Source organism: Sinomonas sp. R1AF57, assembly GCF_002224485.1.
In the GTDB taxonomy this organism is placed as follows: Bacteria; Actinomycetota; Actinomycetes; order Actinomycetales; family Micrococcaceae; genus Sinomonas; species Sinomonas flava.
The window spans coordinates 512,422-568,645 of sequence record NZ_CP022463.1 but is presented as its reverse complement, the minus strand read 5'-3'; the positions used below and the strand labels follow the sequence as shown (position 1 = coordinate 568,645).

The following is a 56,224-nucleotide window of genomic DNA, read 5'->3' as shown; positions in this document are numbered from 1 at the left end:
CCATGCCGGGGGCATAGTTGAGCGCGTAGTAGAGGACGGCGGGGATGATCCCGGCCGCGCCGTTGGTCGGCGCAGTGACGACGCGGCCGCCGGAGGCGTTCTCCTCGTTCACCGCGAGGGCGATGAGGTTCACCCACTCCTGCCAGTACTTGGGATCGCGGTCCTTGTCCTCCTTCAGCAGCCGCTCGTGCCAGTCAGGCGCACGACGGCGCACCTTCAGTCCGCCGGGAAGGAGCCCCTCGCGCTTGAGGCTCGACTCGACGCAGCCCTCCATGACAGCCCAGATGTGGAGGAGCCCGTCGCGGATCTCGTCCTCGGACCGGGAGGCCTTCTCGTTGACGAGCATGATGTCGCTGATCGAGAGGCCCTTCGAGGAGCAGCGCCCCAGCAGCTCGGCAGCGGTGCGGAACGGGAAGGGGAGCTCCTTCTTGGACGCGTCGAGCTCCTCCTGCGCGGAGTCCTCCTCGCCCTCGCGCACGATGAAGCCGCCGCCCACGGAGAAGAACGTGGCCTCGTGGAGCAGCTCAGGCGACCCCTCGGCGTCGTCCGCGCCGAACACCTGGAACTTCATGCCGTTGGTGTGCCGGGGCAGGACGGTGAGCGGGTGCAGGACCATGTCCTTCACCCCGTACTCGAGGAGCGCCCCGCCCGCGAGGTTGAGCTTGCCCGTCTCGTCGATCGCGGCGAGCCGCTCCTCGACCTCGTGCGGGAGGATCTCCTCCGGCTCGAAGCCCTCGAGGCCCAGGAGCACGGCCGTGAAGGTCCCGTGGCCGTGGCCGGTCGCGGCGAGCGAGCCGTAGAGGTCGACGCGCAGCGAGGCGACGCGTTCGAGGATGCCCTTCTCGTGCAGCTCGCGTGCGAAGACGGCGCCCGCGCGCATGGGACCCACGGTGTGGGAGCTGGAGGGGCCGATGCCCACGGAGAACAGTTCGAAGACGCCGACGGCCATGTCGGGGATCCTTCCTGAAGGAGTTGGGGGTGCGTGGGCCCGGGATGGCCGGGCCCACGCAGGGGGTCACGCCAGGTCGGAGACCCCCGGGTAGAGCGGGTGCGCCGCGGCGAGGGCCTCGACGCGGGCCTTGAGGCCGGACAGGTCGCCCTCGGGCCCGGCGATGAGGGCCTCGGCGATGATGTCGGCAACCTCGCGGAACGCCGCCTCGCCGAAGCCGCGGGTGGCGAGCGCCGGCGTGCCGATCCGCAGGCCCGAGGTGACCATCGGCGGCCGCGGGTCGAACGGGACGGCGTTGCGGTTCACCGTGATGTCGATCGCCGCGAGGAGGTCCTCGGCCTGCTGCCCGTCGAGGGCGGCGTTGCGGAGGTCGACGAGGACGAGGTGGACGTCGGTGCCGCCCGAGACGACGCCGATGCCGGCGGCCTTGACATCCTCCTGCGTGAGCCGCTCGGCGAGGATCTTCGCGCCGGCGAGGACACGCTCCATGCGCTCCTTGAACTCCGGCGAGCCGGCGATCTTGAACGCCACGGCCTTGCCGGCCACGACGTGCTCGAGCGGGCCGCCCTGCTGGCCGGGGAACACCGCGGAGTTGACCTTCTTGGCGATGTCCGGGTCGTTCGTCAGGATGATGCCTCCGCGCGGGCCCGCGAGGGTCTTGTGCGTCGTCGACGTGACCACGTGGGCGTGCGGGACGGGACTCGGGTGCAGGCCCGCGGCCACGAGGCCGGCGAAGTGGGCCATGTCCACCATGAGGTAGGCGCCCACGGAGTCGGCTATCCGGCGGAACTCGGCGAAGTCGAGCTGGCGCGCGTAGGCGGACCAGCCGGCCACGATGAGCTGCGGCCGGTGCTCCTGGGCGAGGCGCTCGACCTCGGCCATGTCGATCCGGTGGTCGTCCTCGCGGACCTGGTACGGGATGACGTTGTAGAGCTTGCCGGAGAAGTTGATCCGCATGCCGTGGGTGAGGTGGCCGCCGTGGGCCAGGTTCAGGCCCATGATCGTGTCGCCCGGCTTGATGAGGGCGTGCATGACCGAGGCGTTCGCCTGGGCGCCGGAGTGCGGCTGCACGTTGGCATACTCGGCGCCGAAGAGTGCCTTGACGCGCTCGAGCGCGAGCGTCTCGATGACGTCGACGTGCTCGCAGCCGCCGTAGTAGCGCTTGCCCGGGTAGCCCTCGGCGTACTTGTTGGTCAGGACCGAGCCCTGCGCCTGCATGACGGCCACAGCGGTGTGGTTCTCGGAGGCGATCATCTCGAGGCCGCCGCGCTGGCGGGCTGCCTCGGCATTGATGCTCGCGGCGACCTCCGGGTCGAGGGCGGCCAGGTCGGCGTCGAGCGACTGCGAGCGGACCTGCTCGAACTGTGCCGCGCCCTGCACGGGGGCGCTCACAGCTCGCCGCCGTTCTTCTCCGCGTACTCCTCGGCCGACATGAGCGGGCCCTCCTCGGAGACCTGGACGGTGAAGAGCCAGCCGGCGCCGTACGGGTCCTCGTTGACCAGGGCCGGGTTGTCGATGGCCTCCTGGTTGACCTCGACGACCGTGCCGGAGACCGGCGAGTAGAGGTCGGAGACGCTCTTCGTCGACTCGATCTCGCCGCAGGTGGCGCCCGCGGTGACCTCGCTGCCGGCCTCCGGCAGGTCGAGGTAGACGACGTCGCCCAGCGCGTCAGCGGCGACCTGGGAGACGCCGACCTTGGCGGCGGCACCGCCGTCGGTGTCGAGCCACTCGTGCTCTTCGGAGTAACGGAGGCCGGTCTGGACCTTGCTCATAGTGGTCTTCCTTTTCTTCTCTGAAGGGAAAGCGTGGAGCGCTACTTCTGGCGCTTGTAGAACGGGAGCTCGACGACCTCGAAGGGCTCGGCCTTGCCGCGCAGGTCGGCGTCGAGCTTCGTGCCGGGAGCGGAGAGCTCCACGTCGACGTACGCGAGCGCGACCGGGTAGCCGAGGGTGGGGCTGGGCTGGCCCGACGTCACCTCGCCGACCTGGGCGCCGTCCTTGAGGATCGGGTAGTGGCCGCGGGCGGCGCGCCGGCCGAGTCCCTTCAGGCCGACGAGGCGCTGGCCGCTCGTGGTGCCCTCGCCGGAAGCCTTCTTGGCCTCGAGCGCGGAGCGGCCGACGAAGTCGCCCTCCTTGCTCTTGAGGGCGACGACGCCGCCCAGGCCCGCCGCGAAGGGCGAGCGCTCACGGGAGAGCTCGTTACCGTAGAGGGGCATGCCCGCCTCGAGGCGCAGGGAGTCGCGCGCGGCGAGGCCGCACGGGATGAGGCCGTGGCCCTCGCCGGCAGCCTTGAGTGCGTCCCAGAGGGCGGCGGCGCTGCCGTTGCCGACGAACAGCTCGAAGCCGTCCTCCCCGGTGTAGCCGGTGCGGGCCAGGAGCACCGGAATGGTGCCCTGCTCGAGCTCCACCTCGACCTCGACGGCCGCGTAGTACTTGAGGCCCGTGACGGCGTCGGCATCCTGGGCGCGCACGACGGCGAGCACGATCGCCTCGGCGTTCGGGCCCTGGACCGCGACGAGCGACGTCTCGTCGGAGGCGTTGCGGAGGGCGACCTTGCCAGCGTCGGACGAGGCCGAGAACGCGGCGAGGCGGTCCTCGAGCTCGGAGGCGACGGTCAGCGCGTTGCCGGCGTTGGGCACCACGAGGAAGTCGTTCTCCGCGACACGGTAGACGATGAGATCGTCGATGATCCCGCCGTCCTCGGCGCAGATGAGCGAGTACTTGGCCTTCCCGACCGCGATCGCGGACAGCTTGCCCACGAGCGCGTAGTCGAGGAACGCGCCGGCGCCGGGGCCGGTGGCCCAGACCTCGCCCATGTGGGAGAGGTCGAACAGGCCCGCCGTCTCGCGGACGGCGCGGTGCTCGGCGAGCTCCGAGCCGTACTTGAGCGGCATCTGCCAGCCGCCGAAGTCGGTGAACGACGCGCCGAGCTCGGCGTGCCTGTCATACAGCGCGGTGTGGCGCTCTGTGGTGGTCTCAGTCATGGAGAGTCTCCTTGCGGTGGTTGAGCGAAGCGAAGCGGAGTCGAAACATGGTCTGGAGCCGGTTTCGACTCCGCTCAACCAGCGTGGTCGGTCAGTTCTCGAATGCTTCGAGGGGCGGGCACGCGCAGACGAGGTTGCGGTCGCCGCCGGCACCGTCGATGCGGCCGACCGGGGCGAAGTACTTGTCCTGCGTGTGGACCGAACCCGGGAAGGCGGCCTGCTCGCGGGTGTAGGGGCGGTCCCAGTCGGAGGAGACGACTGCGGCGGCCGTGTGCGGCGAACGGCGCAGCGGCGAGTCCTGGACCGTGAAGTCGCCGGCAGCGACCTGGTCGATCTCGGCGCGGATGGCGACCATCGCGTCGATGAACCGGTCGATCTCGACGAGGTCCTCGGACTCGGTCGGCTCGACCATGAGCGTCCCGGCGACCGGGAACGCGAGGGTCGGGGCGTGGAAGCCGAAGTCGATGAGGCGCTTCGCGACGTCCTCCGCGGTCACGCCGGTCTTGGCGGTGAGGTCGCGCAGGTCGAGGATGCACTCGTGCGCGACGAGGCCGCCCTCTCCCGTGTAGAGGACGGGGAAGGAGGAGTCGAGGCGCTTGGCAATGTAGTTCGCGGCCAGGAGCGCGGACTTCGTGGCCTCGGTCAGGCCGTCGCCGCCCATGAGCTTCACGTACGCCCACGAGATCGGGAGCACGCCGGCGGAGCCGAAACGCGAGGCCGAGACCGGGACGTCGGCCCCGCCGTCCCACGTCGCGGCGTCGCCCGGCATGAACGGGGCGAGGTGCGCGCGGGCCGCGACCGGGCCGACGCCGGGGCCGCCGCCGCCGTGCGGGATGCAGAACGTCTTGTGCAGGTTCAGGTGCGAGACGTCGCCGCCGAACTTGCCCGGCTGGGCGAGGCCGACGAGCGCGTTCATGTTCGCGCCGTCGATGTAGACCTGGCCGCCCGCGGCGTGGACCGCGTCGCAGACCTCGCGGACGTCGGCGTCGTACACGCCGTGCGTGGACGGGTACGTGATCATGATCGCGGCGAGCTCGTCGCGGTGCGCCTCGATCTTGGCGTTGAGGTCGGTGTGGTCGATCGTGCCGTCGGAGGCCGTGGCGACGACGACGACCTTCATGCCTGCCAGGACGGCGGAGGCCGCGTTCGTGCCGTGGGCCGAGGCGGGGATGAGGCACACGTTGCGCTGCGACTCGCCCCGGGAGGCGTGGTAGCCGCTGATCGCGAGGAGGCCCGCGAGCTCGCCCTGCGAGCCCGCATTCGGCTGGATGGAGACCTGGTCGTAGCCGGTGATGGCCGCGAGGTCCGCCTCGAGCCCGGAGATGAGCTCCCGCCAGCCCTCGGTCTGCGAGTCCGGAGCGAACGGGTGGATGCCCGCGAACTCGGGCCACGTGATGGCCTCCATCTCGACCGTCGCGTTGAGCTTCATCGTGCAGGAGCCCAGCGGGATCATCGTGCGGTCGAGGGCGAGGTCGCGGTCGGAGAGCTTGCGCAGGTAGCGCATCATCTGCGTCTCGGAGCGGTACGAGTGGAAGACCGGGTGGGTCAGGTACTGGCTCGTGCGCAGCGCGTCGGACTCGATCGCGAAGCCACCGTCAGCCGCAGCGCTGGGATGGACGTCGACGCCGTCGCCCGCGGCGCCCGCGCCGAAGACGCCGGCCACGGTCGCGACGTGCTCGGAGGTGGTGGTCTCGTCGCAGGAGATGCCGACGGTGTCGGCGTCGACGAGGCGCAGGTTCACGCCCTGCTTCTCCGCCTTCTCCACGAGGGCGGCGGCGCGGCCGGGGACGCGGGCCGTGATCGTGTCGAAGAAGCTGCGGTGGGCGATCTCGACGCCGGCGCCCTCGAGGGCCGCGGCGAGCGAGCGCGCGTGGCGGTGCGTGCGCTCCGCGATCGCCCGCAGGCCCTCGGGGCCGTGGTAGACGGCGTACATGGACGCGACGATCGCGAGGAGCGCCTGCGCCGTGCAGATGTTGGACGTGGCCTTCTCGCGGCGGATGTGCTGCTCACGGGTCTGCAGCGCGAGGCGGTAGGCGGGGACACCGGCGTCGTCCTTGGAGACGCCCACGAGGCGGCCGGGGAGCTGGCGCTCGAGGCCGGCGTGGACCGCCATGAAGGCGGCGTGCGGACCGCCGTAGAAGAGCGGGACGCCGAAGCGCTGCGCGCTGCCGACGGCGATGTCCGCGCCCTGCTCGCCCGGGGACGTGATGAGGGTGAGGGCGAGGAGATCCGCGGCGATGGTCACCATCGCGCCGCGCTCCTTGGCCTGGGCGATGAGACCGGAGGCGCTGGCGACGAGGCCGGACGCGCTGGGCTGCTGCAGGACGATGCCGTTGATCGGGCCGTCGGGCAGGCCGGCGGAGAGGTCGGCGACCTCGACCTCGAAGCCGAGGGCCGCGGCGCGGCCCTTGACGATCGCGATCGACTGCGGGAAGAGGTCCGCGTCCAGCACGGTCCGGCCGTTCGCGGCAGCCTTGTTCTTGTTGGCGCGGCGCATCAGCAGCACGGCCTCGACGACGGCGGTGGCCTCGTCGAGGAGGGACGCGTTGGCGATCGGGAGGCCGGTGAGGTCCTCGACCGCGGTCTGGAAGTTCAGGAGGGCCTCGAGGCGGCCCTGGGAGATCTCGGGCTGGTACGGGGTGTACGCCGTGTACCAGGCCGGGTCCTCGACGATGTTCCGGCGGATGACCGGCGGGGTGACGGTGTCGTAGTAGCCCTGACCGATCATCTGGACGCGGGGCTTGTTCTTGGCCGCCAGAGCGCGCAGGGAGGCGAGGGCCTCGGACTCGCTGAGCGCCGTGTCGAGCGTGAGCGGCTGCTCCTGCTTGATGCTGTCGGGCACAGCTGCCGAAGCGAGCGCGTCGATGCTGTCGAACCCGACGGTGTTGAGCATGTGCTTGATGTCGGCGTCGCGCCGGACGCCGATGTGGCGGTCGACGAAGACTGCGGGGGAAAGGTCCGTCACGGGGAACTCCATCATTTCGGCCCACCCGGTGGGGTGTGGCGATGTAACAGGTTCCTCCCCGCTCTGTATGGGACCTGAGAGATTCCGCCGGATGGTTCCGGCTTGCACCGTCGGTGAGCCCAATTGGGCCGCTTTCCAGAGTTGCCTTGCCGCAGCGGTACAGGTGCCTGAGAGATTCCTGGGGAGGTGTTGCTCCTACGGCGCCTGCTTGCTCTTGCTCGCAGGACTCTCCCGCCGCAGATCAGAGGCTGTCTTCAATTGTGCGCACACCCCGAGCGTTCGGCGCCGTGGTGTACGTCCAATTCTGCTATGCCAAGGGTCACATCGGCAAATGCCTTCCCCGTCCGGGCCCAACTGAGAGCCGCCTCCCGTGACGCCGAAGGGCCCCGTCCTGATGGACGGAGCCCTTCTCGCCTGGCGCAGCTCAGCCGGTAATCGGCGACCGCTCGCGCCGCAGCCGCTCCTGCGCCGCCTCGGCGGTCTGATGGATTCCCTTGAATGCTCCCACCATGAGGGTCGTGCCCAGGAATGCCAGGACACCGAGCCCGAACAGCAGCGCGCCCAGCGCCACGGTGCCGAAGAAGACGGCCGTCTGAAGGTTGAAATCGAACATCGCTCCACTCGCTCCGGCCCCTCCCCTAGAAGGACCACCCCCTAATTTTCGCTGCCCGACGGCGGCGGAATGACGCGGCGGCCGACGCGGCGGCTGTGATCTTCGACACCCGGGTCAGTTGCAGGCGATCCCGTCGCCGTTGCGGTCGAGCTGGAGGCTGTACCCGGCCTCGCCCGCGGTCAGCGTCGCGATTCCCGCCGCCCGCAGGGCACCGCAGTTCTTGTAGCTGGGCGCGGGGCGGGCCGGCGCCGGGGCCACGGTCTGCGCGGGTGCCGGCGGCGCGGCAGCCGCGGACACGGGCTGCGGGGCGGGCGGCGCCGAGAGGATCTGGCTGGGCGCAGCGTTCGCCGCTTCCGGTGCGGCCGGCGTGGCGGGGATGCTGGTCGGGGCTGCGGACGTGGACGAGGGCCGGGCGGCGGGCTGCGTCGTCGTCGCACCCGGTGCCGGGGCACGGCCCGCGGGGGCGGCCAGGCCGCTGAGGGCCGAGGACCAGGCGCCGGCGACTCCCTGCACCGAGGCTGCGCCGAGCGCGAGGACGAGGGCCACGATGCCTCCCCACACGACAGCGGTCGGCACGAAGCCGGAGCCGGCGGACCTCCGCGCGGAAGACTTCCAGAAGAGAGCGAGGCACAGGAGCACTGCCGCCACGGCAAGGACGGCGGCTGGGGCAACCACGAGACCGGCGACCGCCACGCCCGCTGCCAGGGCCGCGAGAAGCGCCGTGAGAGGACGGATCCGGGTACGCTCGCGGCGCTCCCTCAGGCCCTCTCCGGGCCCTGAAGGAGCCTCGTCGTGGGGTCCGGTCTCAGGTAGCACCGCATGCCATTCTGCCACGCGTCTGCGCTCGGCCTCAGGGGCGCGGGCCGCCCCTGCCACCGCGGTGGGCTTCCCATTCTTCCCGCAGCACCCCGTAGACGACCGCGTCGTAGAGCTCGCCGCGGACCTTCCGGGCCTTGCGGAACCGGGCTTCCTCGGTGAAGCCGAGCTTCTGGCCCACCCGGCACATGCCGACGTTCCCGCTCCAGGTCGCGAAGTCGAGCCGGCCGCTGTCAGTGGCCGCGAAGAGGTAGTCGGTCCACAGTGCCAGCGCCTCGGTCCCGTACCCACCCGACCAGTGCGCCGGGTCGAACACGACGAGGCCCAGCCGCCGCCACGGCAGCAGCGCGGTGCCGTCAGCGGACTCCTCCCCCGGCTTCTCCTCCCAGTACCACGAGGCCTGGCCCACGAACTCGCCCGAGGCCGCGTCCACCACGGCGAGGTTCTCGCGCACGGCCGGCCAGTCGGCGTCGTGCGCCCGCCGCAGGAGCCCGTCGCACCAGCGGTTCGCGCCGTCTGCGGTCCACCGCGAGTAGAACGGTCCGTCGAAGAGCTGCCACTCGTGTACCCCGTTGGGGGTCGTTCCGGAGGCAGGGGGGACAATCCACCGCCGGTAGGCCTCGATGTCGTCGGGGGTCCAGTCGCGCAGCACCACACGCGACCCGGTCAGGAGCACAGGGGAGGTCACCTGCGCCACCGTACACGCAGACCACGCCCGGCGCCGTCCGAGTGAGCGGGGCCGGAGCGGCCGGCCCGCGGGCTGTGCCGGCACACGGCTCGCGGGCGGCGCTCAGGCATGCACTGCCGCGGCGCTCAGGCGAGCCCCGCCCGGCGCAGCGCCTCCGCCAGAGCGGTGTCCGCGGGTTCGGGCCGCTTGCCCCGGGGCGCACCGCCTTGCTGGGCACCGCTCCGCTGCCCCCGGCCGGGCTCGCTGCCGGTCCGCTGCTGGCTGCCGCCCTGTCGCGGTCCGCCCTGCTGCTGGCCGCCCGAGCGCTGCTCGCCAGGCTGACGACGCCGGTCCTCCCCGCCGCGTGTGCCGGCCCCGGCGTTCCTCCCGGCTCCGGGCTCGTCGTCGAGGCGCAGCGTGAGCGAGATGCGCTTGCGCGGCACGTCGACCTCGAGGACCTTGACCTTCACGACCTGTCCCGATTGCACCACCTCCCGCGGATCGGCGACGAACCTGCTGCTCATGGCCGAGACGTGCACGAGGCCGTCCTGGTGCACGCCGATGTCGACGAAGGCACCGAACGCAGCGACGTTGGACACGGTGCCTTCGAGGACCATTCCCGGCGTGAGGTCGTTGATGGTCTCCACTCCCTCCTTCAGCGCAGCCGTCACGAACTCCGGACGCGGGTCCCTGCCGGGGCGGACGATCTCGGCCATGACGTCCTGGACGGTGGGCAGCCCGAAGCGGTCGTCGACGAATGCCGCGGCGCTGAGGGTCGCGACCCGTTCCTTCGACCCCCCGGCCGACGCAAGGATCCTCTCCGCGAGGCCGTAGGCCTCGGGGTGCACGGCCGAAGCGTCGAGCGGCTGCTTCCCGCCGGTGATCCGCAGGAACCCTGCGCACTGCTCGAAAGCCTTCGCCCCGAGCCGGGGGACCTTTTTGAGCTCCGAGCGCGATGCGAAGGCCCCGTTGGCATCGCGGTACTCGACGATGTTCCTGCTCAGGATCGGGCCCACACCGGCGACCCGGGCAAGGAGGGCCGGGGACGCGGTGTTGACGTCGACCCCGACCGCGTTGACGCAGTCCTCGACGACCGCGTCGAGCGAACGCTCGAGCTTGGACTGGGTGACGTCGTGCTGGTACTGCCCCACACCGATCGACTTCGGGTCGATCTTGACCAGCTCGGCGAGCGGATCCTGGAGGCGGCGCGCGATCGAGACCGCGCCCCGCAGGGACACGTCGAGGTCCGGGAGCTCGGCCGAGGCGAGCGCCGAGGCCGAGTACACGGAGGCTCCCGCCTCGGAGACGATGACCTTCGCGCTTCGCGGCATGCCGAGACGTCCGAGGAGGTCCCCCGCGAGCCGGTCCGTCTCACGGCTCGCCGTGCCATTGCCGACCGCGACCAGCTCGACGGCGTGCTTCCGGGCGAGCCGTTCGAGGACCGCGAGCGACTCCTCCCACTTCTTCGCCGGCGCATGCGGGTACACCGTCGCCGTGTCAACGACTTTGCCCGTCGCGTCCACGACGGCGACCTTGACGCCGGTGCGCAGGCCCGGATCGAGGCCGAGGACCGGACGGTTGCCGGCTGGCGCCGCAAGCAGGACGTCACGCAGGTTGGCGGCGAACACCTTCACAGCCTCGTCCTCGGCGGATTCGAAGAGGCGCGAGCGCAGGTCGGACTCGAGCTTGGCGAGGAGACGGCCCTGCCACGCGACCTTGACGGTCTGGGCCAGCCACTTCCCCGCCGCGGTGTCCGTCCCGCCCCGCACGCCGAGGGCCCGGGCGACCGCTCCCTCGTAACGCGACCGTGCTTCGGCGAGCGCCGACTCGTCCCGGGGGTCCGCCTCCGCGATCTCGAGCGAGAGCTCGCCCTCCCGCTCCCCGCGCAGGAGTGCCAGGACGCGATGGCCGGGCACGGTCCCGACGGGCTGGACGTAGTCCGCGAAGTCCGCATACTTCCCGGCGCCGGCGTGGTTCCCAGACGACTCCGAGGTCCCACGCGGGCCGGCGTCGTGCGTGGCAGCGGCGCCGCCCTTCGCAGCCGAACGCAGGCGGCCGCCGGAGAAGAGCCGTTCGCGCAGCGTGGCCACGAGCTCGGCGTCCTGGCCGGCGCGCTCGGTGAGGATTGCCCGGGCACCCGCAAGGGCATCCTGGGCTGAGGCGACGCCGCGTTCGCCGTCCACGTACAGCCCGGCGAGGGCCTCGAGGTCCTGGCTGGGATCGGCAAGGAGTGCGTCCGCAAGCGGCTCGAGCCCGGCCTCCCGGGCAATCTGCGCGCGGGTGCGGCGCTTGGACTTGTAGGGGAGGTAGAGGTCCTCGAGCTCGGACTTCGTCAAGGCGGCAAGGAGCGCCGCCTGCAGGTCCTCGGTGAGCGCACCCTGCTCGGCGACGGCCGTGAGGATAGCGCGCCGCCTGTCCTCGAGTTCGCGGAGGTAGCGCAGCCGCTCCTCGAGGGCCCGCAGCTGGGCATCGTCCAGCGTCCCCGTGGCCTCCTTGCGGTACCGGGCGATGAACGGCACCGTGGCACCGCCGTCGAGCAGGCCGATCGCCGCCCGGACCTGCCACGGCTCGACCCCGAGCTCGGCCGCGATCGTCGTGGCGATGTCCTCGGCAGTCTGCTCCGGCGTCGGCAGGGACGGCTCGTGAAGGGCAGCAGGGCGGGAGGCGGGAGAAGTCGCTGTGCTCACCCTCCTACTGTGCACCATGGCACCGACACTCCCCATGCCGGCCTCCCCCGCCGCGGTGCCTCATCGGGCGAGGACCCCGAGGTTCACCGCAGCCCAGAGGATGCCCGCCTTCCCGAGCGCGTAGAGGGCAGTGCCGACCCCAGCGATCGCGTAGACGCTGACGGGGACGAGCATGAGCCACTCCCGCCACGACCCGGCGTCGCCGAGGACGGGGATCGAGAGGTGCCCGCCGCGACGCCACATCCACCGGATGATGGGGACCTTGTGCAGGATCTTGGGCCGGCGGAAGCGAAACGGCCAGACGAGGTTGCAGCCGCCTGTCGTCAGCATGTCCCCCGCGATGTGGACCGCGGTGCCGAGCGCGACGGCGAGCGGGAACCAGTCCTCCTGGTCCGGGGCGAAGGCGGCCACGAAGAGGGCCAGCGGAACGGCCAGGAGCCACGGGAGCTTCTGGACGCCGTCGGGCAGGATGCCGAGGACCTTGGCGGCGAACGAGACGAGCAGGAGCGAAGCCAGGCCTGCCCCGACGTACACGGTCCCCCAGAGGTCGGTCTCGACCGTCCACTGCCCCGCGAACCAGGCAAGCGTGACGAAGGCGGCGATTCCCACGAGCGAGTGGGTGCCGTTCCGGTGGCCGCCCGACACTGTGCCGATCCCCGCGCAGAACGCATTGGAGACCGGCGGCAGGGACTGGGCGATGGTCGCGCTGCGGTGGTCGGCGTCGGGAAGGAGCGCCGCGCCGGCGGTCACGAGCGCGCCGACGACGACCCCGGCGGGCGTGGACTCGAAGAGCGGCCAGCCGATGTCCACCCCAACGTGCCCGAACCCAAGCGGGACGGTCGCGGGAGAGATGTCGATGGTGAATCTGGTGGTCACCGCGACCCAGGCTGCTGCGCCACAGGCCGCGTGATGGGCTCCCATCATGCGCGCGGAGCCCTCCCGCCGTGGACGGGACGGTAGTGCGAGAGGTTCAAGGCCGGGAGCTCACCCGAGGCAGCTGGCGCAGGCGCCAGCTCCGAGGTCGGCCTCGGCGAGGATCCTCCCACAGTCGCGGCACTCCATGTGGAGGCTGAGATCCTCGCAGTCCGCGCACCGGTGCTCCTCGAACTGGGCGAGGGCGTGGCCGCAGTCGCGGCACGCGTCCTCGGCGAGGTGCAGGGGACGGGGAGACGCGGCCTTGGGGTGGGTCCGCTCAGGCGAGGCGATGACTGCTGCAGTGCTCATGTTTTCAGGCTAGAGAGCGGCTCCGACATTTCTCGTACGGCGGCCCGGAGAGTTGCGATCCCACGGCGTAGGCTGGCGCACATGGCCAGATTCTTCGACGTCCACCCGGTCGACCCGCAGCCCCGCGCCATCGGCCAGGCGGTGCAGATCCTCCGGGACGGTGGCCTCATCGCCTATCCGACAGACTCGTGCTACGCCCTCGGTGCGGTGATGGGCAACCGCGAGGCGCTCGACCGCATCCGGCAGATCCGGCACCTCGACGACAAACACCACTTCACGCTCGTGTGCCGCGAATTCGCCCAGCTGGGCCAGCTGGTGGACATGCCGAACGACGTCTTCCGTGCCATCAAGGCCGTCACACCGGGCCCCTACACATTCATCCTCCCCGCCACGCGCGAGGTGCCCAAGCGCATGCTCCACCCCAAGAAGAAGACCGTGGGCGTGAGGATTCCGGACCACGCGGTGGTCCGAGCGCTCCTGGCCGAGCTCCGAGAGCCCCTCCTCTCCTCGACCCTCCTCCTTCCCGATGAGGAGGAGCCGCTCACCGACGGGTGGGAAATCAAAGAGCGCCTCGACCACGCGGTGGACGCGGTGATCGACGCCGGCGAGTGCGGCTCCGAGCCGACCACCGTCATCGACTTCTCTTCCGGCGTCGCCGAGATCGCCCGCTACGGCGCCGGCGATCCGAGCCGGTTCGAGTAGCCCAGCGCTACTGGGGAGCACGACGGCGGGCCCCCGCGCGCCGTCGTCTGCCCGCCGCGCGCAGGCAGGGAGGCACGCCGGCAGGGAAGCCTAAGCGAGCCGGGAGCGGACGATCTCGCTGACCGCCTTGCCGTCGAAGCGTCCGGCGACCTTCGCGGTCACGGGCTTCATGACCTGGCCCATCTGGCGCATCCCGGGTTCCGTCCCCCCGGCCCTGAGGCCAGCGACGACCTCGTCGACGATCGCCTCGACCTCGTCGCGGGTGAGAGGCTTCGGGAGGTACGCCTCGATGACCTCGGCCTCGGCGATCTCCGCAGAGGCGCGCTCCGCCTCACCTGCCTGCGAGTAGATCTCGGCGGTCTCGCGGCGCTTGGAGGCCTCCTTCTGCAGGAGCGAGGTGAGCTGGGCATCATCGAGGGTCACGGGAGCCTTCCCGGACTTCTCCCGGGTCTCGATCTCGCCGAGAACGTTGCGCACCGTCGTCAGCGCGGTCCTGTTGCCCGACTTCATGTGGGCCACGACATCGGCTTGGAGCCGCTCCTTGAGCGTGGACATGGGGACACCTTCCTGACGCTGAAACCTACCTTTCACAAGGGTAGGCGCTCCTACAATGGAGGAAGCCAGAGGAGGTCCCGTGGGGCACATCCACTACCGGGTCCGGGGGGCGCGGCACGGACGGTCGTACCGCACCTCGGCTACTGCCCGCCGTCCCGCCCCGCTTCCCCAGGAGCGGCAGGCCGACCCCCGAACACGCGTGACCCGACCGCGGCGGGAAGGCCTCGGCGTCGTCAGCCAGCAGACCACCTCCGTCTGGCGCGCGCTCCTGGCCCCGGACGGCACTCCTCCCGCGCTGCCCCTGCAGGTCGCCTACGTGCGCCGAGCGGTCTGGCAGCAGACCGGCCAGACGCCGAGCCTCCGCGGGCTCACGATCGGGCAGGCAGAGCGCATCCTGCGCGCAGTGGGCGCCGACCCGCGGCCCCTGTGGCGCGCAGGGCGCAGTGCACCGCCGGTCAATCTCGCCGCGTTCGGGGCCCGCTGGCTCGTGCTGGTGCTCGTGTGCCTGGCCTTCCTCGACATCGGGCGGGTCGCCGGGGTCCCGTTCGTGCTGGTCGTCGTGGGCTCGAGCTGGCTGGCGTTCCTCCGCCGTCAGCGGCGGCAGGGCTTCGAGGACCGCCACTACGGGCCCGCTGCCCGACCCGACGCTTCCCCGCCACGCCCCGAGCCGCCGGCGGACCCTTCGCAGCCCCCGCCCGGGAGCCCCTATAACGTTGACACGTACCTGAGGCGCCTGAGTGAGGACGGTCCTTGATGAGATGGTTGTCCGCCCTGGCCAGGACCCTGGGGAGGCTCGTGGCCTTCCTCGCCGTCAGCGCCCTGTGCGGTGTCCTGGCGGTCGGCTTCCTGGCCCCGACGGTCGCCGCCACGTGGGGCGCCGCGAACGGCTCCGTGCAGTTCTTCGACAGCCTCCCCTCGGAGCTGAAGGTGACGCCTCCGGCGCGCGTGACGAAGATCGTCGCGGCGGACGGGTCGCCAATCGCCTCGGTCTACAGCGAGAACCGGACACCGGTCCCCCTCGCGGCCATGTCGCCGAACATCACGAATGCCATCATCGCGATCGAGGACTACCGCTTCTACGAGCACGGGGGCGTGGACACCACCGGCATCCTGCGAGCCGTCATGGCGAATTTCCGGGGCGACAGGCAGGGCGCCTCCACCCTCACACAGCAGTACGTCGCCAACGTCCTCAAGGAGAACGCCATCGCCCAGGGCGAGGACCCGGCGGTGCTGCTCAACGGCCAGAAGAGCATCGGCGACAAGCTCCGCGAGATGAAGCTCGCGATCGCGCTCGAGAAGCAGTACTCCAAGGACCAGATCCTCGAGGGGTACCTCAACATCGTGTTCTTCAACCGCGATGCGTATGGGATCCAGGCCGCAAGCCAGCACTTCTTCTCGGTCGACGCGAAGGACCTCACGATTCCGCAGGCGGCCCTCCTCGCCGGGCTCGTCAACGGGCCCTCGGTCTACGATCCCGTCACGAACCCGGACAACTCGCTCCAGCGCCGCAACCTGGTCCTCGACGCGATGCTCAAGCGGGGGTACATCACGCAGGCCCAGTACACGGAGTCGGTCGCGACCCCGATCCAGCTGGCGGTCAAGCCCACGATGCAGGGCTGCGCCTACGCGGCCCAGGCCCAGTACTTCTGCGACTACGTCCTCCACCAGATCCTCAACGACCCCGCCTACGGCGCGACGGCGGATGACCGGCTCCAGCTGCTCACGCGCGGGGGCCTGACGATCACGACGACCCTCGACCCGCGGCTCCAGGCGCCCGCGCAGGCCCAGGTGGATGCCACCGCGGGGGCCAACCCGGACAAGTGGGGCACCGCGCTCACCACGGTCCAGCCGGGCACGGGCAAGGTGCTCTCGATGGCCCAGAACACGCGGATGCTCCAAGGCCAGGGGTTGGACTTCGTCACGTCCTACAACTTCAACGTGGATCGCCTCGACGCGAACGGGAACGACCTCGGGGGAGCCGGCGGCTTCCAGCCGGGATCCGCGATGAAGCCGGTCACGCTCACGGCATGGCTCAGCGAGGGCAAGCCGACTGACCAGGTCGTCAACGCCGCCCAGCGCCGGTACCCGCTCAACTACCCGTGGAAGACCACGTGCACCAAGGTCACCGGCGCCTTCGACGACACGACGGTGGGCCTCGGGACGGCTCCCGACCTGCAGAACAACGAGCCGCAGTGGTACCGGCCCATGCCGGTCCGTGAGGGGATCTACCAGTCGATCAACACCGCGACCTTCGCCACGGCGGCCGGCCTCAATGACTTCTGTGACATCCAGCGGGCAGCGGACGCGCTCGGACTGCACGACGGCGAGGGCAAGGACCAGAAGCTGGACATGTCCACCCTGGGCAACCTGCTGGGCGGCCCCAACGTGTCGCCCGTGACGATGGCGAGCATGTTCGCGACCTTCTCGGCCAACGGGACCTACTGCGTCCCGATCTCCATCACCGAGGTGAAGGACGCCAACGGGCAGCGGATCGGCGGCCAGGAGCAGAAGTGCCGGGCAGGGGCGATCAGCCCCGACGTGGCGAAGGCCGTGACCAACGTGCTCCAGGACGTCCTGACGAAGGGCTCCGGCTACAACATCAAGGACGACGCCGGGAAGACGATCCAGCTCGGTGTCCCCGCGGCTGCGAAGACCGGTACGAACCAGTACAACAGCCAGACCTGGGTCATGGGGTTTACCAAGGGCCTCGCGACGGCGTCGTTCTTCGGCGAGGCGCTGCGCAACCCGGAGGACCGGATCGGGCGGAACGTCGTGGTCAACGGCAGGTTCTGGCCGAGCGTCGACGGCGCCTACATCGCGGGACCGCAGTGGGCCTTCTACATGCAGAAGGTGGTCGGCCTGTTCGACCACGGCGGGTTCGATCCCCCACCGCCCGTGCTCATCACGGGCAAGAAGTAGCTGGCAGGAGACCGGGCCCGGAGGTGGCCGATGAGGTCACCTCCGGGGGAACGCGCGCTTCTCAAGCAGGTCCATCATAGGTCCGATGAGCCTCTGAGGGTCGTGTCGAAGAGCTCGCGAAGCTCGCGGAAGTGCCGCTCTGCGGCCTCCTCGTGGTAGGCCGACGTGTCCGCCATCGTGTAGCCGTGGGGGGCGCCCGAGTAGATCACGTTCGACGCCGTCAGGCCGGCTTCCGCGAGAGCCGCACCGAGGCGTGCCACTGCCTCGGGACCCATGCTCCTGTCGTGGTCGGCATGGCCGAACACGAAGCGCGCCCTCGCCTGCCGCAGGCCCAGATGAGGGCTGTCCGGCTCGTCCGTCGCGAGGCCGCCGCCGTGGAACCCGCCGCAGGCGGCAACCGCCTCGGGGTGGGCCGCTGCCGTGCGCAAGGCAAGGCGCGCACCCATGCAGTACCCGGTCGTCCCGATCGGTCCGGGTGCGACCCCCGGGAGTCCACGAAGCGCGGCAATCCAGGCGTCGATATCGGGCAGGGCCTTGGACGCAGTGAGGCCGCGCACCCGCGGGAATGCGGCCTTCCCTGCCGCCTCGCGACCTTCAGGCGTGGTCATGTCGGTCTGAGGCGCGAGCTCGGCCGCAGCGCCCTCGCGGTAGAAGACGTTCGGGGCCAGGACCACGTACCCCCAGTCCGCAATGCGCTGGGCCATCTCCTCGATGCGCGGGCGGAGGCCGAACGCGTCCATGTAGAGGATGACGCCGGGAAACAGGCCCTCCTCGGACGACGGACGGGCGACGATGGCTTCCGCGGTGCCCGCCGGAGCGGGAATCGTGATCATTTCAGTCGACACGGCGTCAGGATACCGGCGGCCGCTGGGCCCCGGCCCGGGAAGGTTCTGCCAATCCCTCGTCCGGGGGCCCGCCCTGCAGACGCCGGCCGCCAGCGCCTCGGCTGAGCGAGAGTGTGGCGAGGAGACCCACTGCAAGGAATCCGGCGGCCGACCACGCCGCCAGCCGCGTCCCCTCGGAGAACGCCACCCGCGAATCAGAGGCTGCCTGCGCGGTGGCAGGCGACCCGGCCAGACTTGCGATGGCGCCCCCGGAGCTGTCGACGACGGCGGCGACGATGGAGTCGCGCTGGTCCGCCGGCACTCCCCGCGCATCGAGGGAGCTGCCCAAGACCCCGGCGGCGGACGAGAAGAGGACCGTCCCGAGGACGGCGATGCCCAGGGCGGAGCCGATCTGCCGCGACGTGCTCTGGGTTCCGGAAGCCTGCCCGCTCAGCGTCACCGGGACGTCCTGGAGCACGACGCCGGTCAGCTGCGCTGTCGCGAGTCCAACACCGAAGCCATAGACGAACAGGAAGGGGACGAGGAGGCCCCACGTGGTGTCGGGCCCGATGACGATGCCGAGGCCGGCAACCCCGGCGATCTCGGCCGCAAGGCCTACCCGGACCACGACCACCGCCGAGGCGCGGTGCCCGACTGCGCCAGCAAGACCACTGGCCGCGAAGGAGCCGATCGCGAGCGCGAGAAGGATCAGCCCGGTCTCCAGGGCGCTGAACCCGAGGACGTTCTGGAGCCAGATGGGGAGCACGAGGATGATGCCGAACTCGCCAAGCGAGACGATGAGTGCGGCGATATTGCCGTTGCGGAACGAAGGTATGCGCAGGAGCTCAACGGAGAACATGCTGCCCTTGCCGTGGCGATCGCGTCGGATGGCCCAGAAGGCGCAGGCGAGGGCTGCGATGACCGCGAGTGCCAGGACGTAGGGGATCGGAGAGATGACGCCCGGCCACTCCCAGGATCCGACGCGCGGGCGGTGCTCTACGGCCCACCACCCATAGGTGCGTCCCTCGATGAGGGCGAAGACCAAGGAAGCCGACGCGACGACTGACAGCGCCGCCCCTACGGGATCGAGACGACGACGGGTTCCGTCTCTGGACTCGGCGACTGCGGCAAGCGCTCCGACAACGATGACCGCGGCGATCGGGATGTTGATCCCGAACGCCCAACGCCACGAGAAGGATGTAGTCAACCAGCCACCGAGCAGTGGGCCGACGGCGGACATTCCTCCGATTGTCGAGCCCCACACCGCGAAGGCGATTCCACGCTCCGGTCCCCTGAACCCCGCATTGATCAGCGAGAGGGTGGACGGCAACACCATCGCCCCGCCCACACCCTGGACAAGGCGCGAGGCGATGAGGACGCTGCCGTCCGGGGCCAGCGCCGCCACGACGGAGGAGAGCGCGAACACGACGACGCCGATCAGGAGCAGCCGTCGCCGGCCATACCGGTCCCCGAGCGTGCCGAAGACAAGCAGGAGGGCCGCGAAGACGAGCGTGTAGGACTCCTGGACCCACTGCACTCCCGTCGAATCGATGCCGAGGTCCTGAACGATCGAGGGGATGGCCACGTTGACAATCGTGGAGTCCACGATGATGAGCGACACCGCGAGGCTTATCACGACGAGCCCGATCCACCGACGTCGCCCCTCGATCCCCCGCGATGATGCGGCGATCCCCCCTGTCTGCGCAGCCAGCCCACCGGACGGGCGAGACGGACCGGTCATGTCAGAGCCTCCCGGAAGAGCGAGATTTTTCGGTTATCTTACTTCTCGATTTTCGAGAGAACAATGCTTGGCTGCCCCCCGATTCCCTGGCTGCCGCTGCCGTGCGTCTGGTTGCCGTCGCTGCGGCGGGGAAAGGAGGTCCCGAGGCACCGTCTTCCGAAGGAGCAGACATGCGCATCGCCGTCGTCGGGGCGACAGGAAACGTGGGAACGGCACTGCTGCGGACCCTCTCCGCGGACGGAGGCCACGAGCTGGTCGGGGTGGGCCGCCGGGAGCCCGATGCGGCGTCGGCGCCGTACCGGAGTGCCTCCTGGCGCGCCGTGGACATCGCCGCCCCCGACGCCACTGCGGCCCTGCGGTCGGCGCTCGAGGGGTGCGACGCCGTCGTCCATCTCGCTTGGGTGATCCAGCCGAACCACCGGGAAGAGGAGCTCCGCCGGGTCAATGTGGACGGGAGCGCCCGGGTGTTCGACGCCGCGGCGCAGGCGGGCGTCAAGCAGGTCGTCTATGCCTCGTCGGTGGGCGCGTACAGCTCGGGGCCGAAGGATCGCCGAGTCGACGAATCGTGGCCGACCGGCGGACTCCACACCTCGCACTACAGCCGGCAGAAGGCCGAGGTCGAGCGCATTCTGGACCGCTTCGAGGCGGACCATCCGGAGATCGCGGTGGCCCGGCTCCGTCCCGGCCTGATCTTCCAGTCGGGGCAGGCGTCCGAGGTCGGGCGGTTCTTCCTCGGGCGGTTCATCCCCCAGCAGGTGGCCCGGGCGCGGGTGCCCGTCCTGCCGATGCCGCCGGGCATGGCCTTCCAGGCCGTGCATGCCGAGGACGCGGCAGACGCGTATGCCCGGGTCCTCGCGGTCCGTGCGCGGGGTGCCTTCAACATCGCCGCCGAACCGGTGCTCGACCCGCAGACGCTGACTCCCGTGCTCGGGGCCCGGCGATCGGTCCCCGTACCGGCGGCGGCGCTGAGAAGCGTGGTGTGGCTCTCGTGGGAGCTCCGTGTGCAGCGCACCGATCCCGGATGGATCGATATGGCGATGCAGGTTCCGATCATGGACACAACCCGCGCCCAGACCGAGCTCGGCTGGCAGCCGCAGCGGAGCTCCCAGGAAGCAGTGTCGGCCGTCCTCGGGGGCATGCAGCAGGCGTCCGGGGTCCAGGCATCCGCGGCGCTGCGTCCCGGAGACCAGGGCGCCACAAGCTGAGCCCGCGGGAACCGGTGGCCGGGGCTCAGACGAACTTCGCCATGCGGGCCTTGACCTGTGCGACATAGGTCTTGGTGTCCTCGTACATGCCTCGGGTCTGCACCGAGCCGAGGCCCTGGTAGTAGCCGGCGAGCGCCTGGTCGAGGCTGGACGCGTTCGAGCGGAGCCAGCGGAGCAGGGCCACGCCGGCGGCGATGTTGTCCGCCGTCTTCGTCAGGTCGAGGTTCGGCCGGCCGGTGAGGCTGGCGAGCCAGTCCCTGTTCGCCGGCATGATCTGCATGACTCCCACCGCCCCGACGGATGAGGTGACGTTCTGGCGGAAGCCCGACTCCTGCTCGGCCACAGCAAGCGCGAGAGCGGGATCGACCCCCATCTGGGAGGCGGTCTGGCGGACCATCGACTGGATCTGTGCCGGGGACTCCGTCGCCGTCGGAGTCGGCGCGGCGATGATCGTGCCCGTGCTTCCTCCTGCCCGGAGCGAATCGACGACGGATATGCCGGAACCTGGGCGCCATTCGATGCGACCGCCCTCGAAGTCCTGGGCCACGCCACCCGTGATGGCGTACTCGTCGCTCGTGGGGTAGCCGAGAGTGCCGCCCTCATAGCCGAGTCCCGCCCATGCCTGGCGGATGGCTCCGCCCGACTCGTGCGCTCCCGTCTTCGGCGACCAGATGATCGCGCCACCCTGGTACATCTGGTACACGCCGCCGTCGCGCAGGCCCCGGATCTCGTCGGTGGTCGGGTATCCGAGGTAGCCGTTCTCGAAGCCGCGCCGCTGCCACGCCGCGCGGATGCCGCCGCTCGATTCATGCGCTCCGGTCGTGGGCGACCACATGATCAGTCCGCCTTGGTAGGCCTGGTAGGAACCTCCGTTGCGCAGGCCCCTGACCTCGTCCGTGGTGGGGTAGCCGAACTTGCCGTTCTCCAGGCCGAACCGCAGCCATGCTGCCCGGATCGCACCGGCGGACTCGTGTGCGCCCGTCTGGGGGGACCAGACGATGGCACCGCCCTGGTACATCTGGTACACACCGCCGTCGCGCAGGCCCCTGACCTCGTCCGTCGTGGGGTACCCGAGGTAGCCGTTCTCCGAGCCCTGCCGCTGCCACGCGGTACGGATTCCCCCGCCGGACTCGCGAGCCCCCGTGGTGGACGACCAGACAATCACGCCGCCCTGGTAGGCCTGGTAGGAGCCTCCGTTGCGCAGGCCCCGGATCTCGTCGGTGACGGGGTACCCGAGCTTGCCGTTCTCGAGCCCGAACCTCAGCCATGCCGCTCGGATCGCACCGCCGGATTCGAACGCTCCGGTGAGGGGATTCCAGACGATCGCGCCCCCTTCGTACATCTGGTACACGCCGCCGTCGCGCAGGCCCCGGATCTCGTCCGTAGTGGGATACCCGAGGTAGCCGTTCTCGAAGCCCTGCCGCTGCCAGGCGCTCCGGATCGCGCCTGTGGAGACGCGCGCTCCCGTGACCGCCGTCCAGACCACGGCACCCCTCTGGTACATGCGGTAGAAGCCGCCGCTGCGGATGGCGCCGAAGTCGCCGTAGGCAGAACCCAGCCCGGCCTGGGCGGCCTTCGCGTCGATGAGTGACGCTACCGCGGCTGGCGGCGCGTTCTTGGCGGCGACGGTGACGGTCGCGGTCGCGCCGACGGCGTCGACGGTGACTCTGGCCCCGCCGGCCGTGGTGAAGGTCTGGCCGGGCTGCCAGGCCAGATCCGTGGCGTAGTAGCCGGCGAACGGGCGGGTGCTCGGAGGGATGAGCAGCGACTCCGTCTCGTCCAGACTGCCCTTGATGATCTCTACACCGCGGTTGCCGCCGAGGGCGGTGGGAGCGTCGTACCCCGTCGGGGCCTTGAACTGCAGGTAGTACCACTCACCGGTCGCGGGGTCCCGGAACTTCACGGCCCTCCTGGGGCCCGTGCCCGCCCACGGCGTGAGGATGTAGCTCGTGGGGGACCCCGGAGTGCCGATGTCCAGGACTTCGTCTCCGCGTCCGAATCCGCCGTACTCGAAGAGGTAGGAATTCAGGTGCGGCTGGCTCCATTGCGACACGCCCATCAGGTCGGTGCGGTCGCCGTACTCGCGGGTGCTGCAGGCGCTGTCGCTGAAGCGCCCGATGGACCGTGTCGAGTCCGCTGCCCCGTTGGTGCACTGGAGGGTATTGGCGTGCCCGAGCCCGAGGACATGCCCCATCTCATGGGCCGTCACCGGAGCCGTGAAGTTGGACTGCCTCGGGAGGAGGATGCGCCCGCTCGTCTGCCCCGACTCCCATCCCGCACCGAGGTTCCCTCCCGCGCCGTACACGACGACGTCGTCGCGCGGAATCGCCAGCATCAGGACGTTGGCCGTCCCCGGGGTCCATCCGATCTCCCGTGCAACCGTGTCCATGATGACCGTGAAGTCGTCCCCGGAGGCGGCTGAAGTCCGCTGGCCTGCCAGGACGCGGTCGAGGCGCAGCCCGATCCTGCCCGCCGACATCGACGACCAGTACGCACTGGCCGACTGGATCGCGGTGCGGTAGGCCGCCACATCCAGTGATGCAGCATCCGCAGCGGTCTTGTCCCGTGTCTGCAGCGTCACCAGGGTGACGCTGATCTGGGCCGTGCGCTGGGGGTAGGCGGCGGCCAGTACGGACGGCGCCGAGCCCTGTGCGGAGGCCGCGGCCTGAGCGGCGTTCGCGGTCGTGCCCTGCTGGACGGCGGCGAGCGCCACTGCCACGGCAACGGCTGCCGCGGCCCGGGGCGGGGCAGCCGCAGGACGCTTCGTGCGCTCGGCGCGGTGCTTGGGGGTGCGACGGCGCATGCGTGTCCTCCGGTTGGGCGAATTCTCGCCCGAGATCAGTGAAAGGCGGACATGTAAACGCCCCTACCTCCAGAGGATCTTTTACATGTAAAAGGAATGATATACATGTTCCCGAACAGGCGTCGCCGGAGTCAGCCGTTGAAAAGGGCCAATCCGCGCCACAAGCCCTGTACCAGCGTGCGGAGGAGTTGAGCATGGGTGTCCGATTCGGCGCTCGCCTGCAGTCGAAGCGAATGGAGCGAGGCCTGTCGCAGGCCGAACTCGGCAGGAACCTCTGCTCCGCGGTCTATATCTCGATGCTCGAGTCCGGCCTTCGTGAACCGACTCCCGGCGTCCTCGCCGAATTGGCAGACCGCCTGAAAGTCGCCCCCAGCGACCTCGACCCACTCCAGGAGGCTCGTGCCCACGACGCCGAATTCGTCCTCGCTGAGCTCAGTGCCCGCGACGCGTGGGACGGGAGGGACTACGCCCGGTCAGCGTCGCATGCTGAGGCGGCGGCCCAGCTGGCCCTGGCGAGCGGCCACCACAGCGACTGGTGGAACATGACTTACATGCAGGCCGAGTGCGCCCTCAAGCAGGGAGACCTCGCCGAGTGCCAGCGACTCGCCGATCAGCTCCTCGGCCACCCGATCGTCGCAGAGTCCCCTTCTCTGGCTGGCCGGGCACAGCAGCTCCTCGCTGCCTCGTGCCACGGACTCGGCCAGCTGGATGCCGCGGTGCAGCGGGCCCGGGAAGCCGTCGCACTGGCCGAACGGTACGCGCACTCGTCGACGACCCACGTCAGCGCCCTCAATGTCCTGGTCGCCGCGCTGGCGGACCGTGGGCACCTCGATGAGGCGTGGGAGCACTGCCGGCACCTCGCCTCGCTCGTCGACGGCACATCGCCCCAGCTCGCCGGCCAGGTCGAGTGGGCGATCGGCAATGTCGCATTCATGCGCAGCGACTGCGAAGAGGGAGTCGACCGTCACGAGCGCGCCGCGGCGCTCCTCTCACCCGCCCAGGACCTGGGGCTCTGGGCCCAGTTCAATAAAGCCACCGCCGCCGCGCGGCTCGCAGCGGGGCGCGTCGAGCCCGCTACCCTCGCCGCCCTTGAACGGGCGGAGATGTCCCTCGAGATCGTTGGCGGCAGCCGGCGCGACCATCTCGATGTCGCGCTCATCCGCGCCCAGTGGCTCTACCTCTCGGGAGACCCCGCCGCAGCCGCGGAGCGGCTCGAGGACCTTGCACCGGAAGCCCTCGACCTCGGGCCCTACCCCGCCGGGGAGGTCGCGCTCCTCTACGGGCGCACGCTCGGGACCCTCCGACGCACCTCCGACGCGCTCGAACAGCTCGACGCCGCACGGCAGCACTTCGCCGACGCCGGGGCATGGAACAGGGTCAACGAATGCATCAGCGCTGCAGTCGAAACACGCACCTCGTTCCGCACGTCATCTGGATGAGTCGGACTGCCCCTGGCCTTGGGTCCCCTGGCTCGGCAGCGGCTTTCCGCTCGGCGCCCGGCCCACGCCCTCGTCGTCGGGCCTCGTCGCCTCCCCCGTGCCCCGGTCGTCCCGCCCAGAGGCTGGCGGCGCCGACTTGCCGGCGGAATTCCCGTCCTGGGCCCGCGGCTCCGGGCGAGCCGTCGGCCCGGCGCCCTCGTCCGAGGTGAGTCCCGGGTCGACGTCGGACTTCTCGTGGCTCCGTTTGTCCCGCGACGATCCGGGACCAGCAGCCGCGCCGTCGGCATGGCCCGACGGCGTGGCCGGCGGCTGAGAGCAACCGGCGTCGCACGCCCACCACGGCAGCTGGGCTGCCGGCGAGTCCCCCTCAGGCGTGGGCGCCATGTGGCCGTTTCCGGCATCCTCAGCCGCGCTCGTGGGCAGCGGGGCAGGAGGCGCGCCCTCTTGAGGCGGCCACAGTTGCTCGAGCTGCTTCAGGGGCGGGTTGACCACGGCCTGAAGAGCTGACACCCCCGTGAACGTCAGGGTGGCCGTGACGCACACGTACCCGAGAATCCGGAGTCCGCTCCTGCGCTGCGTCATCCCGCAACCCTGACAGGTGACGCATACAGCATCGACTCTGCCTGGCACAGCGCACCGCGCTCACGGTCGGTGAAGAGCCGTCCGCCCGAAAGCACTTCGCAGTCGATGAGCTCCACGACGGCCCGATGCAGGTATGCCCTCGGTTCTCCCGAGAACACTCCGTGGGCCGGCGTCAGGCTGCGGTGGACCACCACTTCTGGATACACCGCGGTGGTGCGACGCCACACGCGGACGAGCCTGAGGAGCTGGAGACGGTGACGAACGCCCAAAGGGGCGAGATGGCGGAGCAGTGCCGGGAGGGTCAGCCCGAGTGCCATCATCAGCATCGAGGTCCCGCCGAGGACGAGGCTCAGCGAGTCCAGGGGGACGGCGCCGAGCTCGGGTCGGCCGAGCATGATGAGGACTGCCCTCGCTTCCTGCACAGCCTGGGATCCGATGCGCAGCACGCTGCCTGCGCCCACGCAGGCAAAGCCCATGCGGAAGGCCGTGGACGCCATGTCGGGCACGTGTCGGAGGCACGCGCGCAGGACGGAGAGCGAGGCGAGCGCCAAGAAGCCGTTCAGCACGGTCCCGCAGACAAACGCTCCGACATCCGATTCCTTGGCGACCCTGGTCAGGAGTGCCTCGCCGGCTCCTGGGCTGCCCGGCGCGACGAGCCACATGCAGAGGAAGGAGCCGAGGTACATCGCGGCGGCGACCCAGGTGAGGAGAATCGCTCGCTGCACTTCGTCCTGGACGTCCGCCTCGGGGACGACTGCTCTCAGGACGGACAGGCGGATGGCGCCGAAGGCCGCGATCATGAGCAGCCCGCCCAGAAGGGCGGCCATCCCGCGCACGCCCACCGCCGCGTCCACCGCCGTTGCAATCGGGGCAACGTCCAGGACCGAGGCGACTGCTGCGAAGACTGCGACGAAGAAGACGCAGTCTCCCCGCCTCACGAGTGCAGGCAGACGGAGCAGAGCCAGGAGGCCCAGAGCCGCTGCAGCCACAACGTGCACCGTCATCCGAACACTTCTGAGAACTTGAGCGGTTCCCCTCCGGACGGCACACGCGAGGCACTCAGGCCTTTCGCGAGCAGATCGGCGAGCACCTCAGCGGCGAGTTCAATTCGGCTCCGCTCGCGGCAGCGGGCGAGCGCACCTTGGATCAAAGCCGCCGGGAGATCGGGAAGAAGGGAATTCTGCGCGATGGAACGTGTTTCCTGAAGATCATGTCCCAGAATCATGTGGGCGAGCTCGTGCAGAATTATCTGTTCCCGATAAAGCTCGGAATCGGTGTCCACGTGAAGGATCAGCTCGACGTCGCGCATGGACAGCCACAGTGCACTGACCTCACCTTTGCCGAGGCTCGGCACAGCCCTGATATCGAGCCGGGTGCCGCGGTATCGGGCCACCGAATCCACCAGCTCTTGGAAGCCGAAGGCAGAACCGAGGCGGAGTCGGGAAACAGCCTCGGCGGCTTCCCTCCGCACAGGACCCAAGCCATCACGCAGGAGGCGCCTCCTCACGGCGCCATTCCGCCCGGCAAATTCTCTCGCATGAGACCAAGACTAACCTCCGCCCGCACTCACCGCAGACGCGGTCATTCGCCTCCTCGGCCGGGCATGATTCGCCTGGGCCCCGGGAAAGGCGGGTAAAGCGAGAAATCGTTATGATAATCAAGACCGAGGAGGTACCACATGCCTGAACCGCTACCGCCCTCCGCGGCGGCACTGGCCCAGCGGCTCAACACCCTGCTGGACATCGCCGCCGCCGAGCGCAGAGGAGAGCGGCCGCAGTTCCCGGAGATCAAACGTGGAGTCGAGGAACGCGGCGCCCAGGTCTCGAGACAGCGGTGGCACTACATGCGTGCTGGGACCGGCCCCCTCACGACCGACACCAAGCTCCTTCACGCCCTGGCCGACATGTTCGGAGTGCCCATCACGTACCTCACGGACCCAGAGCCGGAGATCCCGGACCGGGTTGGAGCCCAGCTCGAACTGCTCCGCACGATGCGCGAGGCAGAGGTGAAGTCCTTCGCCGCCCGCACCCTGACCTCCGACCTCTCCGTGGAGACCCTGCTCGAGATCAGGGACATCATCGACCGCACCCTCCGCGAGCACCGCTGACTCTGCGCGTCAGCCCAATTCCCGACAGGGACACGTGAGGCGCTAGTCTGGTTCGGTGCAACGCCGCAGGCACAGCCTGCGCGGTCGCCGCGCCTCCTTAGCTCAGTTGGCCAGAGCATCTGTCTTGTAAACAGAGGGTCGCCGGTTCGAATCCGGCAGGGGGCTCCAAGAACCCCTCTCTGATGGTGTCGGTATGTACTTCTATGCGCCCTGCCGGGCGACGGGCCGGCGGTCAGTACTTGGCCATGCGCGCCTTGACCTGCGCGACGTAGACCTTGGTGTCCTCGTACATGCCTCTGGACTGGACCGACCCGAGGCCCTGGTAGTAGCCGGCGACGGCCACGTCGAGGGAGGGCGCCTGGGCGCGCAGCCAGCGGAGCATCGCGACGCCGGCGGCGATGTTGTCGGAGGTCTTGCGCAGGTCCAGTGCGGGCCGGCCGGAGAGCGCGGCGAGCCAGTCCCGGTTGGCCGGCATGATCTGCATGACGCCGATCGCCCCGACGGACGAGGTGACGTTCTGCCGGAAGCTGGACTCCTGCTCGGCCACGGCAAGGGCCAGGGCCGGGTCGACGCCCATCTGGGTGGCGGTCTGCCGGACCATGGACTGGACCTGCGCGACGCTCTCGGTCCCGGACGCCGGGGCGGCGGGGATCGTGGGTCCGGCGCTGCCTTCCGAGCGGAGCGGGTCGACGACGGTCGTGCCCGAGCCGGGCCGCCATTCGATGCGCCCGCCCTGGAAGTCCTGCGCCTTGCCGCCGGAGATCGCGTACTCGTCGCTGGTGGGGTAGCCGAGGTTCCCGTTCTCGTACCCTGCCTTCGCCCACGCCTGACGGATCGCGCCACCGGACTCGTGCGCCCCGGTCTTGGGGGACCAGACGATCGCCCCGCCCTGGTACATCTGGTAGACGCCGCCGTCCTTCAGGCCGGGGATCTCGTCGGTGGCGGGGTAGCCGAGGTAGCCGTCCTCGAACCCGACCCGCTGCCAGGCGTTCCGGATGGCGCCGACCGACTCGTGTGCCCCGGTCTTCGGGGACCACATAATGAGCCCGCCTTCGAAGGCCTGGTAGGACCCGCCGTCGCGCAGGCCCCGGACCTCGTCGCCGGTGGGGTACCCGAACCTGCCGTTCTCGAGCCCGTACCGGGCCCATGCTGCGCGGATCGCGCCGCCGGACTCGTGTGCCCCTGTCTTGGGTGACCAGAGGATGGCCCCGCCCTGGTACATCTGGTAGACGCCCCCGTCCTTGAGGCCGCCGATCTCGTCGGTGGTGGGGTAGCCGAGGTAGCCGTCCTCGAATCCGGTGCGCTGCCAGGCGTTGCGGATGCCGCCGAGGGACTCGTGTGCCCCGGTGGTAGGGGACCACATGATGAGCCCGCCCTGGAAGGCCTGGTAGGAGCCGCCGCCCCTGAGGCCGCGGACCTCGTCGCTGGTGGGGTATCCGAACTTGCCGTTCTCGAGCCCGTTGCGGGTCCATGCGGCGCGGATGGTCCCGCTGGACTCGAAGGCACCAAGGGTGGGGTTCCAGATGATCGCCCCGCCCTCGTACATCTGGTAGACGCCCCCGCCCTTGAGGCCGCCGATCTCGTCCGTTGTGGGGTAGCCGAGGTGGCCGTTCTCGTAGCCGTTCCTGGCCCAGGCGGTCCGGATGCCGCCGGTGGAGATGTGCGCGCCGGTGAAGGAAGTCCAGACGACGGCGCCGCGCTGGTAGATGCGGTAGAAGCCGCCGCTGCGGATCGCGCCGAAGTCGCTGGTGGCGGAGCCGAGCCCGGCTTGGGCGGCCTTGGTGTCGATCACTGTGGCGACGGCCGCGGGCGGCGCGTTCTTCCCGGCGATGGTCACAGTTGCAGTATCCGCCCCGACGGAGTTAACGGTCACACGGGCGCCGCCGGCGGTGGTGAAGGTCTGCCCGGCCTGCCAGGCCAGGCTGCTGGCGTAGACCCCGGCGAACGGGAGCGTGGAAGGCGGGATGAGCAGCGATTCGCTCTCGTCGAGGCCGCCCTTGATGATCTCGATCCCGCGGTTGCCGCCGATTGCGGTCGGGGCGTCGTAGCCGTTGTTGGTCTTGAACTGGACGTAGTACCACTCCCCGGTGGCCGGGTCCTTAAACTTCAGGGCCCGGTGCGAGGCTGTCCCTGCCCAAGGCAGGAGGGTATAGGTGACGGTGGCTCCGGCTGTCCCGGCGTCGGTGATCTCGTCGCCGCGCCCGAAGCCGCCGTACTCGTACAGGTAGGAGTTCAGGTGGGGCTGGCTCCACTGGGAGACGCCCATGAGGTCGGTCCGGTCGCCATAGGCGCGAGTGCTGCACGATGCGTCCGCGAAGCGGCCTGCGCCGCGGGCGGAGTCGGCGGCACCGTTGCTGCACTGGAGGGTGTTGGCGTGGCCGAGGCCGAGGACGTGGCCGACCTCGTGCGCCGTGACGGGGCCGGTGAAATTGGACGGGCGGGGCAGCAGGATGCGGCCGCTGGTCTGCCCGGCGGCCCAGCCGGCGCCGAGGTTTCCGCCGGAGCCGTAGACCATGACGTCGTCGCGGGGGACGGCGAGGATGAGGACGCTGTTCCCTCCGGCGGCCCAGCCGATCTCGCGGGCAACGGTGTCCATGATGGCGGTGAAGTCGTCGGCGGAGGACGCGGAGGTGCGGAATCCCGCGAGGACCCGGTCGACACGCATGCCTATGCGCCCGGAGGACATCGAGGACCAGTAGGTGCTGGCCGAGGAGATGGCGTTGCGGTAGGCGTTGACGTCGAGCGCTGCGGCGTCGGCGGCGGTCTTGTCGCGGGTCTGCAGTGTGACGAGGGTGACGGAGAGCTGGGCGGCCCGCTGCGGGAACGCGGTCGTGACGGCGGCCGGGAGTGTGGCCGCCTGGGCCGGCTGGCCGGTGAGGACGGGGGTTGCCAGGACGGTCAGGACGAGGGCGGCCGAGGTCAGTCCGCGCTGCGCGGCGCTGTGCCGGTGCCCCATGTCGGGGCGGCGCTTCTTGGCGGGCACGGCTCGGTGTTTAGGCGCGCGTCGGCGCATGGGTCCTCCAAGTGCGGGGATGGTGTGGCTGGTCTAGGCGGCAGTAGGGCTGCCCAGGACGGTCGGGGCCGGTGTTCCGCCGGGGGCGTGGCCTTCGTCGCGCCGTGCGGGGCCGCGGCTGCGGCGGTGCGTGAGGGCGGCCGCGCAGGAGGTTGAGTGCTGCGCAGCCGATCAGTGCCGGCTGGTTCCGTGGGCGGGTTGAGGGTTGGAAGCGGAGTAGACGGTCGCCGTCGTGCTCGTGTCGGCGGCGTGGGCGGGCGACGGCGCCGCCGAGGGCGCGCTTGCGGGCGCTCGGCGGGGACACGTCGGAGGGGGCACGAATACATCGTCTCGGCCTGAAAGCCTGCGATCCCCGTTCCTGCGCCAATCCTGCGGTGATCCTGAGGGCTTGCGCTGCCTTGGAAGTCGGTTCGCCGTGCTGGGGGCGGCCGTCGCCGCGCGTGGGTCCTTCGGGATTGGAAACGGCCAGCTCAGCCCAGGCCCCCCGGGTGGCGGAGGAGGTCGTCCCGGACCGCCCGCAGGCACGCTGCCGCGTACCCTGCCCACGGGCGCTCCCTGTCCCAGGGGACCGGGGCCCTCGCAGCCGGAGTAGCAGTGCCCGATGGCCCCGTCGTACACCGGGATCAATGCAGCCAAGCTTGGTCCCGAAGAGGTCCACCCGCGTTGGTGGGCGACGCCTCAACGCCGCCTACGTAGCCGGTCCGCCGATCCGGTACATGCGGATTCCACCGTATTACGGGCGAAAGCTGATGATCGTCTTTCCCTTACGGCGGACGGTCGGGTTGAGGGCTGAGACCGCCTCGTCGAGGGGCGCGATGGTGTCGATGTTCGTCCGCAGTCGGCCGTCCCGGACCCGCTGCACGATCTCGACCAACTCGGCCCGATCAGCCTCCACGACGAAGTCCACCGCCAGGCCATCGGCCGGGCGGCCCTCGACAGGCCCGACGATGGACACCAGCGTTCCCCCAGGCTTGATGACGGCCGCGGACCGCTTCTGAATCTCGCCTCCGATGACATCGAAGACCAGGTCGACGCGGCCGACAGCGTCGAGCGCGTCGTTCTCGAGGTCGACGAACTCGTGCGCGCCGAAGTCGAGCGCCTTCTCACGGTCGGCGGCGCGGCCTGTGCCGATGACGTAGGCGCCAGCCTCGCGAGCGAGCTGGGCCACCATCGTCCCGACCGCCCCGGCCGCGCCGTGGGCAAGGACTGTCTGCCCGGCTTGCAGGCGGCCGTGCTGGAACAGGCCCTGCCACGCGGTCAGGCCGGAGATCGGCAGGGATGCGGCCACGGTGAAGTCGACGTCGCCGGGCAGCGGGGCGAGGTTGCGCGCCTCGATCGCCACATACTCGGCGAGGGTTCCGTCTCGGTGCCAGTCGGCGAGTCCGAAGACCCGCTGTCCGATCGAGAGTCCGGTCGTGCCGTAGCCGAGGGCGCTGACCACACCCGCCACCTCATGGCCGGGGATCGAGGGTGACTTGTCGTGGCCGGCGCGGTCGGTCCAGGTCGACGGCCAGTCCATCTCGGTCGGGACGAATCCCGAGGCGCGAATCTGGACGACCACGTCGTTTATTGCCGCGGTCGGCTCGGGGCGCTCGGTCAGTGTCATTCCGGCGAGTCCTGCTGCCTGATCGGTGACCACGATGGCTTTCATGGGTTTTTCCTCTGTCGTGTATCTGTTGACGGGAAGTTGAAGCGGATGTGCCGGGCTTGGTTGGGGATGAGTGCGGCGCACTCGGTGGCTGGTAGGTCAAGTTCCGTCGTCCAGATCATCACCGGGTGTTGGTGCACGTTCAGCAGCGTCAGCGTTCCCGCAATCAGGAAGGCGAGGCTGGCGATGGAGACGGGGCGCCTGCCGCCATAGTTGGACAGGCGACCCGTAACCAGCAGTGTTCCGAGCGTTCCGCCCGAGTAGGCGACCACGTTCAGGGAGGCGTCGGCACTGCTGAAGCCGTCCTGAGCCCGATAGACGTTGAACAGCGGAATTGTTGACCCCACCGTGGCGAATGAGGCCAGCAAGGCGACCACCGCCGAAGCGAAGGCCACCAAGAGGCCTTCCTCCCGGCCGAGTCGGTTTTTCGCTGGTCCTGATTGGTGCTCGAGAGCCAAGTCCTGGCGTGGCCCAGCAGATCACCCTCCTTAGTGGGGCCTGGAACGAGAAGCCACTGGAACGCTGATCTCGACCCATCGATCCGATTTTTTTGGGTCGGTCAGCCCATTTCTTCCATTAAGCGCGGGTGCGAGTGGGCTGTCAAGCCCACTTTTGATCTATACTTGGAAGCATGAATGCCAGTGCGGGGATTCGGGAGCCGCGGAAGCTCACCGGCAAGGGGCAGGCGACCCGCGAGCGGATCCTGGAGCACGCGGCGGAGCTCATCTACACCAAGGGCGTCCATGCGACGAACAACGAGCAGCTCCGGCGGGCAGCCGGCGTCAGCGGGTCCCAGCTCAACCACTACTTCCCGACCAAGGAGAGCCTCGTCCTGGCCGTCATCGAATGGCGCGCCGACCGGGTCCTCTCGTTCCATCGAAGCGAGCGGTTCGCCAGCTTCGACAGCCTGGACGCATTGCAGGAGTGGGCGGACTTCTACGTCGGCTTCGAGCGCGCCCATCAGGAAGGCTGCACTCTCGGGTCGCTCGCGAGCGAGATCATCAAGACTGACCTCGACGTCCACAATCAGCTCGCGGACGCGTTCGACCAGTGGCGGGACATCTTCCGCGACGGACTACAGCGCATGCAGGAGCTCGGCCGGATCAGCGCCGATGCAGATCCGGCCCGTCTGGCCAATCTTCTGCTCTCGGCGTTCCAAGGCGGGATGCTCCTCTCCCAGGTCCAGCGGAACCCGGCCCCGCTGAGAGACGCCCTGCAGGCCGCCATCGACTATGTGCAGACCTTCGAGACCTCTCGCGACTCCGCCTCACCCCGGCTTCAATAGCCGCCAATGATCAAGGCAGGTTTACAGATCCCGGTGTCCCACGACGATCTCCTCGAGAGCCGCCAAGCCTTCTGACGAGCACTGAACGTGACGGCCTGATTCAGGACCAGCTGCCTCCCGACCGGCGTGTTGTGATGGTTTGATTCAGGACCGCCTCTGACGGTGGGTGTGCCCGATGGGTTTGCCTACCTGCGGTGGTCCGGATGGGAGGTCGTGCGGAGCTGCTCACCGGAGTCCGGCGGGACGAGCGGGTCGAGAGCCTCGGGATCTGGGCACTGGCCCGCAGGTGTCGCGTGGGCAGGGACACCGCAGCCCGCCAGCAGCAGCGCCGCAGTCGCGCTGCGAGCACGGGCAGAGCGTTCCCGAGGCGCATGACTAAGGGACAGCAGCGCATCTTCCCCACTCTCTCCAGAGCGAGCGTAGGCTCAGGCGCGGCTGTGTGTAAGGGCGGATGGTGGGGCGGTATGGCGCCCGAGGGGGTGCGCCGAGCAGACTGGGGCGCATGACCAGCGCTGAACTTGAAGTGCCGATCGAGCGGATCGAGGAGTCCGTCAAGGGCATCCTGGACCTCGTCTCCTCCGGCGGGTCCTGCATCCTCACCCAGGGCGGCAAGCCTGTCGCACGAGTGGTCCCCATCAATGACGAGACGGAGGCTGCGTGGCGCCTCCAGTCAGCCGAGATCGAAGCCGCGCAGGAGGCGCGACCCCACAACATGCAGGATTAGGCATATCCGCGAGGGGCTGAGTGCCCGTCACCTTAGTTCTTGTTGCTGCCGAACTCCCTGCTCTTCAATGCCCGCTTGTAGCGCGCTTCGGCGGCATCCACTTCGGTGGTGGACGTGCTGGGGCGGAAAACGCGGAGGATGCTGAACCGGAAGTGGCGAGCGTGCCCGGGCGGGAGGTCTTTGAGGGCGAGATTCCCGCCGAGCTCCGCCCGTTGGCGCGGACTGCGTCCGGCCACCAATGCACAGGGATCTGGAGGATGTCGGGTTCCAGCGAGGAAGGCGTCCGCTCCGGTGGCGTGCGCAGCCGCGTACCTGAGGCGGCCTGGCCGGGCGCGGGCGCTGTCAGCGAGAGGGGCCGCCCCCCTGCGGGTTGGCCCAGGCTTCGGGGCGGCGGCCGTACCATGCCCATTCGATGGCGGCTGTGGTGAAGCCGGCGCAGGCTCCGAACACGAGCGCTGTGGCGAGAGCGGGGAGGGGGTAGGTGAGCTGGACCACGGCTGCAGCGAGCCCGTAGCCGAGCGTGAAGCTCACTGCGCTCACGCCGATCCACCGTCCCGCCGCCCGGTTCTCCTTGCCGAGCGCCAGCCATCTGCCTGCCCCGATCCCGGCTCCGGCCAAGAGGCCGAAGGCGACGTTGACCGCGGAGTTGCTGAGGTACTTGTTCGCATTGGCCCAGAAGGCCTCGGTCACGGCCAGGGCCGCCCAGGAGGCCAGGACGAACCCAGCAGCGCAGCCCGCTGCCGTCGCGGGCAGCCACCTGCGCGGGCGGGGAAGCAGTGGGCGGAGGGCGGCCAGCTGGAGGGCCCCCGGGCCGGTGCCGAGCACCGCACCGTACAGGGCCAGAGTGGCGGCGCCGCCCAGCAGCGGGCTCATGGCCGACCAGAGCGGTCCGCTGAAAGTGGCCCACAGCACCACCGCCGCTGCGTACCCGATGGTGTTGGCTGCGACCCACGCGGTGCCGGGGCGGCGGGTCAGGATTCTCATGGGGTGGCGGGGCCGAAGCGGTAGAGGGGGTGGAGCTCGGCGTGGGCGTCGTGGTTCAGGTCCAGGATGTAGCGCCCCTCCATCCACACATGCTCCCCGACGCCCGGGTAGGGGCCGGGGACCGGGTGCGGGTCTCCCGCGCACACGGCGTACACGATCGGCTCCAGCGGAGGGATCGTGCAGACGGCCTCGATGTCCAGGCTCCCGCCTGTCTCGTCGGCGTCGTTGCCCGGGGTCAGTAGTTCCCGGTAGGCGGGGTCCACGTCCAGCAGGAAGATCGTGTCCCCGTCGCTTCCGGACTGGACCGCCTCGACGCGGCCGCTGACGCGCAGGCAGGCCGCCACGACCTGGAGGCGGTCCGGGTCATAGACGTACCGGTCCTGGTCCGAGGGGCTGCAGCGGGTGATTCCGGGACCCGGACTGGGGGGCGTAACGGACGGGCGCGAGCAGCCGGCCAACGCGAGGAGGCAGGCCGCCAGCACTGCCGGCATCCGATGCCGCGTCCGCGCTGCCGCTTCAGGCATCCGGTGTCCTCCTGCACAGCACGAACCAGGCATCCAGGGCCCTCCCGTCCCGGCTGGCGCGCCCGACGGTGACATGGGCGCCCACCGCACGAAGCGTGTCGGTGGTGCGGTGGTAGACGAACCGGCCCAGCCGGGCCGAGTTCGCCCGCACCGCCGGCCAGCCCCGCGGGGCCCGGGCCGGGAGCCTCGCGTAGTCGATCACCAGGAACCCGCGCTCGGTCCTGGCAACACCGAAGTACCCCGGGCCCACCAGGGGCCTGAGCACGTGCCTGTTGTACCCGAAGACCTCCCCCAGCTCTGTGCGGAAGAACCTCTTCTCGAATCTGCTCAGCAGCGGGAGGGAATTGCGCCCGGCATGGACCACTGCCTGCCAGGCGGGTGTGCCTGCAGGCACCAGATGCGCGGTGTCGGTCAGCGCAGCGTCCGCGGCGGCCTCGAACAGGAGGGCCTGCTGCGCTGGACCGAGCGAACGGACTGCGCCGACCCGGGCCTCGTCGTCGAGGCTGTCGAGGTGGTCCTGGAAGCCATGCAGGTCTACCTGGTCCCCGTCGAGGTAGTCGCGGATGTCCATGGAAGCGTCCCCTCCTTCCTCCGGCTAGCGTGCCGGCCTACGGGTTCTCTGCTTTGATCAGGTCAGCGGCGCGCTCGGCGATCATGACGGTCGGGATGTTGGTGTTCCCCCCGATGATGGTGGGCATGACCGACGCGTCGACCACCCGGAGGCCCGGCACGCCGTGGACGCGCAGGCGCTCGTCGACCACCGCCATCGCATCACGGCCCATCCTGGCCGTCCCGACTGGGTGGTCCCCATGCTCGGCGAAGGCCCGGGTCCACGCCAGCAGCCCGTCGTCATCCTGCACGCCGGCGCCCGGATAGCACTCATCCCCCCGCAGCGCGGCCAGCGGCTCGGCGCTGACGACCTCACGCACCAGCCGGATCCCGCGCAGCAGCGCCGCCCGGTCCCCACGGGAAGCGAGGTAGTTCGGCTGAATGCGAGGCGGATCGAGCGGGTCAGCCGAGCGCAGCGTCACGCTGCCGCGGCTCTCGGGCCGCAGGAGCAGGGTCAGGAGCACGAACCCGTCGCCCTTGATCCGGGTGAGACCGTGGTCCATCGCCCAGACGGGAAGGAACGCGAACTGCAGGTCCGGGGCCGCCAAGCCGGGCTCGGATCTGGCGAAGCCGCCCGCTTCGAGCACGTTCGACGCCAGCGGGCCCCGGCGCGAGAGCAGATAGTGCAGGAGGTGCCGCGGCAGGGCCCAGGGGGCCAGGGCCCGGCCGAAGCCTAGCGGCTGGGCGCAGGAGCAGGCCACGCCCATGGCCACGTTGTCGTGCAGGTTCTGCCCGACCCCGGGCAGGTCCTTCACCACGGGGATGCCCATCTGCCGCAGGTGCCCGGACGGGCCGATACCGGACAGGAGCAGGATCTGCGGGGAGTGCAGGGCCCCGGCACATAGGAGCACTTCGCGACGCGCCCGCACGGCATGCGGGCGGCCGTCCTTGACGTAGGCGGCGTCCACCCCTGAGGCGCCGATGTGCAGCCTGGTGACCCGCGCCCCGGTCCTGACCGCCAAGTTCGGCCGGGCCTTGGCCGGGCGCAGGTACGCGTCCGCCGCGCTCTGCCGGCGCCCGCCCCGCTGGGCCACCTGGTGCAGCCCCACCCCTTCCTGTTCGGCCCCGTTGAAGTCCTCGTTGCGCCGATGCCCCGCAGCGGCCGCGGACTCCAGGAAGGCCCGGGACAGGGGGCTGACCCAACGCAGGTCCTCAACCCGAAGCGGGCCGCCGGCGCCGTGGAATTCCGAGGCACCACGCTGGTTGTCCTCGAGCTTCCTGAAGTAGGGCAGGACCTCGGCGAAGCTCCACCCGGGGTTCCCTGAGGAGGCCCAATGGTCGTAGTCTCGGGGTGCTCCGCGCATGCAGATCATCGAGTTGATCAGGGTCGACCCGCCAAGGCCCCTCCCCCGGCCCACATACAGCCGGCGCCCGTTCAAGTGCGGTTGGGGCTCGGTCTCCAGCGTCCAGTCGTAGCGGGACTTGTAGAGCAGGCTGCCCGCGGCAGGGACCCGCAGCAGTGGGCTTCGCGGGGCAGGGCCGGCCTCCAGCAGCAGGACCGAGGCCCGCCCGTCCTCGCTCAGCCGGTTCGCCAGCACGCACCCCGCAGACCCCGCCCCAATGACCACATAGTCGTAGACCGCCTCAGGCATTTCCATTCCCCTGCCCGCACCCTCCGTCCAGCGGTTCAGTCCACCTTGGCCGACCGGTCCTACTGCAAGCCCATTCAGGCCTCCTCCGTGGACACTCCTGGAAGGAGGCCTACTGCTCAGGCTGCTGCCAGCATCCCCGTGGACCGCCCCGCAGCCAAGTGCCCAAGCGGGATCCGGCAGAATCTGCGAGCCGGGTGACCGCGAGCCGCCTCTTGGCGATTCGACTGCTCTCGGTTTCTGCGTCGGGCCGGTCGGGAGATACCGAGGGTCCCAGAAGCAGGGACCGTAGGTGGGCCCCAGGCACTGGCACCCGTTGATGGCGCACCCGGACTTCGGGGGTGTCCACCCAAACTGAAACGCAGAGCTGAGAGGGGTTTTGCATCACATGGACTCCAGCAACCGAACCGACTGCTCTCGGTTTCTGCTTCCGGCCGAACGGGTATCCCTTTGGGCATGCCCTATCAAGAACCGGCCTCGCCGCTGCACGGGACGATGCTCGAGCTGATCGGCGAGGCGCGACGACGGCGGATGTCGCACAGCAGGTACTCGCTCGAGGGGTGCGAGGTCCTGCTATGGGTCCATGCCCCGGCCGGTGAACATACCGCGGCGGCTTGTGAAGGCTGCCTGGAGCACTGGCCGTGCCGGACCGTGCTAGCGGTCCTCGGCGGTCTGGAGGCCCCGCCCCAGCCCGGCAGTCTGCGCCTGCTGCGCGGCTGATGACGGCCGTGCCGCGCGGCGCCCAGCTGACTGGTGTACGGTTAGCTGCTCTTGCCCCCACCACTGAGAGAAACACCAGCACCGTGGCCGCCGACTTCGACGAACTGCGCTCCGACGTGAAGGAATCCCAGAACGAATCGCTTGAGGCGGTGAAGTCGGTGAGCGCCCCCGATGCGCGCAGCGTCGTGCGCGAGCTGGACGTGGACGACAGTGGCGAGGCTGGGGAACTGCGCGGCGGGGAGATCCTGACCGACGAACTCACTGTCCAAGTCATCCCTCAGGGCGAGGACGAGTTCGTCTGCCAGTCGTGCTTCCTCGTCCACCACCGCTCACAGAAGGTCGAGGTCGGCGGTCAGGCCTTCTGCCGCGACTGCGAAGGCTGACGCGCCCCGGAAGCTGATGGCCTCATGCCCTGTGGCGGGGGCGCTGCCGGATCAGCTCGCGGCCTCGTCCTAGGCGGGCGCCTGCGTGCGCTCAGTTCAGGGCAGGCGTGTCCTCAGGAATGACGCCGGAGCCGTAGAGGTCGGCGGCGAGGTCGCGCAGTGCGCGCAGGGCCACCCGCTGGGTGTAGGGCCCGTAGGAAATGCGGGCCACCCCGAGTTTCTGCATCTCCGCCGCCGGCAGCGCGCCCGGGGCACCGATAACCGAGAGCTTGCCCGCTCCCAGCCCGTCCACGAGAGGCTCGATGGTGTCGCGGGTGAGGGCCCCGGGGACGAACACGAGCGCAGCGCCGGCGTCGAGGAACGCCCTGCCGCGGCGGATGGCGTCCTCGACGCTCTCTTGGATGGGGCGTCCGCCACCGCGCACGATCGCGTCGGTGCGGGCGTTGAGCTGGAACTCTATGCCTTCGCGCTGGGCGGCCGCGATGATCGCCTCGACCCGGGCCACGGCCACCTCGAAGGGCCGAAGCCGGTCTTCGACGTTCGCGCCCACGACGCCTATGCCCATCGCCCGGCGGACCGTCTCGCCCGGGTCGTCGTAGCCGTCATCGAGGTCAGCGGTGACGGGCAGCTCGACCGCGTCGACCACAGCCTTGATCCCCGCCAGCGCCGTCTCCAGCGGCATCCCACCGTCGGGGTAGCCGTAGGAGGCCGCGATCGAGTGGCCTGCGGTGGCGATAGCCTTCGTCTCGGGCAGGGCCGCTACCGTGGCCGCACTGACGGCATCCCAGACGTTGACGACGCGCAGGATCTCCGACGCCTCGTGCAGCGCCTTGAGGGTCCGCGCCCGCTCTGCCGTGGTGTTCGCAGCCATACACGTTCCTCCTTCTCGGTCCTTCCGAACCAGGCCGCCGGTCCGGTGCCCGACAATGGTCCGCATGGCGTCTCGGGCGCGCGGAAGGCGCCCGACCGGCCAATGGCCTCCCTCAGGACCGAGCGCCAGCCTGACGCCTCCAGCACGTGCAATGTTGCGAATCGGCAGGCAGGGACGATGCCGTCGCACGCTGCCACTGTTTCTACCAGACAGTACCCAGCCATGGACAGGGTGGGTTGGGCGTGTCCCAGCATGTCTCCCGCAAAACCACGCCAACCTTCACCTCGGATGGATGGGTCGATGCCGTACGATCAGGGCGTCACCGCACCGACACAAGGGGGAACCATGTCCAGTCCGCAGTACCCGAATCCGCAGTACCAGGCACCGCAGTACCCGAATCCGACGCCGGCGGGCTTTGACGCCGCCCCGCCGCTCTGGGCACCGCACTACGGAATCTCGTTCCGGGACGCGATCCGCCGCTTCTTCGCGAAGTACGCCACCTTCACGGGCCGCGCCGGGCGCGGCGAGTACTGGTGGTGGGTCTTGGCCAGCGTGATCGTCAGCATCATCCTGCAGGTCGTCATCACCGCCGGCACGAGCTATGACGCGTACGGCCGCCCAGTCCCCGGGCCGGTCGCAATCCTCGGCTACATCCTCGTGGCCGCCTTCACCCTGGCGACCCTCGTCCCGAGCATCGCGGTGACCGTCCGCCGCCTGCACGACGTGAACATCAGCGGCTGGCTGGCCCTCGTTGCCCTCGTGCCGTTCCTCGGCCCCATCGCCGTGCTCGTCATGGTCCTGCTGCCGTCCAACCCGGCAGGGCAGCGCTTCGACCGGCCCACTGCGGGGGGCTACAAGGCCTGACCTCGCGGCACCGCGAACTCGCGCCCCGGCCGCTCGCTTCGAGCGGCCGGGGTTCCTGCTCCCGGGTCCCGCAAGATCCCCTTTGCCTAGCACATTGGCGTCATGTGCGTCTTGTCAGGCAGTGCTTCCCGATCATCCGCACCAGATGTCACCGCCCAGCAGCCTCGACGCCTCGGCCCTCGCCTCCGAATCCCCGAGGCCAGCCTGCCTGAGTTCGCGGAGCAACCGCGTCCTCTGTCGGTGGGAGGCCGGAGCGAGATCAGGGCCGGTCTGCTGCTCATGGTCCGGATGAGCCCGCGCGACGGACTTCTCGGAGTGGAGGCTGGTTCTGGAGTGACTGCTTCGAGGAAGCATGGAAGATCTGCCTGCCCTGCCCTCGCTCGACTCTGTCGAGAGGGCATCATTCTCAACGCGCAGCCGGGGTCCCAGACTCTTGAGGCCCATTGCGCTCCTATCATTGTCGCCGCTCTCTGCGATGACGGGTAGTCGGCATCAGGACAGGAATGCCCTCGCCGCCACGGGCAAGCGCTGAGACGTTCCGGCCCCGGAGGGGCCCCAGCTGCCGGGCCCCTCCGTACCGGGTCGCGGGTTACCAGCCCGCTGAGTCCATTGGGAGAGGGAACTCGACCGGATCCTATCCGGCACACCGGCGGGCCAAACCGCCCCGCGGCCATGCCGTGCATCACGGACTGCTGCAGGGGCCGCCCATAGGATCGTGGTGTGCGCACGTCCCGGCGCCGACCGGTTCGCCGCCATCCTCTTCGACCCCGCCAGCGGAACCCGCCTCCTCGTCGAAGTCCAGCTCGCCGACGCCGACGCCGGCCAGCTCGACCGCGCCTTGGACCTCTGGGCCGCAGAGCACACCCGCCTCCCTGTCGGGCACCGCCTTGTGCTCGCCGCCGAGCACATCGGCGCCGATGTCGCCCACGCCGCTGCCCGGCCCCGACCTCCAGGGCGCTGGGTGAGGCGGGGTGCCCGCTCACGGTCGCCGAGATGCGTCAGCGGCTCCCTGACGGAGAACCATAGTGCTCGCCAAGTCTCGCGAGCCCCTCATCGAGCGAGACAGAGGGGGTCCAGTCGAGGAGCGCACGGGTCTCACGCTGGTCGTACCAGTGGGCCGTGGAGAGCTGCTCGGCCAGGAATCTCGTCATCGGTGGCTCCTCCTTGCGCCCGGCCCAGGTCCAGAGCTTCTCCACCACCGCGCCCGCCGTCCGAGCCACGGCGCCGGGCACGGCCCACGACGGCGCCGGGACGCCGCCTGCGCGGCAGATGCCTGCGAGCAGCTCGCCGATCGGGCGAGGCTCGCCGTTGGTCACTACGACGGCTCTCCCATGGATGTGGTCCATGCGGTGCAGCGCAGCGACGATGGCGGAGGCGGCATTGTCCACATAGGTGGTGTCGATCAGCGCGGCACCGGCGTCGAGCAGGGGCAGGCGGTGGTGCCTCGCACGGTGCAGGACCCGTTCCACCAGTTGGGTATCGCCAGGGCCCCACACGATGTGGGGGCGCACCGCCGCGACCCGGAACCCCGGCGAATCCGCCGCCAGCGCGAGGAGCTCCGCCTCGGCCTTGGTGCGCGAGTAGTCTCCGTGCGCGCGCTGCGGGTCGGCGGGCTCGGCGCCCAGGCCCGCGATGGCGGCACCGGAATTGGCCACGGACGGGGACGACACGAACACCACATCCCGCACGCCGGCCGCGCGGGCGGACCGGAGGAGGCGGCGAGTCCCCTCGACGTTCACCTCGTGGAACTCGGCCGCTCGGCCGGTGAAGGAGACCTTCGCGGCCAGATGGATGATTCCCTCCACACCCCGGACGGCCGCCCGGACGGCTTCCTCGTCGGTGACGGACCCGCGGAGGTCGGCGGCGCCGTCGACCCCTGACGCCCGTCGCTGGAACGTGGTCACCGCGTGCCCTCGGCGGACCAGGAGCCGCGCGACCTCACGTCCGAGCAGCCCGCTGGCGCCCGTGACGAGGACCCTCATAGCTTCCCCGGGCGGCCGCCGACGAGCACTCGGGTGGCCCAGCGGGACAGACGCGTCCTGTCGATCTTCGCGTTGTGCCGGATGTCCGTGGGGAGTGCTGGAACGGCCAGCACCGCGGAGACCGCCACACCGGCCTCACGGGCCGCCTCCCTGACGCGCGCCGCGAGCCGCGGCGCCGCAGGGCCCGCGGTGCGGGTCCGAGGCGAGGTCTCGACGACGGCGACCACCACCTGCGTGCCAGCCGGGCCGACGCCGGCGATGGCGGCCAGCCGGACACAGTCCAGACGTTCGATTGCCTGCTCCGCGCCAACAGGCGTGACCACGGTGCCCGGCGCCGTCACGACGTGGGCCAAGCGCCCCTCCACCCAGAGGCGGCCGGCCGCGTCGAAGTGCCCTACGTCGCCTGTGCGGTGCCACCCGGGAACGCTGGAGCTCTCCCGCTGCGTCAGCCAGAGCCTGTCGTAGGCGTGCTTGACGTGCGGCGCGCTGACCAGGATCTCGCCGGTCACACCCGCCTCCGTCACAGGATGGGATCCGTGCGCACTGCCGTCGGCGGCCAGCGGAACGACGGCGACGCGCGCACCATGCACCGGCAGGCCGACACACACGCCATTGCCCGCACCCGGCACTGTGCCGGCGGCAGCGTCGACGTCGGCGGCCTGGATCTGTTCGAGGCTGATGTCCGTGACGGGCAGCGCTTCCGTCATCCCATAGGGGGTGTGCAGCGAGGCCCGCGGAAGGAGCCGCTGCACCTCCGCCAGGAGCGGTTCGGGGACAGGCGCCCCGGCGGACAGCAGCAGTTCGACCCGCTCCAGGGCTTCGCGCCCCGCCGCGCCCACGCCATCCTGTGTGGCCAGGACATTGCGCAGCGCCGCCGGCGAGGCGAAGACCACGGTGGCTTCGATGGCCGCCGCGGCGTCCCCCAGTGCGCGCGCGGTGAGGGTACGGGGCGCCGTGACGTCCATCGCAGGGGTCACCGAGACTGCCCCGAGCGCTGGGCCGAGGAGCGCGAAGGGGGCGAAGCCCGCCACCAGTCTGGCCCCGCGGCGGATCCCGAACGTCTGGGCCACGGTGTTCCGCATCGCGGAGAGCTGCCGATGGGTGTAGGCAACCCCCTTCGCGGGGCCGGTGGAGCCGGATGTGAACAGTACGGCGGCGGGGGCCGCCGGATCCGGATCGGGCAGCGGTCGGCCCGGGCCCAGCGCTGCACCGCGTCGCGCGAGGCCTGCGAGGGAGGCTTCGACTGCCAGGATGCGGCGGCGGACCTCCGGCAGCTCCTGCACGCTGATCCGTCGCCCGGGCCAGCCGAGCGCCGCGGCGCCCGCCAGTGCCCTGTCGATGCCGATCAGGAAATCGGGGGCTGCGCCCTTCACGGCCCGGCTCAGACCCCTGGCTCCCAGCCCGGCGTCGGCCACCACGACCACTGCGCCCAGCCGCAGGCACGCATAGAGCGCCACTGTGAGGTCCACCCCCGGCGGAACCATGAGGCTCACCCGGCTGCCGCTGCCCACGCCGGCATCCCGCAGGCCCGCCGCGAGCTCGGCTATGCTCCGGCCCAGCTGTCTCCACGTGAGCAGACGGCTTACGGCGCCCGCCGGCGACATCTCGGCCACAGCGGTTTCGTCCCCTCCCGGGGCCGCCGCCTGCTCGTCGAGCTCCGACCAGAGCGGGCGGAACGCGCCGGGCCGCTCCTCGGCGGCCGTCGGCTGGCCTGCGTCGGGGATCGGGGCGCCCGACGCCGCGTGGTCGCCGTCGTGCGTGCCGACCGCGTGGTCCGCGAGCCACTGGAAGACCGGTGCGGCGATGTCCCGGTCCTCCACCACGAGGTGTCCTGCGCCCTCGAAGCGGTGCACGTCCGCGTGCGGGAGCCGACCGATGAGGTCTTTGAGGTACCGGTCGGAGAAGACGGGGTCGCGCGGGCCCCAGAGCAGCAGGACCGGCACCCTGATCCCGCGCACCCCTTCGGCTACCCCCCGGAGCGCCGGGAAGCTGGGATGGGAGGCATCCGTGGGGATGTCCGCCACGAAGTTCCCCACCCCCGCCCGACGGTGGGAGCTGCGGTACGGGGCCATGTAGGCCCTGCGGACCTCGGGGGGCAGCTGTGGGCGTGCCAGGGCGTGCGTGACCCGCAGGAAGGCGTCCGACGTCGTGGTGCCCCAGCGGTGGACTGCGGGGTGCAGCGCAAGCCGCAGGGAGGGCGGGATCCCTGAGCCGGACGGCTGGTGCACGGCCGTGTTGGTCAGCACCACTCCGGCGAGGTTCTGAGGGTGCGCCAGCGCCCAGCCGAGGCTGACGACCCCGCCCCAGTCGTGGCCCACCGTGACCACCGGTCCGTCGAGGCCCAGTGCGTCGGTCAGGTCTCCGAGGTCGTTGATCCGGTCACCCAGGCGACGGAATGTGCCGGTCCGCTCCGAGTAGCCCATGTCCAGCTGGTCCACCGCGACGACGCGCCACGGGTGGCCCGGCTCGGATCCGGCTGCCAGAAGGGTCCGCCACAGGTACGACCAGGTCGGGTTGCCGTGGACGCACAGCAGGGTGCCTGCCGGCGCGAGACCCCGCCGGGAGATCTGTGCGCCGTTGTCCAAGACGTGCCAGCGGCGCAGTGTGCCCGGCGGGTCCACCGCGGAGGTGGAGTGAACGGTGATCGTCCGGGACCATTCGGGGTCGACCCCGGCCCAGGCCTCGGCTACCAAACGATTTCCACCATGCCCGTATTCAGTCCCGAGCCCACGCCCATGCACAGCACGCGGTCTCCAGAACTCAGCGACTGCGCCTCGGCTGCCAGTGTCATGGGCAGCGAGGCAGGACCCACGTTGCCCCAGTAGGGGAAGGTGATCGGAACCTTGCCCGGGTCGAGGTCGATGGCCTTGATGATGGCCTGGGTGTAGGCGTTGCTCACCTGGTGGGTGACATAGCGGTCCATGGAGGCCCAGTCCCACTCCGGCTGGGCCTCGTGCCAGGCGTCGACCACAAGCTGGAGGCCGCCGTCGAGCAGGCCCTTCGTGTCGGTGGACATCCCGTCGACGCCTCCCACGCACAGGTCGTGGTGCTCGGTGCCGGCCCGCATCACGCCCCCGACGAGCCGGTGGGCCCCCGGGTGCTCATCGGCGGGACCCAGGACGGCGGCGGCTGCCCCTGAGCCGAGGGTGAGCGTAGCGAACTCACGGGTGAAGTCTTCGCGGGTCGTGTCCGGCCGCTGCAGTCGGGCCAGCGTCGCCTCCTGCGTGGCTTGGGAGTCCTCGCCGTTGACGATGACGGCGTACTTGATCTGGCCGGAGTCGATCATGTTGGCCGCCAGGATCATGCCGTTCACGAACCCGAGGCACGCGTTCGCAAGGTCGAAGTTCATGGCAGACGAATTCAGGCCCATCCGGTGGTGGATCTTCACCGCGACGGACGGCTCGAGGCTGCGTCGCGTGACGGAGGTGTTGATCAGGAGCCCGATCTCGGATGCTTCCACACCCGCCTCTGCCAGCGCCTTCGCACCCGCTTCGGCCGCGGCGTCGTCGAAGGACGTCCCGGGGGCCCACCAGCGGCGGTGTGTGATGCCGGCGACGCGCTCGAGCAGCCGCGGCGGGAACCTGAGCCGCTGCAGGGTCGAGGCCAGGCTGTGGTCGAAATCCGTCGAACTCACGATCCTCGGAGCCTCGACGCTGCTCACCGCAAGCAGTGCGGCGTTGCCGTGACGAAAGGTCGCGTTCCCTGCCAAATCAGGCCCCTGTTCGTTTCCGTGCTGAATCCATGCGGTGACAGTACCCACATGAGCGGAAGGCTAAGACAGATGCCCAGGCTGGTTCACGATGTCGGTGCTGAAGAACACTCTGCCAGAGGTTAGGCGATCGCGCCTCTCGCTTTCGCCTTGACCTCCTTGACGTCCGCAGCGCGTGCGCGGAATCTTGACGGTACGAACAGCTGGGGCCCATCTCATCGGACTGAGGAAGGGTCGCCGATGGACCTCGATCCCCTGACAGTGCTCATAGCCGTGGGCGGCATGGCCACCGGCGTCGGTGCCATCTGGGCGGCGTGGGTCGCACGACGCCAGTTGAGGGCCCACGCGGAATTCGTCGAGGAGCAGAACGTCCTCATGAGGCGCCAGACCGAACTGACAGCGCAGAGCGTGGCCGCGCAGCTGAAGTCCCTCCAGCTGCGCGACGAGCGCGAGCGGATCCGGCTGGAGGTCGGCGTGATGTCGCAGCTCTGGGAGGAGTGGACCGGGCCCATCTTCCAGCGGTACCGGCGCGCGAGTTTCCAGTACTTCCTCGACCACTATCTGGTCGATGGACAGCTGCGGGAGCCAGAGTACATTGACGGCGCCACTCGCGCCCTCTTCAACTTCTATACCGAGCTGGGATACCTCACGAGGACTGGCGTACTCAGGGCAGAGCGCGTTCTCGACCTCCATGGGAATTCCATCCGGCACGGCTGGGCACTGTGGAGGCCGGCGGCGATGCGGGAGCGAGAAATGTGGTCCGACCCGGCCCGATATGCCGACTTCGAGTACCTCTACGGGCTCGCCGTGAAGTACCGGGACCGCGGGGAGCCCTCCCAGGAAGAACTGCTGCTCTTCCTCCGCAAGCAGGGACGAACGGAGGAAGAAATGCTGGCCGCTGCGGAGTCCCCCTTGCCGGCGAGGGAGCGGACGGCACCGACAGACTCCTGAACTCCCGCGGGTCCCCGTGCTGGTCCCGTGTCGGCGGCCTCAGCTTGGGCTCACCCACCGCGGCCCCAGCACGCCTTCGAGCAGCGCGCGCCGCTTCTCGCACAGCACGCCGCGGCGTTCAACATCCCGCTGGCCCTCCAACCACGAACCGAGACTCGCTTCGACCGGGTCGCTCGATCTCCAGTCGGGGACGCCGCCGCCTTCCTCACAGAATGCCTCGAGTTCCACAATGGCCGCCGCGAACTCCTCGTCGCGCGGTTCTCTCATGCGGTCGAGCCCTGTGATCTGCCTGGAGAGATAGCGCCTCATTGCCTCGTCCACGTATTCATTCCCCCCAGTGACTCTCCGACGCCGCGTTGACGCATTCTAGCCAGATCCTGAGGCCTCAGGGGCGGCAGCAGCGCCCCAAAGGCATCGCTTCTTTCCGCGCCGCGCAGGTGGCATATCCGCTAATGTTGTACATGTCCAATGCGGACGCTGGGGGTTCGCTTTGGAGCGCCTGCGGCCGCCTCGACACCGTGCACACGGTGAGGCGGCCGCGGGCGCGATTGTCACCCCGGACGGCGGAGACAACAGTAAACACAAGAGGGGGAAGGGATGGGCCCTGTGGGGGACGGCCTCGTTCAGGAGAGCCTCCTGGATGCGCGGGCAGAGTCTGCACGGCTGCAGGCAGCGCTGCAGAGGAAGGCCTGGATGATCCCGAAGGAGCCCTTCATTGCCGCCGGCAGGCTCGTGCTGGCCCTCGCCGGAATGGTCGGCGTCGTCGCGCTCGGCCTCCTGCTCGCGGCAGCCGTCGCCCTCGTCCAGCTGCACATCCGCTGACGGGGCGACGCACCTCACCGGACTTCTGCTCCAACGACAGCCGGCCCGGCCCCCGCGAGGGGACCGGGCCGGCGTCGTACGTTTCGGTCAGGCGGCCTTGGCAGCGATCGCGGCGTCGAGGAACGCGTCGAAGCCCTGCTGCGCAGAGTCCCCGATGCCCCACTGCTTGCCGTCCACGAACGCCGTGGGCGTGCCCGTGACGCCCGAGGAGGTCGCGAGCTGGGTGTCGTACTTGACCATCGGCCGGTAGGTCTTGTCGTCGACGCACTTGCCAATGTCTGCGCCGAGGCCCCGCGCGATCTCCTTGAGCTTGTCATCGGACAGGCCGGCGCTGCCCTCCGCGGGCTGCTGTGCGAACAGCGCCGTGAAGAAGTCGGCGTACTTGTCCGGGTAGGAGTTCGCGACGCAGGCGGCGGCGTTGGCGGCCCGCGACGAGTAGTTCGTCGTGGACTGGCGGTCCAGGAAGCCCAGCGGACGGTACTCGAGGGTGATCTTGCCGTCGTTGCGCGCCTGGTTCAGCTTCTCGCCGTACGTGTCCTCGAACTGCTTGCAGATCGGGCAGATGAAGTCGATGTAGACGACCACCTTGACCGGCTCGGCCTTGGCGGACGGCTCGATGCCGGGGGCGTTGGCGGCCTGGCCGGCGCTCGGCTGGCCGGTCGCGGGAGGGATCGATGCGACATCGACGGCCGACGCCGGCACCGCCTTGACCTCGTTGCCCTTTCCGAGCGTCACGCCGCCGTCCGCGTTCATGTTGGCCGCACGGGGCCCGGTGTCCCCGATCGGGGCGTTGGAGCGCATCGAGCTCGTGACCACGAGCGCAACCACGGCGATCACGGCCACGAGAGCGACCACGACGCCCCACCGAAGCAGCAGACGATTGCGCTTCTCCCTCTTCTGCTGCTCCTCACGGATCTGGCGGGCCTTCTCCCGGGCGGCGGCGGTGCGCTCTGCCTTCGTCTGTCGTGGCTGATTGGCGGGGCTCATCGTTCCTCGTGATCGGTTCGCGGCGCGCAGTGCACGCCCGTGGGTCGGCGACGGGGTCAGTGTAGTGCAGGCAGCTGGCGCCGGGTCCCGCCCTTTCCTTCCCCTCGCCGGGGCTTCTTCCCCCGCAACGTTCCGCATCTGGGCTGAGTTCCATATTCCGCGTGTGACATGCAGCCCACGCCGCGGCGGGTAGTGTTGAGGAAAGTGACAGGGATCCGAGGGGACTGAACGTGAGCCAGCAGACCGCCAAGAAACCGACCGAGGAAGACGACGGAATCCCCGCCAGGACGCACATCTACGACTTCCTCGTCGTCTCCAACCGCCTGCCTGTCGACAGGGTCGGCGAAGGCGAGGATGCAGGGTGGCGGCGCTCCCCCGGCGGTCTGGTCACGGCGCTCGCCCCGGTGATGGAGAAGTCCGACGGCGCGTGGGTCGGCTGGCATGGTGCGCCGGACGAGGAAGTGGAGCCGTTCGAGCACGATGGGATCTCGATCCTGCCGGTGCCGCTCTCGGCCCAGGAAGTCGAGACATACTACGAGGGCTTCTCCAACGCCACCCTGTGGCCCCTCTACCACGACGTGATCGCGCCGCCGGAGTTCCACCGGACCTGGTGGGACGCGTACCGCAAGGTCAACCAGAGGTTCGCCGACGCCGTCACGGCCTGCGCCGCCGACGGCGCCACGGTCTGGGTGCAGGACTACCAGCTCCAGCTCGTCCCAGCGATGCTCCGCCGACAGCGCCCGGACCTGAAGATCGGCTTCTTCAACCACATCCCGTTCCCACCGCAGGAGATCTTCGCCCAGCTGCCCTGGCGGCGCCAGGTCCTCGAGGGACTGCTCGGTGCGGACCTCCTGGGCTTCCAGCGGCCCAACGACGCCTCGAACTTCGCCCGCGCCGCGCGTCGGTACGCGGGAGCGAGCGGCAAGGGAACCCACCTCGTCGTCCACGATCCCACGCGCCACGACGGACGGCGCGAGGTGCGCGCGGAAGCGTTCCCCATCTCGATCGACACGGCAAGGATCGCCGAGCTCGCCTCCCGCCCCGACATCATCGAACGCGCCCGCCAGATCCGCCAGGACCTGGGCGACCCGAAGGTGATCATGCTCGGGGTCGACCGGCTGGACTACACGAAGGGCATCCGCCACCGGCTCAAGGCCTTCGAGGAGCTCCTCACCGACGGGCGGGTCAAGGTGGGCGAAGTGACTCTCATCCAGGTCGCGAGCCCAAGCCGCGAGCGGGTCGAGCAGTACCGCCTCCTGCGCGAGGAGATCGAGGGCACGGTCGGGCGGATCAACGGCACGTTCGACACCATGCAGCACACCGCCGTCCGCTATCTGCACCATTCGTACCCGACCGAGGAGATGGTGGCGCTCTACCTCGCAGCGGACGTCATGCTCGTCACGGCCCTCCGCGACGGCATGAACCTCGTGGCCAAGGAGTATGTGGCCTCGCGCCTCGACGGGACTGGGGCGCTGATCCTGAGCGAATTCGCCGGCGCCGCGGACCAGCTCAAACAGGCGCTGCTGATCAACCCGCACGACATCGCGGGCCTCAAGGACTCGATCACCACGGCCATCAACCTCCCGCCGGGAATCGCGGCGCGCCGCATGAAGACGATGCGCCGCCAGGTCCTGGTGCACAACGTCGAGGAATGGTCGTCCATCTTCCTCGCGCGACTCAAGGAGGTCTGCCCGTGACCATCGACGACCAGCTCCGGGCGGCACTGACCCAGCTGGCCGGCGTCGACCGGCTCCTCGTCGCCCTCGACTTCGACGGCGTCGTCTCGCCCATTGTGGAGCGCGCCGAGGACGCCCGGCCCCTCCCGGCGACCGCGGCCGCCGTCGTGCGCCTGGCGGCGCTGCCGGAGACGTGGACGGCCTACGTGTCGGGCCGGGCGCTCACGAGCCTGCTCAAGGTCGCCTCACCGGACGACCGGACGCTGCTCATCGGGAGCCACGGAGCGGAGGTCCGGCTGGGCACCGAGGAGCACCCCGTGGCGCTCGACCCCGACCAGCGCGATGCGCTCGCCGACCTCCACCGCACATTCACCGAGGTCTCCACCCAGGCCCCCGGAACTTGGGTCGAGGAGAAGCCGGCGGGACGCGTCCTGCACACTCGTCAGGCCGACCGGGACGACGCCGCGGCTGCCGTCGCAGCCGCCCGCAGGGCGCTCACCGGCCGGGGGGACATCTTCCTCAAGGACGGCAAGGAGGTCCTCGAGGGCTCGGTCGTGCACGCGACCAAGGGTGAGGGGCTGGCCTTCCTGCGCCAGGTGACCGAGGCCGAGGCTGTGCTGTTCGCCGGCGACGACGTCACGGACGAGGACGGCTTCCGCGCTCTGGAGTCCGGTGACGTGGGGATCAAGGTGGGTCCGGGCGAGACCTCCGCTGGCTTCCGCGTCGAGTCCCCCCAGGACGTCGCCGAGGTTGTCGGTCTCCTGGCCGAGCTCCGCGCGGACCTCGGTGCGCAGACGCGCCCTGACACCGACGGGGCGTCCACATAACGGGATGTTACGTGCACCACATTTCCCCTCGAATGTGATCCGTGCCATACTCATCTTGTTGAGCGAGGGCGCTGCCCCCGATCGTCATGTTGTGCCAAAATGGGCGACGCCAGCACGGGCGGCCTGTTCTGGCCGCCATGAGGGACACAACTGAACAACACGAACCATTCACTACGGATCGTCCGGCACGTACCTGCCGGTGAAGGGACTGATGACTGTGGCTACAGTTACGTTCGACAATGCGACGCGCCTGTATCCGGGCACCGAAAAGCCCGCCGTCGACAAGCTCAACATCGAGATCGCAGACGGCGAGTTCCTCGTCCTGGTCGGCCCGTCCGGCTGTGGCAAGTCGACCTCCCTCCGCATGCTCGCCGGCCTCGAGGACGTGAACTCGGGCCGCATCCTCATCGGTGACCGCGACGTCACGGACGTCCCGCCGAAGGACCGCGACATCGCGATGGTCTTCCAGAACTACGCGCTGTACCCGCACATGACGGTCGCGGACAACATGGGCTTCGCCCTCAAGATCGCCGGCGTCTCCAAGGAGGAGCGCGCCCAGCGCGTCAAGGAAGCGGCCAAGCTGCTCGATCTGGAGCAGTACCTGGAGCGCAAGCCGAAGGCCCTCTCGGGCGGCCAGCGCCAGCGCGTCGCCATGGGCCGCGCGATCGTCCGCAACCCCCAGGTCTTCCTCATGGACGAGCCGCTCTCGAACCTCGACGCCAAGCTCCGCGTCCAGACCCGCACCCAGATCGCCTCGCTGACCCGACGCCTGGGGGTCACGACGGTCTACGTCACGCACGACCAGGTCGAGGCCATGACGATGGGCGACCGCGTCGCGGTCCTCAAGGACGGCCTCCTCCAGCAGGTCGACACGCCGCGCAACCTCTACGACCGCCCATCCAACGTGTTCGTGGCCGGATTCATCGGCTCGCCAGCCATGAACCTGCTCGAGCTCCCGGAAGCCGACAACGGCGTGAAGTTCGGAGGCACCATCTATCCCGTGGCCCGCGACGTCCTGTCCGAGGCCCACGGCTCGACGGTCACCCTCGGCGTCCGGCCCGAAGACCTCGAGACCGCTCCCCAGGGGGAGGGCCTCGAGGTTGAGGTCGACGTCGTCGAGGAGCTCGGTGCCGACGCCTACATCTACGGCCACACGATGCTGGACGGGCAGAGCCACGACATCGTCGCTCGGACCGACGGCCGTCGGCCCCCGATGAAGGGCGAGAAGATCTGGGTCCGCCCGCAGCAGGGCCACGTCCACCTCTTCGACACCAAGACCGGCCTCCGCCTCGGCGACTGACCCCCTGACGCGGCGACGCCGCGCAAATCACGACAGCGCCCGCCAGGCCCCGCCCGGCGGGCGCTCTCGTGTCACGGGGCTGCGCGCCTCGGACGAACAGCGGAAGAATGGAAGACATGACGGAACAGAGCAGCGCCACGTGGCAGGACGAGCCGACGGACTACGCCGAACTCGGCAAGCTGCCGAGGCGCTCTCCCCTGCCCGACCCGCCGCCCTCGCCGGTCATGGGCTCACTCAGCATCACGGCGGCGGCAGCGGACCCGGAGCTCCTGGACCTGCCGTGGCACATGGCGCTCGAAGAATGGCCCGAGGAGTACCTGGCTGCGCTTCCGCGCGGCATCTCCCGGCACATCGTGCGGTTCGCGAAGTTGGGCAACTCCGTCATCGCCGTGAAGGAGACCGGCGAGCATGTGGCCCGCCACGAATACCACATGCTGCGCAAGCTCCAGCGCCTCGACGTCCCGTGCGTCGAGCCGGTAGCCGTGATCCGCGATCGGCAGACCCCCCAGGGCACCCCGCTCGACCCCTGCCTCGTCACCCGGCACCTCAAGTTCTCCCTGCCCTACCGTGCGCTGTTCTCGCAGACACTGCGCAAGGACACCCTCACGCGGCTCATCGACGCGCAGGCGCTGCTGCTGGTTCGGCTCCATCTCGTGGGGTTCTACTGGGGGGACGTCTCGCTCTCGAACACGCTGTTCCGCCGCGATGCCGGCTCCTTCGCGGCCTATCTCGTGGACGCCGAGACTGGCGAGCTCTACCCCGACCTCTCCACCGGCCAGCGCGAGTACGACCTGGAAATCGCACGCGTCAACATCGCGGGTGAACTCATGGACCTCCTCGACGGCGGCCTGATAGACCCCGAGGTGGATCCCGTCGCCACCAGCGAGAGGATCATGGACTCCTACCGGAACCTGTGGGCCGAGCTCACGGCGAAGGAGTCGTTCGAGCTGGGCGAGCGGTGGCGTGTGGGCGCCCGCATCCGTCGGCTCAACGAGCTCGGCTTCGACGTGGAGGAGTACGCCATCAAGACGACGGCCGGGGGCACCACCATCCAGCTCCAGCCCAAGGTCGTCGACGCCGGCCATCACCAGCGCCGGCTCCTGCGCCTCACCGGACTGGACGCCCAGGAGAACCAGGCACGGCGCCTGCTGAACGACATGGACTCGTTCCGCGCAGACAACTACCCCGGCCAGGACGAAGAGATCAGCGCCCACGCCTGGGTCACCCAGGTCTTCGAGCCCATCGTCAGGGCGATCCCGAAGGAGCTGTCGGGCAAGCTGGAGCCGGCCGAGGTGGTGCATCAGGTCCTCGAGCACCGGTGGTACATGTCGGAGAAGCTCGAGCGCTATGTTCCGCTCGCCGAGACGCTCCAGTCCTACATCGACGATGTCCTCCGCCACCGCCGCGACGAGGCGGCCATCATGCTCAACCCGGACACCCAGCTCCTGAAGGTCATCGAGACCGAGGAGGCCCGTCACCGCGAGGATGACGAGGACGACGGCGAGCACCCCACCGAGGACTGAGTCACCCGCCCACGTGGTCCGTCAGCCACTCGACGAGGGGCCGGAGCCCTGACCAGGCGCTGCGCACATGCGCGAGGGCGTCCGGTGTCCCGAGCCAGACCGGAATGCCGTACGCCTTCCCGGCAGTGAGCGACTTGTAGGTCAGGAGCTCACCCCTGGGATGGTCTCTCGGATACTCGCGCGGAACCGACTTGAGACGCTCTCCGTCAATGGCGAAACCAGCACTTCGCAGTGCTCCGACAATGGCATCCAGCTCCGCTCCTGAGGAAGGGGCATCGACGGCGCCCCGGTAGCGGGCGACCTGAGCCGGCGTATGCGAGTGGTACCCGCCGCCCACTGTGAGTCCGTCAGCGTCGAGGTGGAGGTAGTACCCGATGCCCTGAGCAGTCTGCGCGAAGCCGCCCTGATGGGTCTTGTAGGGCGATTTGTCCTTGCTGAACCGCACATCCCGGTAAGGGCGGAAGGCCTTGGCCTCGCCGAACTCCCCTGAGAGCTCGTCCAGAAGCGATGTCATCGGGCCCCTGACCGTCCTCTCGTAGACATCCTTGTGCCCGGTCCACCATTCTTTGGAGTTGTTCAGCTCAAGGTCTGCATAGAAGGCAGGTCCCTCCGGAGGGAATCCCGTGAATGCACCCATGGAAGGCATCTTCCGCCCTCTCAGAACCGTCCGTCCAGTCTCAGTCTCCGCCGTCTGCGAGCTCCTCGACAGCCTCTGGGAGCTGGCCGAAGAACGCGCCGAACCGCCCCAGGATTGCGCGCCAGTCGCCGGACCGCTCAAACTGGGCAACCCCGACGGCTCCCGCCGCCCATCCGTCCTGCGTCAGGGTGACAACGGTTCCGCCCACGGAATGACCCGACGCGTCCTCCAGCGCCACCGTCACCGTAGTCGGGCTGCCGGCGGGTGCCCCGTCGGACCAGGAGAACACGATGTCCTCCCCAGGCTCCTCGTGCCGCACCTCGGCCCACACCAGTGTCTCGCCGTTCTGCCCCTCCTCGCCCACGACGCCGTCCTCGATGAACACATGCGTACCCTCGCCGAAGCGGGTCGACTCCGCCGGCCACCACAGATGGGCGTCCCCCACGAATGCCCGGTAGACCACCTCCCGGGGCACGGGCAGCTCGAGGCGGTACACGCGCGACGGCGGCGCCTCCCCGCGCGCTGCCTGATCGGGCTCCGAGCGCGGAGAGTCTGAGAAGAGGGGTTCCATGCAACGATCCTAGGGCCGTGCAGCTACCGTGCACGTCGGGGCTTCTGGTGGGGTGTCGTTAAATGCAGGGAGCCCCCCGGCGGGTGCTGGGGGGCTCGACCTGGTGGTGTTGTCCGGCGGTGTCCTACTCTCCCACACCCTCGCGGGTGCAGTACCATCGGCGCTGTGGGTCTTAGCTTCCGGGTTCGGGATGGGACCGGGCGTTTCCCCCACGCTGTGACCGCCGTAACCCTGTGTCCCGTCC

Annotated in this window: 50 protein-coding genes, 1 tRNA gene, 1 rRNA gene and 1 riboswitch (1 of these 53 cut by a window edge); of the genes, 17 read left to right on the top strand and 35 right to left on the bottom strand. The window is 69.8% G+C overall.

Annotated elements, in window-relative coordinates; genetic code table 11:
• From CGQ25_RS02685 to CGQ25_RS02635, 11 genes are all read right to left on the bottom strand, one after another.
• Positions 1-949 carry the 5' portion of an L-serine ammonia-lyase gene (locus CGQ25_RS02685; protein ID WP_208711692.1) on the bottom strand. It extends 464 nt beyond the left edge of the window, so the window shows 949 of its 1,413 coding nt (coding positions 1-949); it begins with the start codon at positions 947-949; the stop codon falls past the left edge of the window.
• A 66-nt stretch (positions 950-1,015) separates the two neighbouring features.
• Complete coding sequence (gene glyA / locus CGQ25_RS02680) at positions 1,016-2,341, bottom strand: serine hydroxymethyltransferase (RefSeq protein ID WP_208711691.1); 1,326 nt, start codon at positions 2,339-2,341, stop codon at positions 1,016-1,018.
• Positions 2,338-2,721: a glycine cleavage system protein GcvH gene (gene gcvH / locus CGQ25_RS02675; protein ID WP_208711690.1), complete on the bottom strand. Its 384-nt coding sequence runs from the start codon at positions 2,719-2,721 to the stop codon at positions 2,338-2,340. Before gcvH ends, glyA begins: the two co-directional genes overlap by 4 nt.
• 41 nt (positions 2,722-2,762) lie before the next feature.
• Positions 2,763-3,932 (bottom strand): glycine cleavage system aminomethyltransferase GcvT, encoded by a 1,170-nt coding sequence (gene gcvT, locus CGQ25_RS02670; RefSeq protein WP_208711689.1) that lies wholly within the window; start codon positions 3,930-3,932, stop codon positions 2,763-2,765.
• A 91-nt stretch (positions 3,933-4,023) separates the two neighbouring features.
• The gene (gene gcvP, locus CGQ25_RS02665; protein WP_208712832.1) at positions 4,024-6,909 is read right to left on the bottom strand and encodes an aminomethyl-transferring glycine dehydrogenase; all 2,886 of its coding nucleotides are present in this window, start codon (positions 6,907-6,909) and stop codon (positions 4,024-4,026) included.
• A 133-nt stretch (positions 6,910-7,042) separates the two neighbouring features.
• Positions 7,043-7,141: riboswitch (glycine riboswitch) on the bottom strand.
• 180 nt (positions 7,142-7,321) lie between these two features.
• Positions 7,322-7,510, bottom strand: a complete 189-nt coding sequence (locus tag CGQ25_RS02660; protein WP_208711688.1) for a hypothetical protein — start codon at positions 7,508-7,510, stop codon at positions 7,322-7,324.
• Positions 7,511-7,624: 114 nt separating this feature from the next.
• Complete coding sequence (locus tag CGQ25_RS18625; protein ID WP_304442230.1) at positions 7,625-8,326, bottom strand: excalibur calcium-binding domain-containing protein; 702 nt, start codon at positions 8,324-8,326, stop codon at positions 7,625-7,627.
• A gap of 34 nt (positions 8,327-8,360) precedes the next feature.
• The gene (locus tag CGQ25_RS02650; RefSeq protein WP_255405523.1) at positions 8,361-9,014 is read right to left on the bottom strand and encodes a GNAT family N-acetyltransferase; all 654 of its coding nucleotides are present in this window, start codon (positions 9,012-9,014) and stop codon (positions 8,361-8,363) included.
• A 125-nt stretch (positions 9,015-9,139) separates the two neighbouring features.
• Positions 9,140-11,680, bottom strand: a complete 2,541-nt coding sequence (locus CGQ25_RS02645; protein ID WP_369802280.1) for a Tex family protein — start codon at positions 11,678-11,680, stop codon at positions 9,140-9,142.
• A gap of 60 nt (positions 11,681-11,740) precedes the next feature.
• On the bottom strand, positions 11,741-12,601 hold the full coding sequence (locus tag CGQ25_RS02640; RefSeq protein ID WP_369802315.1) for a metal-dependent hydrolase: 861 nt from the start codon (positions 12,599-12,601) through the stop codon (positions 11,741-11,743).
• A 63-nt stretch (positions 12,602-12,664) separates the two neighbouring features.
• On the bottom strand, positions 12,665-12,904 hold the full coding sequence (locus CGQ25_RS02635) for a hypothetical protein (RefSeq protein WP_208711685.1): 240 nt from the start codon (positions 12,902-12,904) through the stop codon (positions 12,665-12,667).
• Between the two features lie 81 nt (positions 12,905-12,985).
• Here CGQ25_RS02635 and CGQ25_RS02630 point away from each other — a divergent pair, with 81 nt between their 5' ends.
• Positions 12,986-13,606 carry an L-threonylcarbamoyladenylate synthase gene (locus tag CGQ25_RS02630; protein WP_208711684.1) on the top strand — a complete coding sequence of 207 codons (621 nt, stop codon included), beginning with the start codon at positions 12,986-12,988 and terminating at the stop codon, positions 13,604-13,606.
• 90 nt (positions 13,607-13,696) lie between these two features.
• On the opposite strand, the gene CGQ25_RS02625 is transcribed toward CGQ25_RS02630, so the two are convergent.
• On the bottom strand, positions 13,697-14,161 hold the full coding sequence (locus tag CGQ25_RS02625) for a GatB/YqeY domain-containing protein (protein ID WP_208711683.1): 465 nt from the start codon (positions 14,159-14,161) through the stop codon (positions 13,697-13,699).
• A 79-nt stretch (positions 14,162-14,240) separates the two neighbouring features.
• Here CGQ25_RS02625 and CGQ25_RS02620 point away from each other — a divergent pair, with 79 nt between their 5' ends.
• Both CGQ25_RS02620 and CGQ25_RS02615 read left to right on the top strand, forming a co-directional pair.
• The gene (locus CGQ25_RS02620; protein ID WP_208711682.1) at positions 14,241-14,915 is read left to right on the top strand and encodes a hypothetical protein; all 675 of its coding nucleotides are present in this window, start codon (positions 14,241-14,243) and stop codon (positions 14,913-14,915) included.
• A complete protein-coding gene (locus tag CGQ25_RS02615) occupies positions 14,915-17,080 on the top strand; it encodes a transglycosylase domain-containing protein (protein WP_208711681.1) in 2,166 nt (721 codons plus the stop codon). Before CGQ25_RS02620 ends, CGQ25_RS02615 begins: the two co-directional genes overlap by 1 nt.
• A 74-nt stretch (positions 17,081-17,154) precedes the next feature.
• On the opposite strand, the gene CGQ25_RS02610 is transcribed toward CGQ25_RS02615, so the two are convergent.
• On the bottom strand, positions 17,155-17,913 hold the full coding sequence (locus CGQ25_RS02610; RefSeq protein ID WP_208712829.1) for a dienelactone hydrolase family protein: 759 nt from the start codon (positions 17,911-17,913) through the stop codon (positions 17,155-17,157).
• A gap of 16 nt (positions 17,914-17,929) precedes the next feature.
• Positions 17,930-19,540: an MFS transporter gene (locus CGQ25_RS02605; protein WP_255405522.1), complete on the bottom strand. Its 1,611-nt coding sequence runs from the start codon at positions 19,538-19,540 to the stop codon at positions 17,930-17,932.
• Between the two features lie 275 nt (positions 19,541-19,815).
• Between CGQ25_RS02605 and CGQ25_RS02600 the strand changes: the two genes are divergently transcribed.
• A complete protein-coding gene (locus CGQ25_RS02600; protein ID WP_208711679.1) occupies positions 19,816-20,850 on the top strand; it encodes an NAD-dependent epimerase/dehydratase family protein in 1,035 nt (344 codons plus the stop codon).
• 25 nt (positions 20,851-20,875) lie between these two features.
• Here CGQ25_RS02600 and CGQ25_RS02595 read toward each other — a convergent pair whose 3' ends face one another.
• Entirely contained in the window at positions 20,876-23,653 is a 2,778-nt protein-coding gene (locus CGQ25_RS02595) for a transglycosylase SLT domain-containing protein (RefSeq protein ID WP_208711678.1), read from the bottom strand.
• A 194-nt stretch (positions 23,654-23,847) separates the two neighbouring features.
• Here CGQ25_RS02595 and CGQ25_RS02590 point away from each other — a divergent pair, with 194 nt between their 5' ends.
• Positions 23,848-25,092 (top strand): helix-turn-helix transcriptional regulator, encoded by a 1,245-nt coding sequence (locus CGQ25_RS02590; RefSeq protein ID WP_208711677.1) that lies wholly within the window; start codon positions 23,848-23,850, stop codon positions 25,090-25,092.
• Here CGQ25_RS02590 and CGQ25_RS02585 read toward each other — a convergent pair.
• From CGQ25_RS02585 to CGQ25_RS02575, 3 genes are read right to left on the bottom strand one after another with little or no spacing between them, the layout of a single operon-like run.
• The gene (locus CGQ25_RS02585) at positions 25,081-25,674 is read right to left on the bottom strand and encodes a hypothetical protein (protein ID WP_208711676.1); all 594 of its coding nucleotides are present in this window, start codon (positions 25,672-25,674) and stop codon (positions 25,081-25,083) included. The genes CGQ25_RS02590 and CGQ25_RS02585 overlap by 12 nt on opposite strands.
• A complete protein-coding gene (locus CGQ25_RS02580) occupies positions 25,671-26,678 on the bottom strand; it encodes a hypothetical protein (RefSeq protein WP_208711675.1) in 1,008 nt (335 codons plus the stop codon). Before CGQ25_RS02580 ends, CGQ25_RS02585 begins: the two co-directional genes overlap by 4 nt.
• Positions 26,675-27,145 carry a hypothetical protein gene (locus tag CGQ25_RS02575; protein ID WP_208711674.1) on the bottom strand — a complete coding sequence of 157 codons (471 nt, stop codon included), beginning with the start codon at positions 27,143-27,145 and terminating at the stop codon, positions 26,675-26,677. The genes CGQ25_RS02580 and CGQ25_RS02575 overlap by 4 nt, the downstream gene beginning before the upstream one ends.
• A gap of 207 nt (positions 27,146-27,352) precedes the next feature.
• Here CGQ25_RS02575 and CGQ25_RS02570 point away from each other — a divergent pair, with 207 nt between their 5' ends.
• Both CGQ25_RS02570 and CGQ25_RS02565 read left to right on the top strand, forming a co-directional pair.
• Positions 27,353-27,781 carry a hypothetical protein gene (locus CGQ25_RS02570; RefSeq protein WP_208711673.1) on the top strand — a complete coding sequence of 143 codons (429 nt, stop codon included), beginning with the start codon at positions 27,353-27,355 and terminating at the stop codon, positions 27,779-27,781.
• A 91-nt stretch (positions 27,782-27,872) separates the two neighbouring features.
• Positions 27,873-27,949: transfer RNA gene (locus tag CGQ25_RS02565), tRNA-Thr, on the top strand.
• Between the two features lie 64 nt (positions 27,950-28,013).
• On the opposite strand, the gene CGQ25_RS02560 is transcribed toward CGQ25_RS02565, so the two are convergent.
• The 3 genes from CGQ25_RS02560 to CGQ25_RS02550 all read right to left on the bottom strand — a co-directional run bounded on the left by CGQ25_RS02560 (position 28,014) and on the right by CGQ25_RS02550 (position 32,840).
• On the bottom strand, positions 28,014-30,764 hold the full coding sequence (locus CGQ25_RS02560; protein ID WP_208711672.1) for a transglycosylase SLT domain-containing protein: 2,751 nt from the start codon (positions 30,762-30,764) through the stop codon (positions 28,014-28,016).
• A gap of 763 nt (positions 30,765-31,527) precedes the next feature.
• On the bottom strand, positions 31,528-32,445 hold the full coding sequence (locus CGQ25_RS02555; RefSeq protein WP_208711671.1) for an NADP-dependent oxidoreductase: 918 nt from the start codon (positions 32,443-32,445) through the stop codon (positions 31,528-31,530).
• A complete protein-coding gene (locus CGQ25_RS02550; RefSeq protein ID WP_208711670.1) occupies positions 32,442-32,840 on the bottom strand; it encodes a hypothetical protein in 399 nt (132 codons plus the stop codon). The genes CGQ25_RS02555 and CGQ25_RS02550 overlap by 4 nt, the downstream gene beginning before the upstream one ends.
• Positions 32,841-33,073: 233 nt before the next feature.
• Between CGQ25_RS02550 and CGQ25_RS02545 the strand changes: the two genes are divergently transcribed.
• Together CGQ25_RS02545 and CGQ25_RS02540 are read left to right on the top strand one after the other, a co-directional pair.
• Positions 33,074-33,727 (top strand): TetR/AcrR family transcriptional regulator, encoded by a 654-nt coding sequence (locus tag CGQ25_RS02545; protein WP_208711669.1) that lies wholly within the window; start codon positions 33,074-33,076, stop codon positions 33,725-33,727.
• 502 nt (positions 33,728-34,229) lie between these two features.
• Positions 34,230-34,451, top strand: coding sequence for a hypothetical protein (locus CGQ25_RS02540; protein ID WP_208711668.1), 222 nt, complete (start codon positions 34,230-34,232; stop codon positions 34,449-34,451).
• 342 nt (positions 34,452-34,793) lie between these two features.
• Here CGQ25_RS02540 and CGQ25_RS02535 read toward each other — a convergent pair whose 3' ends face one another.
• From CGQ25_RS02535 to CGQ25_RS02520, 4 genes are read right to left on the bottom strand one after another with little or no spacing between them, the layout of a single operon-like run.
• A complete protein-coding gene (locus CGQ25_RS02535; protein ID WP_208711667.1) occupies positions 34,794-35,435 on the bottom strand; it encodes a hypothetical protein in 642 nt (213 codons plus the stop codon).
• Positions 35,432-35,959 (bottom strand): hypothetical protein, encoded by a 528-nt coding sequence (locus CGQ25_RS02530; protein ID WP_208711666.1) that lies wholly within the window; start codon positions 35,957-35,959, stop codon positions 35,432-35,434. Before CGQ25_RS02530 ends, CGQ25_RS02535 begins: the two co-directional genes overlap by 4 nt.
• Positions 35,952-36,530 carry a hypothetical protein gene (locus CGQ25_RS02525; protein ID WP_208711665.1) on the bottom strand — a complete coding sequence of 193 codons (579 nt, stop codon included), beginning with the start codon at positions 36,528-36,530 and terminating at the stop codon, positions 35,952-35,954. Before CGQ25_RS02525 ends, CGQ25_RS02530 begins: the two co-directional genes overlap by 8 nt.
• Before the next feature lie 37 nt (positions 36,531-36,567).
• On the bottom strand, positions 36,568-38,160 hold the full coding sequence (locus CGQ25_RS02520; protein ID WP_208711664.1) for a GMC family oxidoreductase: 1,593 nt from the start codon (positions 38,158-38,160) through the stop codon (positions 36,568-36,570).
• A gap of 800 nt (positions 38,161-38,960) precedes the next feature.
• On the opposite strand from CGQ25_RS02520, the gene CGQ25_RS02515 reads away from it, so the two are divergent.
• Positions 38,961-39,260, top strand: a complete 300-nt coding sequence (locus CGQ25_RS02515) for a DUF4193 family protein (protein ID WP_208711663.1) — start codon at positions 38,961-38,963, stop codon at positions 39,258-39,260.
• A 91-nt stretch (positions 39,261-39,351) separates the two neighbouring features.
• On the opposite strand, the gene CGQ25_RS02510 is transcribed toward CGQ25_RS02515, so the two are convergent.
• Complete coding sequence (locus CGQ25_RS02510) at positions 39,352-40,131, bottom strand: isocitrate lyase/phosphoenolpyruvate mutase family protein (RefSeq protein WP_208711662.1); 780 nt, start codon at positions 40,129-40,131, stop codon at positions 39,352-39,354.
• A 345-nt stretch (positions 40,132-40,476) separates the two neighbouring features.
• Between CGQ25_RS02510 and CGQ25_RS02505 the strand changes: the two genes are divergently transcribed.
• The gene (locus tag CGQ25_RS02505) at positions 40,477-40,995 is read left to right on the top strand and encodes a DUF805 domain-containing protein (RefSeq protein ID WP_208711661.1); all 519 of its coding nucleotides are present in this window, start codon (positions 40,477-40,479) and stop codon (positions 40,993-40,995) included.
• A gap of 682 nt (positions 40,996-41,677) precedes the next feature.
• Here the strand turns inward: CGQ25_RS02505 and CGQ25_RS02500 are convergent.
• From CGQ25_RS02500 to CGQ25_RS02485, 4 genes are all read right to left on the bottom strand, one after another.
• Complete coding sequence (locus tag CGQ25_RS02500) at positions 41,678-41,923, bottom strand: hypothetical protein (protein WP_208711660.1); 246 nt, start codon at positions 41,921-41,923, stop codon at positions 41,678-41,680.
• A 70-nt stretch (positions 41,924-41,993) separates the two neighbouring features.
• Entirely contained in the window at positions 41,994-42,977 is a 984-nt protein-coding gene (locus tag CGQ25_RS02495) for an NAD(P)-dependent oxidoreductase (RefSeq protein ID WP_208711659.1), read from the bottom strand.
• A complete protein-coding gene (locus CGQ25_RS02490; protein WP_208711658.1) occupies positions 42,974-45,670 on the bottom strand; it encodes an alpha/beta fold hydrolase in 2,697 nt (898 codons plus the stop codon). Before CGQ25_RS02490 ends, CGQ25_RS02495 begins: the two co-directional genes overlap by 4 nt.
• The gene (locus CGQ25_RS02485) at positions 45,664-46,686 is read right to left on the bottom strand and encodes a 3-oxoacyl-ACP synthase III (protein WP_208711657.1); all 1,023 of its coding nucleotides are present in this window, start codon (positions 46,684-46,686) and stop codon (positions 45,664-45,666) included. The genes CGQ25_RS02490 and CGQ25_RS02485 overlap by 7 nt, the downstream gene beginning before the upstream one ends.
• A 240-nt stretch (positions 46,687-46,926) precedes the next feature.
• On the opposite strand from CGQ25_RS02485, the gene CGQ25_RS02480 reads away from it, so the two are divergent.
• Positions 46,927-47,637: a hypothetical protein gene (locus CGQ25_RS02480; protein WP_208711656.1), complete on the top strand. Its 711-nt coding sequence runs from the start codon at positions 46,927-46,929 to the stop codon at positions 47,635-47,637.
• A gap of 39 nt (positions 47,638-47,676) precedes the next feature.
• On the opposite strand, the gene CGQ25_RS02475 is transcribed toward CGQ25_RS02480, so the two are convergent.
• Positions 47,677-47,958 carry a helicase associated domain-containing protein gene (locus CGQ25_RS02475; protein WP_208711655.1) on the bottom strand — a complete coding sequence of 94 codons (282 nt, stop codon included), beginning with the start codon at positions 47,956-47,958 and terminating at the stop codon, positions 47,677-47,679.
• A gap of 372 nt (positions 47,959-48,330) precedes the next feature.
• Between CGQ25_RS02475 and CGQ25_RS18380 the strand changes: the two genes are divergently transcribed.
• A complete protein-coding gene (locus tag CGQ25_RS18380) occupies positions 48,331-48,459 on the top strand; it encodes a hypothetical protein (protein WP_255405520.1) in 129 nt (42 codons plus the stop codon).
• Positions 48,460-48,546: 87 nt separating this feature from the next.
• Here CGQ25_RS18380 and CGQ25_RS02465 read toward each other — a convergent pair whose 3' ends face one another.
• On the bottom strand, positions 48,547-49,446 hold the full coding sequence (locus tag CGQ25_RS02465) for a DsbA family protein (RefSeq protein ID WP_208711653.1): 900 nt from the start codon (positions 49,444-49,446) through the stop codon (positions 48,547-48,549).
• Between the two features lie 275 nt (positions 49,447-49,721).
• Between CGQ25_RS02465 and CGQ25_RS02460 the strand changes: the two genes are divergently transcribed.
• From CGQ25_RS02460 to CGQ25_RS02445, 4 genes are all read left to right on the top strand, one after another.
• Entirely contained in the window at positions 49,722-51,143 is a 1,422-nt protein-coding gene (locus tag CGQ25_RS02460; protein ID WP_208712828.1) for a trehalose-6-phosphate synthase, read from the top strand.
• Complete coding sequence (gene otsB / locus CGQ25_RS02455) at positions 51,140-51,949, top strand: trehalose-phosphatase (RefSeq protein WP_369802279.1); 810 nt, start codon at positions 51,140-51,142, stop codon at positions 51,947-51,949. The genes CGQ25_RS02460 and otsB overlap by 4 nt, the downstream gene beginning before the upstream one ends.
• A gap of 217 nt (positions 51,950-52,166) precedes the next feature.
• On the top strand, positions 52,167-53,249 hold the full coding sequence (locus tag CGQ25_RS02450; RefSeq protein ID WP_208711651.1) for an ABC transporter ATP-binding protein: 1,083 nt from the start codon (positions 52,167-52,169) through the stop codon (positions 53,247-53,249).
• 116 nt (positions 53,250-53,365) lie between these two features.
• Positions 53,366-54,772, top strand: coding sequence for a DUF4032 domain-containing protein (locus CGQ25_RS02445; protein WP_208711650.1), 1,407 nt, complete (start codon positions 53,366-53,368; stop codon positions 54,770-54,772).
• Between the two features lies 1 nt (position 54,773).
• On the opposite strand, the gene CGQ25_RS02440 is transcribed toward CGQ25_RS02445, so the two are convergent.
• From CGQ25_RS02440 to rrf, 3 genes are all read right to left on the bottom strand, one after another.
• On the bottom strand, positions 54,774-55,409 hold the full coding sequence (locus CGQ25_RS02440; RefSeq protein ID WP_208711649.1) for a DUF2461 domain-containing protein: 636 nt from the start codon (positions 55,407-55,409) through the stop codon (positions 54,774-54,776).
• Between the two features lie 40 nt (positions 55,410-55,449).
• Entirely contained in the window at positions 55,450-55,980 is a 531-nt protein-coding gene (locus CGQ25_RS02435; RefSeq protein ID WP_208711648.1) for an SRPBCC domain-containing protein, read from the bottom strand.
• A 111-nt stretch (positions 55,981-56,091) separates the two neighbouring features.
• Positions 56,092-56,208 (bottom strand): 5S ribosomal RNA (rrf, locus tag CGQ25_RS02430).
• Positions 56,209-56,224 lie beyond the last annotated feature (16 nt).

Excerpts from the sequence above, each read along its gene's own strand:
- CGQ25_RS02580 (WP_208711675.1), bottom strand. The coding sequence starts at position 26,678 with ATGACGGTGCACGTTGTGGCTGCAGCGGCTCTGGGCCTCCTGGCTCTG.
- CGQ25_RS02435 (WP_208711648.1), bottom strand. The coding sequence starts at position 55,980 with ATGGAACCCCTCTTCTCAGACTCTCCGCGCTCGGAGCCCGATCAGGCA.
- CGQ25_RS02535 (WP_208711667.1), bottom strand. The coding sequence starts at position 35,435 with ATGAGAATCCTGACCCGCCGCCCCGGCACCGCGTGGGTCGCAGCCAAC.
- CGQ25_RS02570 (WP_208711673.1), top strand. The coding sequence starts at position 27,353 with ATGCCTGAACCGCTACCGCCCTCCGCGGCGGCACTGGCCCAGCGGCTC.
- CGQ25_RS02615 (WP_208711681.1), top strand. The coding sequence starts at position 14,915 with ATGAGATGGTTGTCCGCCCTGGCCAGGACCCTGGGGAGGCTCGTGGCC.
- CGQ25_RS02510 (WP_208711662.1), bottom strand. The coding sequence starts at position 40,131 with ATGGCTGCGAACACCACGGCAGAGCGGGCGCGGACCCTCAAGGCGCTG.
- gcvH (WP_208711690.1), bottom strand. The coding sequence starts at position 2,721 with ATGAGCAAGGTCCAGACCGGCCTCCGTTACTCCGAAGAGCACGAGTGG.
- CGQ25_RS02640 (WP_369802315.1), bottom strand. The coding sequence starts at position 12,601 with ATGGGAGCCCATCACGCGGCCTGTGGCGCAGCAGCCTGGGTCGCGGTG.
- CGQ25_RS02480 (WP_208711656.1), top strand. The coding sequence starts at position 46,927 with ATGGACCTCGATCCCCTGACAGTGCTCATAGCCGTGGGCGGCATGGCC.
- CGQ25_RS02445 (WP_208711650.1), top strand. The coding sequence starts at position 53,366 with ATGACGGAACAGAGCAGCGCCACGTGGCAGGACGAGCCGACGGACTAC.
- CGQ25_RS02520 (WP_208711664.1), bottom strand. The coding sequence starts at position 38,160 with ATGCCTGAGGCGGTCTACGACTATGTGGTCATTGGGGCGGGGTCTGCG.
- CGQ25_RS02495 (WP_208711659.1), bottom strand. The coding sequence starts at position 42,977 with ATGAGGGTCCTCGTCACGGGCGCCAGCGGGCTGCTCGGACGTGAGGTC.
- gcvP (WP_208712832.1), bottom strand. The coding sequence starts at position 6,909 with ATGGAGTTCCCCGTGACGGACCTTTCCCCCGCAGTCTTCGTCGACCGC.
- CGQ25_RS02440 (WP_208711649.1), bottom strand. The coding sequence starts at position 55,409 with ATGGGTGCATTCACGGGATTCCCTCCGGAGGGACCTGCCTTCTATGCA.
- CGQ25_RS02465 (WP_208711653.1), bottom strand. The coding sequence starts at position 49,446 with ATGAGCCCCGCCAATCAGCCACGACAGACGAAGGCAGAGCGCACCGCC.
- CGQ25_RS02540 (WP_208711668.1), top strand. The coding sequence starts at position 34,230 with ATGACCAGCGCTGAACTTGAAGTGCCGATCGAGCGGATCGAGGAGTCC.
- CGQ25_RS02585 (WP_208711676.1), bottom strand. The coding sequence starts at position 25,674 with ATGACGCAGCGCAGGAGCGGACTCCGGATTCTCGGGTACGTGTGCGTC.
- gcvT (WP_208711689.1), bottom strand. The coding sequence starts at position 3,932 with ATGACTGAGACCACCACAGAGCGCCACACCGCGCTGTATGACAGGCAC.
- CGQ25_RS02630 (WP_208711684.1), top strand. The coding sequence starts at position 12,986 with ATGGCCAGATTCTTCGACGTCCACCCGGTCGACCCGCAGCCCCGCGCC.
- CGQ25_RS02505 (WP_208711661.1), top strand. The coding sequence starts at position 40,477 with ATGTCCAGTCCGCAGTACCCGAATCCGCAGTACCAGGCACCGCAGTAC.
- CGQ25_RS02600 (WP_208711679.1), top strand. The coding sequence starts at position 19,816 with ATGCGCATCGCCGTCGTCGGGGCGACAGGAAACGTGGGAACGGCACTG.
- CGQ25_RS02590 (WP_208711677.1), top strand. The coding sequence starts at position 23,848 with ATGGGTGTCCGATTCGGCGCTCGCCTGCAGTCGAAGCGAATGGAGCGA.
- CGQ25_RS02525 (WP_208711665.1), bottom strand. The coding sequence starts at position 36,530 with ATGGACATCCGCGACTACCTCGACGGGGACCAGGTAGACCTGCATGGC.
- CGQ25_RS02660 (WP_208711688.1), bottom strand. The coding sequence starts at position 7,510 with ATGTTCGATTTCAACCTTCAGACGGCCGTCTTCTTCGGCACCGTGGCG.
- CGQ25_RS18380 (WP_255405520.1), top strand. The coding sequence starts at position 48,331 with ATGATCCCGAAGGAGCCCTTCATTGCCGCCGGCAGGCTCGTGCTGGCC.
- CGQ25_RS02625 (WP_208711683.1), bottom strand. The coding sequence starts at position 14,161 with ATGTCCACGCTCAAGGAGCGGCTCCAAGCCGATGTCGTGGCCCACATG.
- CGQ25_RS02530 (WP_208711666.1), bottom strand. The coding sequence starts at position 35,959 with ATGCCTGAAGCGGCAGCGCGGACGCGGCATCGGATGCCGGCAGTGCTG.
- CGQ25_RS02545 (WP_208711669.1), top strand. The coding sequence starts at position 33,074 with ATGAATGCCAGTGCGGGGATTCGGGAGCCGCGGAAGCTCACCGGCAAG.
- CGQ25_RS02595 (WP_208711678.1), bottom strand. The coding sequence starts at position 23,653 with ATGCGCCGTCGCACCCCCAAGCACCGCGCCGAGCGCACGAAGCGTCCT.
- CGQ25_RS02635 (WP_208711685.1), bottom strand. The coding sequence starts at position 12,904 with ATGAGCACTGCAGCAGTCATCGCCTCGCCTGAGCGGACCCACCCCAAG.
- CGQ25_RS02610 (WP_208712829.1), bottom strand. The coding sequence starts at position 17,913 with ATGATCACGATTCCCGCTCCGGCGGGCACCGCGGAAGCCATCGTCGCC.
- CGQ25_RS02555 (WP_208711671.1), bottom strand. The coding sequence starts at position 32,445 with ATGAAAGCCATCGTGGTCACCGATCAGGCAGCAGGACTCGCCGGAATG.